Source organism: Streptomyces yerevanensis (assembly GCF_000716805.1).
Lineage (GTDB): Bacteria > Actinomycetota > Actinomycetes > Streptomycetales > Streptomycetaceae > Streptomyces > Streptomyces flaveus.
In genome coordinates this window covers 1-56,911 of sequence record NZ_JNWJ01000029.1, presented here as the reverse complement: position 1 = coordinate 56,911, position 56,911 = coordinate 1, and the positions used below count along the sequence as shown (strand labels likewise).

General features: G+C 70.8%; 53 protein-coding genes and 1 rRNA gene (1 of these 54 cut by a window edge). 15 read left to right on the top strand and 39 right to left on the bottom strand.

All coding sequences use genetic code 11. The annotated features are described in order from the left end of the window. Positions 1–806: the 3' portion of a phosphatase PAP2 family protein gene (locus tag OP79_RS28135; RefSeq protein WP_033324053.1), read on the top strand. Its footprint begins 280 nt before the window's first position; only the last 806 of its 1,086 coding nucleotides appear in the window; the start codon falls outside the window, past its left edge; it ends in the stop codon at positions 804–806. A 99-nt stretch (positions 807–905) separates the two neighbouring features. Here the strand turns inward: OP79_RS28135 and OP79_RS28130 are convergent, their stop codons facing one another. Beyond that, a complete protein-coding gene (locus OP79_RS28130; RefSeq protein ID WP_033324051.1) occupies positions 906–1,121 on the bottom strand; it encodes an I78 family peptidase inhibitor in 216 nt (71 codons plus the stop codon). 412 nt (positions 1,122–1,533) lie between these two features. Between OP79_RS28130 and ctaD the strand changes: the two genes are divergently transcribed. Continuing rightward, the gene (gene ctaD, locus OP79_RS28125; protein ID WP_033324049.1) at positions 1,534–3,222 is read left to right on the top strand and encodes an aa3-type cytochrome oxidase subunit I; all 1,689 of its coding nucleotides are present in this window, start codon (positions 1,534–1,536) and stop codon (positions 3,220–3,222) included. Here the strand turns inward: ctaD and OP79_RS28120 are convergent. From OP79_RS28120 to OP79_RS28105, 4 genes are all read right to left on the bottom strand, one after another. Further along, a complete protein-coding gene (locus OP79_RS28120; protein ID WP_051744976.1) occupies positions 3,206–4,036 on the bottom strand; it encodes a hypothetical protein in 831 nt (276 codons plus the stop codon). The two genes, ctaD and OP79_RS28120, sit on opposite strands and share 17 nt — an antisense overlap. Further along, positions 4,033–5,301, bottom strand: coding sequence for a glycosyltransferase family 4 protein (locus OP79_RS28115; protein WP_033324047.1), 1,269 nt, complete (start codon positions 5,299–5,301; stop codon positions 4,033–4,035). Before OP79_RS28115 ends, OP79_RS28120 begins: the two co-directional genes overlap by 4 nt. Positions 5,302–5,481: 180 nt before the next feature. Further along, positions 5,482–6,774, bottom strand: coding sequence for an ABC transporter substrate-binding protein (locus OP79_RS28110; RefSeq protein WP_033324045.1), 1,293 nt, complete (start codon positions 6,772–6,774; stop codon positions 5,482–5,484). Further along, a complete protein-coding gene (locus OP79_RS28105) occupies positions 6,749–7,276 on the bottom strand; it encodes an MTB12 C-terminal domain-containing protein (protein WP_051744975.1) in 528 nt (175 codons plus the stop codon). Before OP79_RS28105 ends, OP79_RS28110 begins: the two co-directional genes overlap by 26 nt. A 344-nt stretch (positions 7,277–7,620) precedes the next feature. On the opposite strand from OP79_RS28105, the gene OP79_RS28100 reads away from it, so the two are divergent. From OP79_RS28100 to OP79_RS28090, 3 genes are read left to right on the top strand one after another with little or no spacing between them, the layout of a single operon-like run. Then, positions 7,621–8,109, top strand: coding sequence for a hypothetical protein (locus OP79_RS28100; RefSeq protein ID WP_033324043.1), 489 nt, complete (start codon positions 7,621–7,623; stop codon positions 8,107–8,109). Between the two features lie 13 nt (positions 8,110–8,122). Further along, on the top strand, positions 8,123–11,080 hold the full coding sequence (locus OP79_RS28095) for an ABC transporter permease subunit (RefSeq protein WP_033324042.1): 2,958 nt from the start codon (positions 8,123–8,125) through the stop codon (positions 11,078–11,080). Continuing rightward, entirely contained in the window at positions 11,077–11,754 is a 678-nt protein-coding gene (locus tag OP79_RS28090; protein ID WP_051744974.1) for an ATP-binding cassette domain-containing protein, read from the top strand. Before OP79_RS28095 ends, OP79_RS28090 begins: the two co-directional genes overlap by 4 nt. Here OP79_RS28090 and OP79_RS28085 read toward each other — a convergent pair. Then, complete coding sequence (locus tag OP79_RS28085; RefSeq protein ID WP_051744973.1) at positions 11,696–12,322, bottom strand: LysM peptidoglycan-binding domain-containing protein; 627 nt, start codon at positions 12,320–12,322, stop codon at positions 11,696–11,698. The two genes, OP79_RS28090 and OP79_RS28085, sit on opposite strands and share 59 nt — an antisense overlap. A 130-nt stretch (positions 12,323–12,452) precedes the next feature. After that, on the bottom strand, positions 12,453–13,073 hold the full coding sequence (locus OP79_RS28080) for a LysM peptidoglycan-binding domain-containing protein (RefSeq protein WP_033324040.1): 621 nt from the start codon (positions 13,071–13,073) through the stop codon (positions 12,453–12,455). 539 nt (positions 13,074–13,612) lie between these two features. Between OP79_RS28080 and OP79_RS28075 the strand changes: the two genes are divergently transcribed. Both OP79_RS28075 and OP79_RS28070 read left to right on the top strand, forming a co-directional pair. Continuing rightward, a complete protein-coding gene (locus OP79_RS28075; RefSeq protein WP_033324038.1) occupies positions 13,613–14,413 on the top strand; it encodes a hypothetical protein in 801 nt (266 codons plus the stop codon). Positions 14,414–14,501: 88 nt separating this feature from the next. Beyond that, positions 14,502–14,825 carry a hypothetical protein gene (locus OP79_RS28070; protein ID WP_033324120.1) on the top strand — a complete coding sequence of 108 codons (324 nt, stop codon included), beginning with the start codon at positions 14,502–14,504 and terminating at the stop codon, positions 14,823–14,825. Between the two features lie 74 nt (positions 14,826–14,899). Here the strand turns inward: OP79_RS28070 and der are convergent, their stop codons facing one another. The 5 genes from der to aroH all read right to left on the bottom strand — a co-directional run bounded on the left by der (position 14,900) and on the right by aroH (position 19,472). Next, positions 14,900–16,369: a ribosome biogenesis GTPase Der gene (gene der / locus OP79_RS28065; protein ID WP_033324036.1), complete on the bottom strand. Its 1,470-nt coding sequence runs from the start codon at positions 16,367–16,369 to the stop codon at positions 14,900–14,902. 74 nt (positions 16,370–16,443) lie between these two features. Beyond that, complete coding sequence (locus tag OP79_RS28060) at positions 16,444–17,061, bottom strand: lysophospholipid acyltransferase family protein (protein WP_425428618.1); 618 nt, start codon at positions 17,059–17,061, stop codon at positions 16,444–16,446. 53 nt (positions 17,062–17,114) lie between these two features. After that, positions 17,115–17,810 (bottom strand): (d)CMP kinase, encoded by a 696-nt coding sequence (gene cmk / locus OP79_RS28055; protein WP_033324032.1) that lies wholly within the window; start codon positions 17,808–17,810, stop codon positions 17,115–17,117. A 217-nt stretch (positions 17,811–18,027) separates the two neighbouring features. Continuing rightward, the gene (locus OP79_RS28050; RefSeq protein ID WP_033324030.1) at positions 18,028–19,113 is read right to left on the bottom strand and encodes a prephenate dehydrogenase; all 1,086 of its coding nucleotides are present in this window, start codon (positions 19,111–19,113) and stop codon (positions 18,028–18,030) included. Continuing rightward, positions 19,110–19,472, bottom strand: coding sequence for a chorismate mutase (aroH, locus tag OP79_RS28045; RefSeq protein ID WP_033324028.1), 363 nt, complete (start codon positions 19,470–19,472; stop codon positions 19,110–19,112). Before aroH ends, OP79_RS28050 begins: the two co-directional genes overlap by 4 nt. Before the next feature lie 253 nt (positions 19,473–19,725). Here aroH and OP79_RS28040 point away from each other — a divergent pair, with 253 nt between their 5' ends. From OP79_RS28040 to OP79_RS28025, 4 genes are read left to right on the top strand one after another with little or no spacing between them, the layout of a single operon-like run. Further along, a complete protein-coding gene (locus tag OP79_RS28040) occupies positions 19,726–20,400 on the top strand; it encodes a hypothetical protein (protein ID WP_033324026.1) in 675 nt (224 codons plus the stop codon). 52 nt (positions 20,401–20,452) lie between these two features. Beyond that, a complete protein-coding gene (locus tag OP79_RS28035; protein ID WP_033324025.1) occupies positions 20,453–21,034 on the top strand; it encodes a DUF6529 family protein in 582 nt (193 codons plus the stop codon). Next, positions 21,031–21,483, top strand: coding sequence for a Rieske (2Fe-2S) protein (locus OP79_RS28030; RefSeq protein WP_033324023.1), 453 nt, complete (start codon positions 21,031–21,033; stop codon positions 21,481–21,483). The genes OP79_RS28035 and OP79_RS28030 overlap by 4 nt, the downstream gene beginning before the upstream one ends. A gap of 22 nt (positions 21,484–21,505) precedes the next feature. Then, positions 21,506–22,255, top strand: coding sequence for a nucleotidyltransferase domain-containing protein (locus tag OP79_RS28025; protein WP_033324021.1), 750 nt, complete (start codon positions 21,506–21,508; stop codon positions 22,253–22,255). Here OP79_RS28025 and OP79_RS28020 read toward each other — a convergent pair. The 15 genes from OP79_RS28020 to OP79_RS27950 form a co-directional block, all read right to left on the bottom strand. After that, positions 22,175–22,930, bottom strand: coding sequence for a nucleotidyltransferase domain-containing protein (locus tag OP79_RS28020; RefSeq protein WP_033324019.1), 756 nt, complete (start codon positions 22,928–22,930; stop codon positions 22,175–22,177). The two genes, OP79_RS28025 and OP79_RS28020, sit on opposite strands and share 81 nt — an antisense overlap. A gap of 3 nt (positions 22,931–22,933) precedes the next feature. Beyond that, entirely contained in the window at positions 22,934–23,953 is a 1,020-nt protein-coding gene (locus tag OP79_RS28015) for an ADP-ribosylglycohydrolase family protein (RefSeq protein ID WP_033324018.1), read from the bottom strand. Continuing rightward, positions 23,950–24,708 carry an NUDIX hydrolase gene (locus OP79_RS28010; protein WP_033324017.1) on the bottom strand — a complete coding sequence of 253 codons (759 nt, stop codon included), beginning with the start codon at positions 24,706–24,708 and terminating at the stop codon, positions 23,950–23,952. The genes OP79_RS28015 and OP79_RS28010 overlap by 4 nt, the downstream gene beginning before the upstream one ends. 82 nt (positions 24,709–24,790) lie before the next feature. After that, positions 24,791–26,221: an MFS transporter gene (locus tag OP79_RS28005; RefSeq protein WP_106972492.1), complete on the bottom strand. Its 1,431-nt coding sequence runs from the start codon at positions 26,219–26,221 to the stop codon at positions 24,791–24,793. Between the two features lie 24 nt (positions 26,222–26,245). Continuing rightward, on the bottom strand, positions 26,246–26,830 hold the full coding sequence (locus tag OP79_RS28000) for a TIGR03086 family metal-binding protein (RefSeq protein WP_033324016.1): 585 nt from the start codon (positions 26,828–26,830) through the stop codon (positions 26,246–26,248). After that, on the bottom strand, positions 26,827–27,798 hold the full coding sequence (locus OP79_RS27995) for a sigma-70 family RNA polymerase sigma factor (protein ID WP_033324014.1): 972 nt from the start codon (positions 27,796–27,798) through the stop codon (positions 26,827–26,829). Before OP79_RS27995 ends, OP79_RS28000 begins: the two co-directional genes overlap by 4 nt. Positions 27,799–27,909: 111 nt before the next feature. Then, positions 27,910–28,986 carry a pseudouridine synthase gene (locus OP79_RS27990; protein WP_033324013.1) on the bottom strand — a complete coding sequence of 359 codons (1,077 nt, stop codon included), beginning with the start codon at positions 28,984–28,986 and terminating at the stop codon, positions 27,910–27,912. After that, positions 28,986–29,636, bottom strand: coding sequence for an SMC-Scp complex subunit ScpB (scpB, locus tag OP79_RS27985; RefSeq protein ID WP_033324012.1), 651 nt, complete (start codon positions 29,634–29,636; stop codon positions 28,986–28,988). Before scpB ends, OP79_RS27990 begins: the two co-directional genes overlap by 1 nt. Beyond that, positions 29,633–30,931: a segregation/condensation protein A gene (locus OP79_RS52190; RefSeq protein WP_078492047.1), complete on the bottom strand. Its 1,299-nt coding sequence runs from the start codon at positions 30,929–30,931 to the stop codon at positions 29,633–29,635. The genes scpB and OP79_RS52190 overlap by 4 nt, the downstream gene beginning before the upstream one ends. A 19-nt stretch (positions 30,932–30,950) precedes the next feature. After that, the gene (locus OP79_RS27975; protein ID WP_033324010.1) at positions 30,951–31,550 is read right to left on the bottom strand and encodes a hypothetical protein; all 600 of its coding nucleotides are present in this window, start codon (positions 31,548–31,550) and stop codon (positions 30,951–30,953) included. Continuing rightward, the gene (locus OP79_RS27970) at positions 31,535–32,671 is read right to left on the bottom strand and encodes a ParA family protein (protein ID WP_078492046.1); all 1,137 of its coding nucleotides are present in this window, start codon (positions 32,669–32,671) and stop codon (positions 31,535–31,537) included. Before OP79_RS27970 ends, OP79_RS27975 begins: the two co-directional genes overlap by 16 nt. 402 nt (positions 32,672–33,073) lie before the next feature. Further along, positions 33,074–34,198 (bottom strand): alanine dehydrogenase, encoded by a 1,125-nt coding sequence (ald, locus tag OP79_RS27965; protein ID WP_033324008.1) that lies wholly within the window; start codon positions 34,196–34,198, stop codon positions 33,074–33,076. A 149-nt stretch (positions 34,199–34,347) separates the two neighbouring features. Further along, positions 34,348–36,471, bottom strand: a complete 2,124-nt coding sequence (locus OP79_RS27960; RefSeq protein WP_033324007.1) for a tetratricopeptide repeat protein — start codon at positions 36,469–36,471, stop codon at positions 34,348–34,350. A 194-nt stretch (positions 36,472–36,665) separates the two neighbouring features. After that, positions 36,666–37,292: an NUDIX domain-containing protein gene (locus OP79_RS27955; protein WP_033324005.1), complete on the bottom strand. Its 627-nt coding sequence runs from the start codon at positions 37,290–37,292 to the stop codon at positions 36,666–36,668. 81 nt (positions 37,293–37,373) lie between these two features. Beyond that, complete coding sequence (locus OP79_RS27950) at positions 37,374–39,023, bottom strand: CTP synthase (protein ID WP_033324003.1); 1,650 nt, start codon at positions 39,021–39,023, stop codon at positions 37,374–37,376. 490 nt (positions 39,024–39,513) lie between these two features. Here OP79_RS27950 and OP79_RS27945 point away from each other — a divergent pair, with 490 nt between their 5' ends. Next, positions 39,514–41,322, top strand: coding sequence for a glycoside hydrolase family 15 protein (locus OP79_RS27945; RefSeq protein WP_078492052.1), 1,809 nt, complete (start codon positions 39,514–39,516; stop codon positions 41,320–41,322). A 56-nt stretch (positions 41,323–41,378) separates the two neighbouring features. Continuing rightward, on the top strand, positions 41,379–43,019 hold the full coding sequence (locus OP79_RS27940; RefSeq protein ID WP_033324000.1) for a PucR family transcriptional regulator: 1,641 nt from the start codon (positions 41,379–41,381) through the stop codon (positions 43,017–43,019). A 4-nt stretch (positions 43,020–43,023) separates the two neighbouring features. On the opposite strand, the gene OP79_RS27935 is transcribed toward OP79_RS27940, so the two are convergent. The 5 genes from OP79_RS27935 to OP79_RS27915 all read right to left on the bottom strand — a co-directional run bounded on the left by OP79_RS27935 (position 43,024) and on the right by OP79_RS27915 (position 48,422). Continuing rightward, entirely contained in the window at positions 43,024–44,166 is a 1,143-nt protein-coding gene (locus tag OP79_RS27935) for a glycosyltransferase family 4 protein (protein ID WP_033323999.1), read from the bottom strand. Between the two features lie 214 nt (positions 44,167–44,380). Beyond that, positions 44,381–46,099: a DNA repair protein RecN gene (recN, locus tag OP79_RS27930; protein ID WP_033324117.1), complete on the bottom strand. Its 1,719-nt coding sequence runs from the start codon at positions 46,097–46,099 to the stop codon at positions 44,381–44,383. A 220-nt stretch (positions 46,100–46,319) separates the two neighbouring features. After that, on the bottom strand, positions 46,320–47,225 hold the full coding sequence (locus OP79_RS27925; protein ID WP_033323998.1) for an NAD kinase: 906 nt from the start codon (positions 47,223–47,225) through the stop codon (positions 46,320–46,322). Continuing rightward, on the bottom strand, positions 47,222–48,037 hold the full coding sequence (locus OP79_RS27920) for a TlyA family RNA methyltransferase (protein ID WP_033323997.1): 816 nt from the start codon (positions 48,035–48,037) through the stop codon (positions 47,222–47,224). The genes OP79_RS27925 and OP79_RS27920 overlap by 4 nt, the downstream gene beginning before the upstream one ends. 7 nt (positions 48,038–48,044) lie before the next feature. Then, the gene (locus OP79_RS27915; protein ID WP_033323995.1) at positions 48,045–48,422 is read right to left on the bottom strand and encodes a hypothetical protein; all 378 of its coding nucleotides are present in this window, start codon (positions 48,420–48,422) and stop codon (positions 48,045–48,047) included. Between the two features lie 42 nt (positions 48,423–48,464). On the opposite strand from OP79_RS27915, the gene OP79_RS27910 reads away from it, so the two are divergent. Continuing rightward, the gene (locus OP79_RS27910) at positions 48,465–48,812 is read left to right on the top strand and encodes an SCP2 sterol-binding domain-containing protein (protein WP_033323994.1); all 348 of its coding nucleotides are present in this window, start codon (positions 48,465–48,467) and stop codon (positions 48,810–48,812) included. A gap of 22 nt (positions 48,813–48,834) precedes the next feature. Here the strand turns inward: OP79_RS27910 and OP79_RS27905 are convergent, their stop codons facing one another. The 4 genes from OP79_RS27905 to OP79_RS27890 form a co-directional block, all read right to left on the bottom strand. Further along, the gene (locus OP79_RS27905) at positions 48,835–49,701 is read right to left on the bottom strand and encodes an ABC transporter ATP-binding protein (RefSeq protein ID WP_106972495.1); all 867 of its coding nucleotides are present in this window, start codon (positions 49,699–49,701) and stop codon (positions 48,835–48,837) included. Positions 49,702–49,721: 20 nt separating this feature from the next. Continuing rightward, positions 49,722–50,798, bottom strand: coding sequence for a FecCD family ABC transporter permease (locus tag OP79_RS27900; RefSeq protein ID WP_245685469.1), 1,077 nt, complete (start codon positions 50,796–50,798; stop codon positions 49,722–49,724). After that, a complete protein-coding gene (locus tag OP79_RS27895) occupies positions 50,795–51,838 on the bottom strand; it encodes a FecCD family ABC transporter permease (protein WP_033323992.1) in 1,044 nt (347 codons plus the stop codon). The genes OP79_RS27900 and OP79_RS27895 overlap by 4 nt, the downstream gene beginning before the upstream one ends. 131 nt (positions 51,839–51,969) lie before the next feature. Further along, on the bottom strand, positions 51,970–52,998 hold the full coding sequence (locus OP79_RS27890; RefSeq protein ID WP_033323991.1) for an HAD hydrolase-like protein: 1,029 nt from the start codon (positions 52,996–52,998) through the stop codon (positions 51,970–51,972). Between the two features lie 72 nt (positions 52,999–53,070). On the opposite strand from OP79_RS27890, the gene OP79_RS27885 reads away from it, so the two are divergent. Continuing rightward, positions 53,071–54,360 carry a DUF1015 domain-containing protein gene (locus OP79_RS27885; protein WP_033323989.1) on the top strand — a complete coding sequence of 430 codons (1,290 nt, stop codon included), beginning with the start codon at positions 53,071–53,073 and terminating at the stop codon, positions 54,358–54,360. A gap of 69 nt (positions 54,361–54,429) precedes the next feature. Here OP79_RS27885 and OP79_RS56475 read toward each other — a convergent pair whose 3' ends face one another. The 3 genes from OP79_RS56475 to rrf all read right to left on the bottom strand — a co-directional run bounded on the left by OP79_RS56475 (position 54,430) and on the right by rrf (position 56,729). Next, positions 54,430–55,236: a tetratricopeptide repeat protein gene (locus OP79_RS56475; protein WP_211270879.1), complete on the bottom strand. Its 807-nt coding sequence runs from the start codon at positions 55,234–55,236 to the stop codon at positions 54,430–54,432. After that, positions 55,128–56,474 carry a hypothetical protein gene (locus tag OP79_RS58610; RefSeq protein ID WP_211270880.1) on the bottom strand — a complete coding sequence of 449 codons (1,347 nt, stop codon included), beginning with the start codon at positions 56,472–56,474 and terminating at the stop codon, positions 55,128–55,130. Before OP79_RS58610 ends, OP79_RS56475 begins: the two co-directional genes overlap by 109 nt. A 135-nt stretch (positions 56,475–56,609) precedes the next feature. Continuing rightward, positions 56,610–56,729: ribosomal RNA gene (gene rrf / locus OP79_RS27870) — 5S ribosomal RNA — on the bottom strand. Positions 56,730–56,911: the final 182 nt, after the last annotated feature.

The following is a 56,911-nucleotide window of genomic DNA, read 5'->3' as shown; positions in this document are numbered from 1 at the left end:
CCACCGCCGTGATGGTCACGGCCTGGCTGGGCTGGCGTTCCTGGCGGATGCACACGCTGCGCCCGCTGCTCGCGCTCGGCGTCTCGCTGCTGCTGCTGAACGTCACGGTGGGCGCCGCCAAGATCGGCATGGGCCGCCTGGGCCCGCACTACGCGACCACGATCGGCTCGAACGAGATGTGGCTCGGCGGCGATATATTCCCTTCGGGCCACACCGCCAACGCCGTCGTGACCTGGGGCATTCTCGCCTATCTGGCCTCGACGCCGCGGGCTCGCCGCTGGCTGTCGGCCGTCTCCGCCGTGATCTCCCTGGGTGTCGGCCTGACCACCGTCTACATCGGTACACACTGGCTGAGCGATGTGGTCCTGGGCTGGGCCGCGGGTCTGCTGATCCTGCTGGCGCTGCCCTGGTTCGAGCCGCTGATCGCCCGCGCCGAGGCCCGTGTCTTCGCCCTGCGGGACGCCTGGCGCAGCCGCCGCGCCGGTACGGCGCCGGTGCCTGCCACCGCTTCGGTGGCCGCCGCCGCGATGCTCTCGCCGCACGAAGCGCACGCCGAGAGCGTGGCCTCCGCCGCCTCTCGCGCCTCCGCCGACGAGGAGCCCGCGCCCGCGCCCCGCGAGCCGGTCAGCGCGCCGCGTACGTCCCGGACGCCCCCCGCGCCTGTCTACCTGGCGCCCGGCCCGCACACGAGCCGCGCGGAGCGTACGCCGGTGACGCCCGCCGGAAGCCGCAGACCCCCGCACTCGGAGCGAGTGACACGTGGCACCTCTCACACCAGCCAGCCCCGCCCCGTGACTGGCGGCTGAGCAGCAGACAGCGGGGCCGGTACGCACACACGGCTCCCCGCACGCGAAGGCCCTCGACTCCTGGAGCCGAGGGCCTTCGCAGTGGGCAGCGGGGGACGTTCAGCCCTTCCAGCAGCGCTTCACGACGCCGTCGCTGACCTCGAAGTTCAAGCGGCCGCTCTTGTACTCCATGGTGATGATCGCGCCCGGCGGCAGCGACCTCACGGTGGACCAGCCGCGCTCACGCGCGCGCTGCTCCGCGCCACTCGCCTCCTGACCGACGTACGCGTCCGGATTGTCCTGGGGCTCTGCCGAAGGGGTGGGAATCGGTGCCATACCGCCACGTTAGGCGCCGGAATGCGGACGGGGAAGCCCGATACCCGCCACGATCCGTCACCGGTACCTCTCCGGTCACGCTTCTGTCACAGGACCACGACACTCGATTTGGCCGAACCAAGTCACACGAACGGGCGGTTCCCGACGCGTTTCGCGCACTGCCGAACGTAATTCCTGACTAGCTTGACGGCGATCCGAATAAGCCCGAGGGGCCCGACGAAATGCGTGGCGCGTACTCGACGCACACGCCTTTCCGTTCCGAATACGCGGTGCGTCCCGAAAGGTGACACACCACAGGAAATACATGGTTCAAGCACAGAACCGACGTACGCCCCTGTCGGAGCGCCGCGCGACGTGAGCATCATGGTGTGAGCTTCGGGAGGCCCAGGGCGCGATGAGCGAGGGGGCAGCGATGGGCACTGAGACCGCGCAGGCACCGGTCCGGGCCGTACCAGTGAAGCCCGGGCGGTTGATCGTCGACTGGCTCACCACCACCGACCACAAGAAGATCGGCCATCTCTACCTGATCACGTCGTTCGCGTTCTTCCTGGTCGGCGGTCTGATGGCGCTGCTGATGCGGGCCGAGCTCGCCCGTCCGGGCACGCAGTTGATCGACAACAACCAGTTCAACCAGATGTTCACGATGCACGGCACGATCATGCTGCTGCTCTTCGCGACGCCCACCTTCGCCGGTTTCGCGAACGAGATCATGCCGCTGCAGATCGGCGCACCCGACGTGGCCTTCCCGCGCCTGAACATGCTGTCGTACTGGCTGTTCCTCTTCGGCGGGCTGATCGTGCTGGGCTCGCTGCTGGTGCCGGAGGGTCCCGCCAACTTCGGCTGGTTCGCCTACGCCCCGCTCAACAGTCTGGAACGGTCGCCCGGCATCGGTGCCGACATGTGGATCATGGGGCTGGCGCTGGCCGGTTTCGGCACGATCCTCGGCGCGGTGAACTTCCTGACGACCATCGTCGGGATGCGCGCCCCCGGCATGACGATGTTCCGGATGCCGATCTTCGTCTGGAACACGCTGTTCACCTCGATCCTCATCCTGATGGCGTTCCCGGTGCTCGCCGCGGCGCTGCTGGTCCTGGAAGCGGACCGGCGGTTCGGCTCACAGGTCTTCGCCTCGGCCAACGGCGGGGCGCTGCTGTGGCAGCACCTCTTCTGGTTCTTCGGGCATCCGGAGGTCTACATCATCGCGCTGCCGTTCTTCGGCATCGTCACCGAGATCCTGCCGGTGTTCAGCCGGAAGCCGATCTTCGGTTATCTGACGCTGATCGGCGCGACGATGGCGATCACGGGTCTGTCGGTGGTCGTGTGGGCGCACCACATGTTCGCGACGGGGGCGGTGCTGCTGCCGTTCTTCTCGTTCATGTCGTTCCTGATCGCGGTGCCGACGGGCGTGAAGTTCTTCAACTGGACCGGCACGATGCTCAAGGGATCCCTGTCCTTCGAGACCCCCATGCTGTGGTCCACCGGCTTCCTGGTGACCTTCCTGTTCGGCGGGCTGAGCGGGGTCATCCTGGCGTCACCACCGCTGGACTTCCACGTCACGGACACCTACTTCGTGGTGGCGCACTTCCACTACGTGGTGTTCGGCACCGTCGTCTTCGCGACCTTCGCCGGCTTCTACTTCTGGTGGCCGAAGTTCACCGGGAAACTGCTCGACGAGCGGCTCGGCAAGATCCACTTCTGGACGCTCTTCGTCGGCTTCCACGTCACGTTCCTGGTGCAGCACTGGCTCGGCGCGGAGGGCATGCCGCGCCGGTACGCGGACTATCTGGCCGCCGACGGGTTCACAGCACTCAACACCGTCTCGTCGATCGGCTCGTTCCTGCTCGGCCTGTCGACGCTGCCGTTCCTCTACAACGTCTGGAGAACGGCCAGGTACGGCGAGAAGGTGGAGGTCGACGACCCCTGGGGCTTCGGCCGCTCCATGGAGTGGGCGACCTCCTGCCCGCCGCCCCGGCACAACTTCCTCACGCTGCCCAAGGTCCGCTCGGAATCCCCGGCCTTCGACCTCCACCACCCGCAGTTCGCGGCGATCACGCCGCCCCAGACCCGGTCAGGTCAGGAGCGCTTCAACCCTCCGCAGTGACCGTCACCGACAGGTCGTTGTCCGCCGTGTAGTACGGCCCCGCCAGCGCCGGGCCCTGCTCCGTCTTCAGCGTGACCTTCGGGTAGGTGAAGATCGGCTTCTTGTCGGCGATGTCGTCGAGCAGCCGGGCGATCCGTACGCGCGGCCCGCTCTCCCCCGCCGGGCGCAGCCACAGGTCCCAGATGCCCTCCGTCAGGGCGCCGTAGCCGACCGTGCAGCGGAACTGAGTCCCGTCAGCGGTGATGTCGGCTCTCAGCGCGGTCGCCGGTGCGTGACGGGCGCGTACTTCGGCGTACGCGTCCGGTGTGAGCGTGTCCCCGTACAGCCGGCCGCGCAGGCTCAGCTCCTCCTCCTTCACATACAGTTCGCCCGCCTCGGCGTGCGGGGCGCGCAGCCAGCTGCGGATGGTGAGGTTGCCGTGCCTGGTGGCGTACGGGATGCGGACGACGACGTGGCCGGCGGCGGCGTCGGGGACGCGGTCGACGAGCGAGCGCAGGTCGTTGACGCCGGGCACCAGGCGCCGCGGCGCGCCGTCGGCCGGCTGGGCGTAGGCGTCCCAGCGGCCCTCGGGCAGTTCGACGCCGCTGGGCAGCGCGGCCCGCAGCCGGCCGTCGGCGGCGGGGGTGAGCGGCAGACTGACCTCGTCTTCGCTGCCGCGGCGGCGCAGCACCAGGTACGCGGCGCCGGCCCGGGCGGACCCGGTGATGTCGAAGGTGAGCCCGCCTGCGGAGTCGGCGACGCAGTCGGCGCGCGGGGGCATGGCGGCGTACTCGTCGGTGTGCCGGGGCGCGGGCTGCGGAGCCAGCGTCGTCATGCGATGTGCCCCTTCTTGAGTAGCATGCGTCCGGCATCCCGAACGGCATGCGCACCACCGAGCAGCGCTCCACGGGTGCGGTGCAGTGAGCCGTGCATCCGGCCGAGCCCCGAGTCGCCGCCGCGGGGGACCAGCCCGGCGAACAGCGACTCGTAGCGCTCGGCGACACGGGCCGGGTCGAAGCGCTCGGAATTCTTGAGGGCCGCGCTCGCCATCTGGTGGCGGAGCGGGTCGTCGTTGATCAGTTCGAGGAGGCCGTCGGCGATGGCCTTGGCGCTGCCGACCTTGACGAGGCGCCCGTCGACGCCGTTGTCGATGATCTCCCGCGGGCCGTGCGGGCAGTCCGTGGAGACGACGGGCAGCCCACAGCGCATGGCCTCGACGATCGTCATGCCGAAGGACTCCAGGCTGGAGGTGACGGCGGCGATGGAGCCCTTGGTCCATTCGGGTTCGAGGGGGTGGGCGGGGCCCATCAGATAGACGTGGTTGTAGAGGCCGAGGTCGTCTATGAGGGCGCGCAGCTTGTCCTTCTGCTCACCGCCGCCGTAGATCCTCAGGCGCCAGTCCGGCCGCTCTCCGCGTACCCGGTCGAAGGCCTTGATCAGCAGGTCGTACCGCTTGACCGGGGCGAGCCGCCCGGCTGCCACGACCCACTTGCCGGAACCGTCCGCGGGCTCGATGCCGGGCGCGGGCACGGAGTTGGGCACGGCCTCGACGCGTACGCCGGGCAGCCGCATCTTCTTGCGGTACGCGCCGGCATCCGCCTCGGTGGTGGTCGTGAGCGCGTCGAGCCCGGGGTAGACGCCGCGCAGTTCCTCGCGCAGGGCGGCCGAGTGGCTGTCGAGCGTGAGGTGCTCCTGGCCGACGCGGATCGGGCCGCGCCGGGTCTCACGGGCCAGATGCACGTTCAGGCCGGGCCTGGTGCCGACCACCACATCGGCGTCGACCGTCGAGAGGTGCTCGGCGATGCGCCGGTCGGTGAGGGCGCTGTACTGGTCGTAGCGGCCCTCCGCACGAGGGAAGACCCGGGCCGGACGCTTGTTCTCCGGGTCCTCGCCCTCGTATCCCGGGCTCTCTTTGCGGAGGTCGACGAGGTGGCGCAGGCGGACGCGCGGGTCGGGCGCGAAGACCGGCTCGTCGCGGTGGCGGAACACCGAGACGATCTCTACGTCGTGCTGCTCGGCGAGGGTACCGGCGAGGTTGTACGTCGTACGGATCGTCCCCCCGATCCCGTACGCGTTGTGTATCAGGAAAGAAATATGCATGCGTTCCCGAATCCCCTGCCTCGTCCACTGCCGCGTGGTTAGACCCGAGCCCCTGGGGTGTGGTTGACCTCCATCATCACCTTGTTCCCAAAGGGTTTCCGTTTTGGGAACTGATATACAGAACGTTTCATCATTTTCACGCATCCGGGCAGTTGAAGGCCTCGCAGCGGTCGTGCCGTCTCAGGGTTCGTAAGACAACTGCGATACCTCGAAACAGTTGCTGTTCATGTCGCCCTGGCTCACCCACCCCTCGGCGTCCTCCCAACGAGCCACGGACACACAGGTCCTGCGGGTCTTCGGGGGCTCGGACAGGCGCTCATAGGTGACGGGCAGCAGCAGACCGTCGGCGGTATACGGTTTCCCGTCCTTCATGAAGCGGTCGACACACGCGCGCGTGATGCCCGTTTGCGCACAGGACTCGGCCGCCTCCGCGAACCACATCGCCGCCGCCCAGCCCTCCAGCTGCCACTGGGAATGGGTCTTCAAGTCCTTGGTGGCGTCCCGGAATTCCCGTACGGCCTCGTGGTCCGTGTCCTCGTAGTTGCGGCTGGAGCCCGTCGCCCACAGGGCGTTGCGGCAGCGCGGCGAGTCCTTGTAGTCCTCGCGGACCTTGGACGTCCAGTTCTGCACATTGGTGACCTTGGCGAGGACCTCGGCGCCGACGTCGTCCATGGCCTTGCACAGCTGGGCGTTGCCGTAGGAGTCGATGGCGTCGAAGACCAGATCGGCGCCCTGCTCCTTCAGATCGGCCGCCACGGCGCGGAAGTTGGGCAGTGAGAAGTCGACCTGCTCGGTGACCACTTTGTAGCCCTCGGCCTCAAGGCCCCGGGTGACGAGCCGCGCGTACGCGGCCGACGCCGGCTGGTTGTAGGAGACAACCGCCGCCGTACGGGCACCCTGCTCACGCTTGAAGTAGCGGTAGACCTCCGTACCGCCGTACAGCTTGCCGTCCCAGCCGGGCTTTCCGTTCCGAGGCGCGAGGCTGCCGTAGATGCTGTAGAGGTGCGAATACGTGTCGTACGCCGGGCCGATGGGCTGTCCGCCGATGTCGGGCACGCGCGCGCGTGAGACACGGGAGGCGCCCGCGTAGTCGAGGGACGAGCCGGCGACGAGGGCGACGACCTTGTCCTCGTCGACGAGCTTGTGCACGCACTCGTTGTTGCCGACGCCGCTGCCGCCGTCGTCACACGTACGGACCTCGACCTGGCGGCCTTCGATGCCGCCGCGCGCGTTCAGCCGCTCGAAGTAGGCCTTCGCGCCGTCACGCGGGCCGGTGAACGCGTCGCCGCCGACCGGGCTGGTGGCACTGGTGATGATGCCGACGCGGACCGGCTCGCCGCCGGCCCGTGTGGGGGTGCCCTCGTCGGGCCGGTTCTCGAAGTCGCTCTCCGGGAGGCGGCTGCCGCAGGCCGTGCTCAGCAGGAGCAGGAGGCCCGCGACGACGCACTCAGCAGCCCGGAAGCGGCGACGCATTGCCGCTCAGCCCGACAAGGCCGCACAGCGTCTTGACGGAGACCTTCCACACGTCGTCCTGCTCGACGGCCGTCCCGGTGGCGTCGGGCATGACCGTGGCGCCCTTCAGGGTGAGTGTGTACGTCACGTTCGCCTCGGTCGCCGAGGTGAACTCGACCTTGTTGACCTCCGCCTGCACCTGCCCACCGCGCTCGTCACCGCTGAAGGCCTGCAGGACCGGGGCCATCCGGTCGCCGTTCTCCAGGTAGGCCTGCTTGTCCTTCAGGGGGGTGGCCGGGTCGAAGAACTTCACCCAGTTCTCCTTGATCTCCCGCTCCGCCGCCGCGGTGTCCTCCGGCGCCGTGGGGCTCTCTTCGGCGGCGCGGGTGGGCTCCTCCACCGTGGGCGAGGGCGGCGCCACGTCGTCGCCGCCGCTGTCGTCTCCGCAGGCCGTGAGGGCCGGGCCCGCCACCAGGACCGCGGCTGCCAGCCACGCCGCCGTACGCCGTCCGGGACCACGCATCCGCTTACCGCTCCCCCGCCTAGGGCGCTTCTGATGGATCTCCGTGGAGGAAGGAGCGGCGTCCGGCGCGTGCGATCGGCGTGCGGTGTGAAGGGTCATGTGGCGGAGCCACCTGTCCCTTTGCGCCGTGCGGCGAGCGTGCGCGCCGGACGCCGTGACGCCGCGGAGATCCATCAGGAGTGCCCTAGGGTCGCTGCCGAGAACCATCTGGCTCACCACCGGGTGTCGGTCCGGGCCATGTGCGCCCGGTTCTTTCAGGGTCAGCTTCCACAGGGCATAGTGCAAGCCATTGGCCGGCATGGACAGATACGTGACATGGACTGACACATGACGTGGGAGCTCCTATGCGGACTGCTCGACTGCGGACTGTGCACCCCGTCCTCTGGGCCGGGTGGGCGGCGCTCGCCGCCGGAGCGGTGCTGTGCGTCATCGGCTGGTACGGGATCTCGGGCGAGCGGTTCGCCGAGCGGCAGCTGCCTTATCTCGCTTCCTGCACGGTGCCCGGCGCCGCGCTGATCATCGCGGGCGCCGTGCTGCTCACCCACGGCAGGAACGCCCTCGCGGCGGCGCGCGTGGAGGAGCTGTACGGGCTCCTGGTGGCCGCCGAACCCGCCGACGCCGACGAGTCCGGGCAGGCCGTGACGGCACCCGTCGCCGTCAGCGGCGAGCTGCTGATGGTGCCGGGCGGCACGCTGTGGCACCGGGCCGACTGCCCGCTGGTCGCCGGGAAGACGGACGCCCTGCCGGTCGACTCGCGGGTCCTCGCGCGCGGGGAGCTCGCTCCCTGCCCGATCTGCGAACCGTCCGCCTCGGACGCTTCCTCGGTCGACTGATGGCTCCCGGCTGATGGCGTCGCTGACGTACGACCTCACGCTCGCCGGGCTCTCCGTCGGCGCTGCCGCCGCGCTCACCGGGATCGGGCTGATCGTCACCCATCGGGCGACCGGCGTGCTCAACTTCGCGCACGGCGCGATCGCGATGGTGTGCGCCTATCTGCTGCGCCAGCTCACGGTCGAGTGGGACTGGCCACTCCCGCTCGCCGCCGCCCTCACCCTGCTCGTGGTGGCGCCGGGCATCGGCCTGGCCCTGGAACGCTTCGTCTTCCGTCCGCTGTCCGTCCTCGGCAGCGATCCGGCGCAGACGCTGGTCGCCTCGATCGGCGTGTTCGTGCTGCTGGTCGGCGGGGCGGCGCTGATCTGGGGTCCGGGCGCACACTCGGACGCGCCGACGCTCGTATCGGCGGATCCCTGGGGGCAGTTGACGGTGACGCTGGTCCTGGCCGTGGGTGTGGGAGCGATGACCCGCTGGACGCGCTTCGGCCGGGAGTTGCGGGCCGTCGTCGACGACCGCTCGCTCGCCGTTCTCGGCGGCATCGACGCGGACCGGGTGGCTGCGGCGGGCTGGGCCTTCGGCTCGTTCACGGCGGGACTGACCGGGGTGCTCCTGGCGCCTTACGTACGCCTCGATCCGTATGGCCTGCCGTTGCTGGTCATGGAGGTGGTGGCGGTCGCGGTGGCCGCCCGGATGCGCAGTCTGCCGGTGGCCGTGGTGGTGGCACTGGGCATCGGGGTCGTCCAGAGCCAGCTGACGCGGCTCCACCCGTCGGGCTGGCGCGAGCCGCTGGTGCAGGCGCTGGGGGCGAACCTCTTCGTCGTCGCGCTGCTGGTCGCGGCGCTGGTGCTGCCGGGGATCGGCGCCCGGGACGCGCTGCCACGTACCGCGACGGCGCGGGTGGCGACTCCGCCGGGTGCGTGGATAGTGACCGTGGTCCTCTTCCTGATCCCCCTGGGCTTCGCGGGCCGGGATCTGCATACGTCCGTGCAGGTCCCGGCGCTGGGCGTGGTGATGCTCTCGCTGGTCGTGGTGACGGGTCGCGGCGGCCAGATCTCGCTCGGCCAGGCGGCGTACGCGGGTCTCGGCGCCCTCTTCACGGCACTGCTGGCGGCGGGCCGCTTCCCGGGCCTGCCGGAGCTTCCCGAACTGGCCGCGCTGGTGGTGGCCGTCCTGCTGGTGGCTCCGCTGGGCCTGCTGACCGGCTGGCCCGCCATCAGCCGGCACGGTCTGGCCCTCGCCCTGGCGACCTTCGCGGTGGGCGTCGGCGTGAGTCGCTTCGTCTTCGCCCAGCCGTACGCGACGGCGGGCCTGACGCTGGGCCGCCCGGCGGGCTTCGAGAACGACCGCACGTACTACGTACTCGAACTCGGCCTCCTGGCAGGCGCGTTGCTCGCCGCGCACGCACTGCGCCGGGGCCGCACCGGCCGCGCCCTGGCCGCGATGCGCGACCACGAGGCGGGCGCGTCGGCGGCGGGCGTCCGCGTGCCCGCGCTGAAGCTGACGGCCTTCGTGGCGGGCGCGGCCCTGGCCGCCCTCGGCGGCGGCATGCTCGGCATGGGCCTGCGCGCCTTCGACCCCGCCGCGTACGACCCCGTGCGCGGCCTCCTCTGGTTCGCCGCGATCGTCGTCCTCGGCGCCGACAGCGTCCTGGGCGCACTGGCCGCGGCGGCGCTCCTGGTGGGCCTGGACGCGGGTACCCGCGGCGGCGTGGCAGCGGCGCTGATCGGCCTCCTGGCCGTGCTGGTGGGCCGCTTCCCCGGCGGGCCCTACGAGGCGCTGCGTCTGGCGGCGGGCCGCCTCCGCCTGCGCCGCGAGGCGAGGCTCACGCCGCTGGGGGCCAGGGTACGGAGACGGCTCCGTCCGAAGCCGCCCGTGCCGGGCCGGGCGCGGGTCGCGGCGGGGGCGACCGGGGTTTCGGCGGTTTCGGCGAGGGCATCCGGCCCGGCTGGGGCGGGCGGTCCCGCCCGGTCGGGTGGTGCCGCCCCGGTGGATGCGCCGGGTGGCACGCACCGGCGGGGCATGGCCTACGGCCCGAGCGGGACGGCTGAGCCTGGCGGATCGGCCCCCGGCCGCGCGGCGCCCGGCCGGACCGGGGAGCCGCGGGCGGCGGGAGTACCGGGCCCCGCCGAACCAGGCGGCCTGAAAGGCGCGCCCCACCCCGGCACAGCCCACGGTCCGAGCGGGACGCCGGAACCAGGCGGACCAGCCGCCGGCCCTGGACACGCGGCACCCAACCGGACCGGGGAGCCGCGGGCCACGCCAGCCGACCACGTTCTCCGCGCCCGCGGCCTGCGTGTCACCTACGGCGGCTTCACCGCCCTCGACGGTGTCGATCTCGAGCTCCGGCCGGGTGCGGTCACCGCCGTCGTCGGGCCCAACGGGGCCGGAAAGAGCACCCTGTTCCACTGTCTCGCCGGGACCGTGCGGCCGGACGCGGGGCGTGTCACGTTCGGGGAGCGGGATGTGACCCGACTCCCGGCCCACGCCCGCACGCGCCTCGGCGTGGCGCGGACGTTTCAGCAGCTCGCCGTCTTCCCGACGTTGACGGTGGCCGAGAACGTGCGGGTCGGCGCCGAACAGGGGCGCGTCGTCGATCCGGGCGCCGTGGAGCGCGTGTCGCGGCTGCTCGGACTCGACGGGGCGGTACGGGCGTTGCCCGCGGCGGGGCTGCCGACCGGCACCTTGCGGCGTGTCGAACTCGCCCGGGCCCTGGCGGGCGGCCCGCGTGTCCTGCTTCTCGACGAGCCCGCCGCGGGCCTCGACACGGGCGAAGTGGCCGCGCTGGCCCGCGTGTTGCGGGCCCTGGCCGCCGACGGCATGGCCCTGCTCGTCGTCGAGCACGACATGGACCTCGTGGCCGACCTGGCCCACACCGTGCACGTCATGACGGCGGGCCGCATCGTGACCTCCGGCCCCACCCGCCACGTACTCGACAACCTCGAAGGACTCGACACGGTGGTCGAACGATGAACACCGGCATTTCGCTGCGCCACGCGCGCGTGCGGTACGGCCCGCTGGAGGCCCTGCACGGAGTGACTCTCCACGCGCCCGCCGCCGGCCTCACCGTCCTGCTCGGCCGCAACGGCTCGGGCCGTACGACCGCACTGCGCGCCCTTGCCGGAACCGTCCCCCTGTCCCGTGGCGCCGTGCTGTGGGACGACACCGACGTGACGCGGATGCCCGCATACGAACGGGCCCGCCGCGGACTGTGTCTGGTGCCGGAACGGCAGGCCGTCTTCGGCTCGCTCACCGTCCGCGAGAACCTCGAACTCGCGTCCACCGGCGGCCACTTCGAGCCCGCCCTCGACGCCTACCCCGCACTGCGTCCCCTGCTCGCCAGAAGGGCCGGCACCCTCTCCGGCGGAGAGCAACGCATGCTCGCCCTCTCCCGCGCCCTCCTGGCACGCGCGCGCGTGGTGCTCGTCGACGAACCCGCGCAGGGCATGTCACCGCCGGTCGCGGCCCGCACGTACGAACTGCTCGGCGGCCTCGACGCCTGCGTGATCGTGGCCGAACAGCGACTGCCGCCCGGCCTGGGCGGCAGGGCGGCAGTCGTGTACGAACTACGGCGTGGCGAGGTCGTGTTCAGCGGTGAGGCGGCGGAGCGGGCAGCGGCGGACCCATCAGCACCGGACCGGGCGTGATCGCCCGGCCGGAGGCGGCTCCCCTGGGGAGGCTCAGCATCATGCCGGTGGTCAGCCGGTTCGGATCCTTCCCGACGATCTGCTTGTTGAGCTGGTAGAGCGCCTGCCAGCCGCCCTGGATCCTGTAGCGGTGGGCGATCGACGAGAGCGTCTCGCCGGGCTTCACCACATGCGCCCGGCCCCTGAGTCCGTACCTCTTGGAGCAGACGGGCCACGCCTCCCATCCCTGGACGCTCAGCACCCTCTCGGCGACGGTGATCTGCTCCTGACGGGTGGCCAGATCCGCGCGCGGCGCGTACTTCAGCCCGCCGAACGCCTCCCAGGTGGACTGCTGGAACTGCAGCCCTCCGTAGTAGCCGTTTCCGGTGTTCACGTGCCAGCGGCCGCTGCTCTCGCACTGGGCGACACAGCCCCAGGGCCACTGGTCCTTCCCACAGTTGTACGCCGCCCGGGCCGCGCCCGGAGGACCGGGCGCCGGGGGCGGTGGCGCGGGGGCAGCCTCGGCGGGGGCGAGCAGGGTCAGGGCTACGGCGACTACAGCCGCGTACCACGTGCGCTTGATCAGCATTCGGCCACGCTAAGCAGTCGGCCACGGCGGTCCGCCCAGCCGCGCCTGAGGCGGGTGGGGCCCCACCCGGTCGGAGGACCGGATGGGGCCCAGAAGCTCCCTCGTGCCCGACATCAGGGGGAGTAAGGGCTCAGAGGTTGAGCCGCTGCCCGGGGACGATCGTGTTGGGATCGGCGCCGATGGCGGCCTTGTTGGCGGCGTAGATCCGCTCCCAGGTGGTCCCGTGTCGCGCGGCGATGGCGCTCAGCGTGTCGCCGGAGCGGACGGTGTAGTCGCCGCGGGACGCGTCGCGGCCGGTGTGGCTCGTCGAGCGGGCCGGCGTCTTCGACGGCTTCGCGGGCTTGGACGGGGCGGCCTTGGTGCTGGGTGTGGACGCCGCGGGTGCGCTGCCGGACGCGCCGGCGCGTGAGGAGCAGGTGGGCCAGGCGCCCCAGCCCTGCGCGCGCTGCACCTTGGTGGCCACAGCGATCTGCTGCGCCTTGGAGGCCTTGTCGGCGGTCGACGCGTAGGACGTGCCGCCGTACGCGCGCCAGGTGGCCGCGGAGAACTGGAGTCCTCCGTAGTAGCCGTTGCCGGTGTTGATGTGCCAGTTGCTGCCGCTCTCGCACTGGGCGATGCGGTCCCACACTCCGCTGTCCGCCGCTGCGGCGTTGCCGCCGGCGGCGAGCAGTCCGAGCGGGGCGAGCAGTGCCGCCCCGGCGAAGACCGCGGTCGTACGAACCTTGCGAGTGTTGTCGGCACAATCGGACATGTAGTTCCCTCTCGAAGGACTCGGGGTCCCCCAAGGCAGGACGGAACTCGCCGCTCTTCGGCCGCGGTCGTTCCGGTCCGCCCCGTCCGCCGACGGTGGTGCTTCGAGCTGGCTGTGGTGCGGCCGGCGGACGTACCCGAGCGGTGCTCGTTGCACACGGCCGAGGAATCTAGAGAGTCGCGCGGTCCGATATCAACCAAATGCTTGTCATTCCAGGCCAGTTCACTGTTACCGGCAGTATCGGCGAATTCCGGCCACCCACTTCATTCGCCGATATCAGGATTTGTCGACCTGGTGCACTGACGATCTGTGACTCACCTCACCGGATCAACTTCCTTGGACATCCGAGAAGTTGGCATGGAGTAGCAGATTCCGCAGCGGGATTCACCGTGCGCGCAGGATGGTTCGATTCCGTTCGCTCCCGAGCGTGACTCCGGCCACAGATTGCCCGTTGTCTTCTTCATGAACCGGGAACCCACCCGGTTCATGAGCCGGGAGCCGCCCGGCGACGCCACGCACCGCATCCCGAGGAGCCACCCGTGCCGCGCATGCTCGACGTCAGCGACGACGTACGCGCCGAGATCGGCGACGAAGAAGCCGACCGGCTGCTCGCCGGAGAGAACGCCCCGGGCAGTTACGACTGCACGTCCTGCCGCACCCCGGGCGACTCGGAACAGGAGCGCACCAGCACCGTCCTGTTCATCGGCGAGGAGACCGCCGTCCTCGCCTTCGCCCACGCCACCTGCCTGCCCTCGCAGGTCGTCCAGGTCACCGAGGAGCAGTTGCAGGGGGCCGTCCGCTCGATCACCGGCCAGGAATCGGTCACCGAACACGAGCGCCCCGGCCCCGCCGAGGCCATGCCCGAGCAGGCCGTCCTCGGTGTCACGAGCGGACTCGTCCTGCTCGGCGGCGAGTTGCACCCCGCGCTCGTCGTCGAGCCGACCGGGCCCATCGCGCGCCCCGGCACGACGGGAGGCGACGGTGACGACTTCCTGCCGCTCCTCATCGAGCAGGGCTTCATGCCGCTGCCCCAGCTGACCGAGGTGCCGCCCGTGCTGCACGGCTGGTCCGTGCTGCTCGCCATGGGCCAGCTGCACGCGGTCCTGCAGCCCGGCACCGGCGGCGGCTCGCCCGTCGCCTGGTGGCAGGCCCACCAGCCACTCCAGGTCACCGACAGCTGGCGGCAGGCCGCCAACAAGCACCAGCAGGTGCTGCTGTTCGCGGCCCCCGTCGGTTCGATCGGCCGCCAGCCCCGCGAGGACCTGCTCCGCGAGGCCCTCGACAAGGCGGCGGCCAACGGCAAGCTGGTGGCGGCCGCGATGCCGCTGGCCGGGACCTGAGTGTGAGCACCGGTTCCCGAATGCGCCCGGCCCGGGCATCAGCCCAGGTCGGGCGCATCTGTTGGGGCCCGGGGTCGTTGGCACGTACGTGCACACCTACGACGCCCCTCGCCGCCTGCCGTACACGTCACCGATCCCGGCCATGCGGCCGGCGCAGGACTCCTCCGGTCGTTCGGCCACGCCGATCTACGACGCGCTCTACGCGGAGTTCCGCCGGTCCTTCCGGACCCCGCCGGGCGATCGCAGCGGCGAGGAGGAGCTGGGCTTCACCGCCTTCGGCACCGTGCAGCACACGAGCGGACGCCCGGCCTCACGCGGCCGCACCACCACCGGCGTCTGGCAGCCGGTCGCCCGGCAGCACGCCTCGGGGCTGATCCCGGCGCTGCCGCCCCGGCCGCGCAAGGAACGCTGACGCGGCAGCTCGTACGTACGGAGAGGGCCCCCTGCACCAGCAGGGGGCCCTCTCCAACGCCCGGACGGCGCCCGTTACTTCTTCTTGCCGCGCTTCTCCCGCACGCGTACGGAGATATGGATCGGCGTCCCCTCGAAGCTGAACTGCTCACGCAGCCGGCGCTCCACGAAGCGCCGGTAGCCGTGCTCGATGAAGCCGGACGCGAAGAGCACGAACCGCGGCGGCTTCGTGCCCGCCTGCGTACCGAACAGGATCCGCGGCTGCTTGCCGCCCCGGACCGGGTGCGGATGCGCGGCGACCAGTTCACCGAGGAAGGCGTTCAGCCGGCCCGTCGGGACCCGGGTCTCCCAGCCCGCCAGCGCCGTCTCGATGGCCGGGACCAGCTTCTCCATGTGGCGGCCCGTGAGCGCCGAGACGTTCACCCGCGGCGCCCACGCCACCTGGGCAAGCTCGGTCTCGATCTCCCGCTCCAGGTAGTAGCGGCGCTCCTCGTCGAGGGTGTCCCACTTGTTGAAGGCAAGGACGATCGCGCGGCCCGCCTCCACGGCCATCGTGACGATGCGCTGGTCCTGGACTGAGATGGACTCGGAGGCGTCGATGAGGATCACCGCGAGCTCCGCCTTCTCCACGGCGGCGGCCGTGCGCAGCGAGGCGTAGTAGTCGGCGCCCTGCTGGAGGTGGACACGCTTGCGGATGCCCGCCGTGTCCACGAACTTCCAGGTGATGCCGCCGAGTTCGATGAGCTCGTCGACCGGGTCACGGGTGGTGCCCGCGACCTCGTTGACGACGACGCGCTCCTCGCCCGCCACCTTGTTGAGCAGAGACGACTTGCCGACATTCGGGCGGCCGATCAGGGCGATACGACGCGGTCCGCCGACGCCGACGCCGAAGGTCTGCGCCGGGGCGTCCGGCAGCGCCTCAAGGACGGCGTCCAGCATGTCGCCGGTGCCACGGCCGTGCAGGGCCGAGACGGGGTGCGGCTCGCCGAGGCCGAGGGACCACAGGTACGCCGCGTCCGCCTCGCCGCTCGGGCCGTCGACCTTGTTGGCGCACAGCACGACGGGTTTGCCCGCCTTGCGCAGCAGCCGGACGACCGCCTCGTCCGTGTCCGTCGCGCCGACCTTGGCGTCGACGACGAAGACGACCGCGTCGGCCGCGTCGATCGCGTACTCGGCCTGCGCGGCCACGGACGCGTCGATGCCGAGGACGTCCTGCTCCCAGCCGCCGGTGTCGACGATCTTGAAGCGGCGGCCCGCCCACTCGGCCTCGTAGGTGACGCGGTCACGGGTCACGCCGGGCTTGTCCTCGACGACGGCCTCGCGGCGGCCGATGATGCGGTTCACCAGGGTCGACTTGCCGACATTCGGGCGGCCGATGATGGCGAGGACCGGGAGCGGGCCGTGTCCGGCCGCCTCGATCGCGCCCTCGACGTCCTCGACGTCGAAGCCCTCTTCCGCGGCGAGCTCCATGAACTCCGCGTACTCGGCATCGCCAAGCGCCCCGTGCTCGTGCTCCGAGCCGTCGGGCTGGATGTGGTCGTTCATGAAGTCCGTACCTCGTTCATCGTGGTGATCGGTGGAGCGCCCTGATTCCGGGTGATCCACTACTCAAGTGTCGCTCAGCGCTCGGTGAGACGCCCTGCGTTTTCCAGGCGCCCCGTGAGACGCCTGGCGTCTTCCAGGTGCGCGCTGAGCTGCTTCTGGATGCGCTCGGTCGCCTCGTCGAGCGCCTTGCGCGTACGCCGCCCGCTGCCGTCGCCCGCTTCGAACGGGTCGCCGAAGACGACGTCGACCCGGCTGCGCAGCGGAGGCAGCCCCTTTATCAACCGCCCGCGCCGCTCCGTACTTCCCAGCACGGCGACCGGAACGACCGGCGCTCCGCTGCGTACGGCGAAGTAGGCGAGCCCGGCGCGCAGCGCGGCGAAGTCGCCCTCGCCGCGGCTGCCCTCCGGGAAGATGCCGAGGACTCCGCCGTTCTCCAGGACGCCGAGGGCCTGGGTGATGGCGGTGCGGTCGGCGGTCGAGCGGTCCACCTTCAGCTGGCCGACGGCGTGCATGAAGGGGCCGAGCGGGCCGACGAACGCCTCCTTCTTGACCAGGAAGTGCGACGGCCGGGGCGCCACACCGATGACCATCGGACCGTCGATGTTGTGGGAGTGGTTGGCGGCGAGGATCACCGGGCCGGTCGCGGGGACCTTCCAGGCACCCAGGACGCGCGGCTTCCACAACCCGTACATCAGGCCGACGCCGATGCGCCGCCCGACCTCCGCGCCCCGCTCCGACGGTGCCGTCACTTCGCTGCCCGCTTCTCCTCGACCAGGGTGACCACGCACTCGATGACCTGCTGGAGCGTGAGATCGGAGGTGTCCACCTCGACCGCGTCGTCCGCCTTGGCGAGCGGCGAGGTCTTACGGGTGGAGTCGGCCGCGTCCCGTTTCAGCAGGGCCTCGCGGGTCGTGTGGAGGTCGGCGCCCTTCAGCTCACCGCTGCGGCGGGCGGCGCGGGCCTCCGGGGACGCGGTGAGGAAGATCTTCACGTCGGCGTCGGGCAGGACGGTGGTCCCGATGTCCCTGCCCTCGACGACGATGCCCAGCTTGGCTGCCGCGGCGACCGAGCGCTGCAGTTCGGTGATCCGGGCGCGCACCTCGGGCACGGCACTGACCGCGCTCACCTTGGAGGTGACCTCCTGGGTGCGGATCGGACCCGAGACATCCGTGCCGTCCACCGTGATGGTCGGCGCCGAGGGGTCCGTACCGGACACGATCTCGGGCTTCGCGGCCACGGCGGCGATCGCGGTGGGGTCGCTGATGTCTATGCCGTTGTTCACCATCCACCACGTGATCGCCCGGTACTGGGCACCGGTGTCGAGGTAGCTCAGACCGAGCTGGGCCGCGACGGCCTTCGAGGTGCTCGACTTGCCCGTGCCGGAGGGGCCGTCGATGGCGACGATCACTGCCGGTGCGGTCCGGGCGGCGCTGGTTTCCACGGGTGCGAGCACCTTCCTGATGCGGGGTGGTGGACTGGTACGGGCACGATCGCGCCCCGCACAAGGTTACTGTCTCCCCGAGCCCGGTATTACTGGCCTCCGACCCCATCCTCGACGCCGCCCTCGCACCCCTCGGCGCCAGGACGCCTCCCGGGCTCCGGGACGGCCGCGGCGGCCTCCGACCGCCGACTCGCGGCACCGGTCCCCACCCCGGCCGCTACTGCCGGATCGCCCAGCCACGCTCCCGCAGTGCCGCCGTCAGCACCGGCGCCACCGCCGGCTTCACCATCAGCTCCACCAGGCCCGCCTGCTGCCCGGTCGCGTGCTCGATGCGTACGTCCTCGATGTTGACGCCCGCGGCGCCCGCGTCCGCGAAGATGCGGGCCAGTTGACCCGGCTGGTCGTTGATGAGAACGACGACGCTCTCGTACACCGTGGGGGCGGCGCCGTGTTTGCCGGGGACGCGGACCTGGCCGGCGTTGCCGCGGCGCAGGACGTCCTCGATGCCGGAGGCGCCCTCACGGCGCTTGGCCTCGTCGGAGGACTGGAGTGCGCGCAGGGCCTGCACCGTTTCGTCCAGGTCTGCGGAGACGTCCGCGAGGAGGTCGGCGACCGGGCCCGGGTTCGCGGACAGGATGTCGATCCACATCCGGGGCTCGGAGGCCGCGATCCGGGTCACGTCACGGATGCCCTGGCCGCAGAGACGTACGGCTGCCTCCTCGGCGTTCTCCAGACGCGCGGCGACCATGCTGGACACCAGGTGGGGCATGTGGGAGACCAGCGCCACCGCGCGGTCGTGGGCGTCGGCGTCCATCACGACCGGTACGGCACGGCAGTGCGACACCAACTCCAGGGCGAGGTTGAGCACTTCGGTGTCGGTGTCCCGGGTGGGCGTCAGTACCCAGGGCCGTCCCTCGAAGAGGTCCCCGGTCGCGGCCAGGGGACCCGACTTCTCACGGCCCGACATGGGATGCGAACCGATGTACGCGGAGAGGTCGAGCCCCAGCGCCTCCAGCTCACGGCGCGGCCCGCCCTTGACGCTGGCCACGTCCAGGTAGCCGCGCGCGATCCCGCGCCGCATCGCGTCGGCGAGCGTCGTGGCCACGTGTGCGGGTGGCGCCGCGACGATCGCGAGGTCGACGGGGCCCGCGGGCTCCTCGTCCGTGCCGGCGCCGAGCGCGGCGGCCGTACGGGCCTGCTCCGGGTCGTGGTCGGCGAGGTGCACGACGACGCCACGCCCCACCAGGGCCAGCGCCGCCGACGTGCCGATGAGCCCCGTACCGATGACGAGTGCGGTCCTCACTGGGCGATGTCCTTGCGGAGCGCGGCCGCGGCGCCGAGGTAGACGTGCGCGATGTCGGAGCGCGGCAGATCGGACTCGATGTGCGCGAGAACGCGTACGACCCTGGGCATCGCGCCCTCGATGTCCAGCTCCTGAGCGCAGATCAGCGGTACGTCGACGATGCCGAGCTTGCGCGCGGCGGCTGCCGGAAAGTCACTGTGCAGGTCGGGCGTCGCCGTGAACCAGATGCTGATGAGGTCCTCGGTGGTCAGAGAGTTCCGCTCCAGGATGGCGGTGAGCAGCTCGCTGACCTGCTCGTCCATGTGCCCGGCTTCGTCCCGCTCCAGTTGGACGGCGCCGCGGACCGCTCGTACCGCCACGGTGTCGCTCCTCGCTGATGTACGTATCGGCTCTGTGCACATCCAGCGTAGTCAGCCCGTCGTACGCGAGTACGCGGCGCCCGCCTGCCGAGACGCGGGACGAGCGCGTCGGGACGGCCGCGGACCCCGCGAATGTCACGGAACCGTGCGGTCCCTCTCATCGGGGTGAAACGGCATGGGTCCGCCTATGGACGCCGCCCCGCGCTTCCGCTTGCATGGGGATGCTGTCCGCGACGCCTCGGGGGAGGCACAAATGAAGCGCTCCGGACCACTTTTCACGCTACTCGGGGGGCTCCTGCTGGCCCTGGTGATGCTGTCGCTCAACGCGACGACAGGGACGAGTCCCACCTCGTCGGCCGGGGGCGAGAAGCCCGCCACGAAGGTGTCGCCCAGCCCGGCTCCCGAGCCGACGAAGACGACCGCGTCACCGAGCCCGTCGAAGAGCGCACCGTCGCCGAGCGCACCGGCCAACGCCGACTACGCGGGCCGTACGGACGACGACTCCTCCGCGGTCGCGGTCTCACTGCGCGACGGCAGGGCGATCGCGTACTTCTGCGACGGCCGGGACCAGGAGTCCTGGCTGAAGGGCGACGTCAAGGCCGACGGCAGCATGCGGCTGACCAGTCAACAGGGCGGCGTACTGAACGGCGAGCTGAAGGGCAGCCGGATCAGCGGCACGGTGGACACGGGGCAGCAGGAGTACGGGTTCACCGCCGACAAGGCGCTCAAGCCCTCGGGGCTGTACCGGGCCACCGAGTCCGTACGCGGCGCCGAGATCGACGGCGGCTGGATCGTGCTGCCGGACGGTCAGCAGGTCGGCATCGTCAAGCGCGACGGCACACCCTCGGCCGCGCCCCGTATCGACCCCGAGACCGGCGCCGTGACGGTCGACGGACAGCAGCTCACCGCCCGCCCCGTGCAGCCGTAGTACTCCGGGCCGCCGTAGTCCTCCGTTCAGCCCTGACCGCAGGGAGCCGACCATGACCGTCGACCCGAACGCCGCCACCCAGGACTTCCCCTCGCCCGAACCGGCCCGCCGTCCACAGGCCTCCCGTTACCTCGTCCCGGCCCTGGTCGCCGGGGCGGTCGCCCTCGCCCTCGGCGCGTACGGCAAGGTGCACGAACCGGCGGGCACGGCCTTCAACCTGGCCGGGTTCAGCAGCACGGGCGCCGTCAAGTCCTGGCTGGCCACAGGGGCGATGGGCTTCGCGGTGGTGCAGTTCGTCTCGGCGCTCATGGTGTACGGAAAGCTGCCGGGCCCGAGCTGGGCAGGGGTGCTGCACCGCTGGTCGGGGCGGGTCGCGTTCCTGGCCGCGGTACCGGTCGCCGTGCACTGTTTATACGCATTGGGCTATCAGACATATGAACCGCGCGTATTGTGGCATTCGCTCCTGGGCTGCTTCTTCTTCGGTGCCTTCAGCGCCAAGATGCTGCTCCTTCGCTCGGAGCGACTGCCCGGTTGGCTGCTGCCCATCGTCGGCGGGCTCGTCTTCGCCGCGCTCACGGTGGTCTGGCTGACCTCGGCTCTCTGGTTCTTCCGCACCTTCGGAGTGACGACATGACGATCCGCTCGACGCGTCGCACGGTTCTCGCGGCGGGGGCGGCCGGCGCGGCCGCGCTGCTCGCGGGGTGCAGCGAGTACGGGAACGAGAACGGCGGGGGCGAGGCGGAGTCGCCTGCCCCGGAGGAGACGTCCGGAGAGTCCCCCGGCGAGGCCCCGGGCGGCGAGGAACTGGCCAGGACGACCGACATCCCGGTAGGCGGCGGCAAGATCTTCAAGGACGAGCAGGTCGTCGTCACCCAGCCCGAACAGGGCGAGTTCAAGGCTTTCTCGGCCATCTGCACCCACCAGCGCTGCACAGTCGCCAACGTCTCGGACGGCACGATCAACTGCACCTGCCACGGCAGCAAGTTCCGCGTATCCGACGCCTCGGTGGCCGACGGCCCGGCGACAAGACCCCTCCCCGAGGAGAAGCTCGCGGTCACGGGAAATTCGATTCGCCTGGCGTGATCCGGACCTTACGCTCGTCCGTATGAGCCCCGAGGACCTGGTAAACGATCACACGATCTACTCCTGCGTCATGGGCTCCCGCGCCTTCGGCCTGGCCACGGACACCAGCGACACCGACGTCCGGGGCGTGTTCCTGGCCCCCGCCCCGCTCTTCTGGCGCTTCGAGAAGCCGCCGACGCACGTCGACGGTCCCGCGGACGAACAGTTCAGCTGGGAGCTGGAGCGCTTCTGCGCACTGGCTCTGCGCGCCAACCCGAACATCCTGGAGTGCCTGCACTCCCCGCTCGTCACGCACGCGGACGACACGGGTCGCGAACTCCTCGCCCTGCGCGAGGCGTTCCTCTCCCGCCAGGCGCACGACACCTTCGCACGCTACGCACTGGGCCAGCGCAAGAAGCTGGAAGCGGACGTCCGCACCCACGGCACACCCCGCTGGAAGCACGCCATGCACATGCTGCGCCTCCTGACGAGCTGCCGCGACCTGCTCCGCACGGGCACCCTCACCCTCGACGTCGGCGACCAGCGAGAGCCCCTGCTCGCGGTGAAACGCGGCGAGGTCCCCTGGCCGACCGTCGAGTCCCGGATGGCTCGCCTCGCCACGGAAGCGGACGAGGCGGCGGCCCGTAGCCCGCTCCCGCCCGAGCCGGACCGGGTCCGGGTCGAGGACTTCTTGATCCGCGTCCGACGCGCCTCAGCCCTGCGATCGGGCGCGGACGACCAGATGATGCAGAGCGTCGTACGTCGTGTCGGCGAGGGCGTCCGGCAACACTGAAGCGGCCTGCGCCTCGTCGAGCACGGCGTGCAGCCGCTCCACATCGTCCTGCACGCGCGCGTGGGCGACGTCGGCAGCTCCGTGCTCCCGCTCCGCCTTCGCGGCGATCAGGTCCGGCAGATACGCGGGGGCGTCGAGCTGACCGATGAGCGTGGGCAGATGGGCCTGCACCTCGCCCGACCGCATCAGGTGGATGCCGGTGAGCAGCACCCGGAACGTGTAGAGCAGCGGCTTCAGCTCACTGGTCTTCCCGAAGAGCCGCCACTGTGTCGCGGCGAACCCGCGGTAGTGGTGCGCGTGACGGCTGGTGAGCACGGCGGGCGCGAGCGCGACGAGTTCGGTGTGCACGTCCGTGGTGTGCACGACGATCGGTGAGAGCAACTGCTCCAGCACATAACCGTTGCGGCGCAGCATCAGCCGTACGAACTTCCGCAGGTCGTGCGTGACCAGGTCCATCTCCACGCCGTCCCGCTCCCACATGCGCGACCGGGTCTCCTCCGGCTCGCGCAACCCCACGAGGGCTTCCGTGGGCAGCAGGTGAACGCCGCGCAGGTCGACGTCCGAGTCGCGGGACGGGAAACCGTACAGATGCGCTCCGGAGACAGTGGCGAAGAGCACGGGGTCGGGCTGTTCCGCGACGACGGGCGCAAGGTCGATGTCCAGGTCGTGGGTCATCGATCAAGCGTCCCAGAGCGCTCCCAGGGCCATGAGATCGCCCCGGTACTCGATCCTGTCGGCCCACTCCGTGGGCCAGGCGTCGGCCCCGACGTACGCCCCGGCGAACGCGCCCGCCAGGCAGGCGATCGAGTCGGAGTCGCCCGAGGTGCAGGCGGCCCGGCGCAACGCGGTGAGCGGTTCGTCGAGGAAGAGCAGGAAGCAGAGCAGGCCGGTGGCGAGGGCCTCCTCGGCGATCCAGCCCTCGCCGGTGGCCAGGCACGGGTCCATCTCGGGTGAGTGTGAGCGCACGGCTTTCTGAAGCCGGTCCAGGATCTCCAGGCACTCGTCCCAGCCCCGCTCGATGAAGTGCGCGGGCGTCGGGTCCTGGCTGCGCGTCCACAGGTCGCCGAGCCACTGGTCGTGGTAGCGGGAGCGGTTCTCGTACGCGTACGAGCGCAGCAGTCCGACGAGGCCGGTCGGCTCGGTGCCCTGCGCGAGGAGGCGTACGGCATGCGCGGTGAGGTCGGACGCGGCCAGCGCCGTGGGATGGCCGTGCGTGAGCGCGGCCTGCAACTGGGCGGCCCCGGCGCGCTGTTCGTCGCTCAGACCGGGGATCAGCCCGATGGGTGCGACGCGCATGTTGGCACCGCAGCCCTTGGAGTGGATCTGGCTGGCGTCCTGCCAGGGCCGGTCCGGGCGCTTCAGCTTCTCGCAGGCCACCAGACATGTACGGCCAGGCGCCCGGTTGTTCTCCGGCGACTGGAACCAGTCCACGAACTCCTCGCGCACGGGCCGTTCCATCCTCTTGGGCGCGAGCACCCCCCGGTCCATGGCCGTCCGCAGCCCCCACCCCAACGCCAGCGTCATCTGTGTGTCGTCCGTGACGATCGCCGGTGTCGGCAGCCCCATCTCCCGCCACGGCCCGAACTTGGCGAGGATCGACGGTACGTCGTTGAACTCGGTCGGAAAGCCGAGCGCGTCCCCGAGGGCCAGCCCGATCAACGCCCCTGTGGCAGCACGCTTCCTGACGGTGGTGGTCATGAGGATGGTCCTTCCCAGGACGGAGACGGTCGGAGCAGGGGCGGGTGGAGGGTGGTGGCGCTGCCCGCCCGGTACAGCGCCGCCGGCTTGCCCCGGCCGCCGGTCAGGCGCGCCGCGCCGGGGATCAGTTCGACGAAGCCGGGCGTGGCCAGGACCTTGCGCCGGAAGTTGGGCCGGTCCAGGACCGTCCCCCACACCGTCTCGTAGACCTGCTGAAGCTCCCCGAGCGTGAACTCGGGCGGACAGAAGGCCGTGGCGAGACAGGTGTACTCGAGCTTGGCGCCGACCCGTTCATGGGCGTCGGCGAGGATCCGGTCGTGGTCGAAGGCGAGCGGTCCGAGCCCGTCGTACGGCAGCCACTGGGCGCGTGCCGCGTCTGAGCCGCCGTGCGGCTCCGGAGCGTCGGGCAGCAGCGCCGCGTACGCGACGGAGACGACCCGCATCCGGGGATCGCGGTCCGGCTCGCTGTACGTCCGCAGCTGCTCCAGATGCAGCCCGGTGACGTCCGACAGACCGGTCTCCTCGGCGAGTTCGCGCCGGGCGGCCGTCTCCGCGGACTCCTCGGGCAGGACGAAACCGCCGGGCAGTGCCCAGCAGCCCGCGTACGGTTCCTGCCCGCGCTCGATCAGCAGCACCTGGAGTACGGCCGCCCGGACCGTGAACACCGCGAGATCGACGGTGACGGCGAAGGGCTCGAAGGCGTGCTTGTCGTAACCCTCGGGGGCTTCGGGTGCGTTGCCCTTTGCTGTGGTCACGCCCACCCACCTCCTTAATAGTCACTCAGACTATAAAGAGGCGGGCGGGCTGTGGCAACCCCTCAACTCCCGTCCTTGGACGTCAACTCCCGTGCTTGGACGGCGCGAACGACGCCACCACCGCCCCGGCGGCCGAGACCGCCGCCGAGACCCACAGCGCGGGGGCGCATCCGTCGATGAAGCTCTCCGCCGAGTCGTAGCCCCCGTACCGGACGAACACGGCCGCGGCGACGGCGACTCCGAAGACCCCGCCCAGCTCGCGCAGCGCGTTGTTGACGCCCGACGCGACACCCACCTCAGCGGGCGGCACCGACGAGCTCACGGCGTTCGCGACAGTGGGGAAGACCATGGAGATGCCGACTCCGGCAATGATCAGCGGCACGACCAGGCGGTCGTAGCCGACCCCGGGCTCCACCTGCCAGGCCATCAGCCCGAGCCCCACCGCCTGGAGAACAAGGCCCGTCAGCATGAAGGGCCGGTTCCCGAACCGGTCCGAGAGCGCACCCGCGACCGGCGCGACGAGCAGCGGCGTACCGGTCCACACCAGAATCCGCAGGCCCGCCTCCAACGGGGAGTTGCCCAGGCCGACCTGGAAGAGCTGCGAGATCATGAACAGCGCGCCGAGCAGCGACATGAACATCAGGAAGACCGCGCCGTTGGCGGTGGAGAAGCCGCGCCGCCGGAAGTGCGCGAGCGGCAGCATCGGGTACTTCGCCCCCGACCGCTCCCAGCCGAGGAAGGCCGCCACGAACACGACCCCGACGGCCAGGGCGACCAGCACCTCGGCACTCCCCCAGCCGGCCTCCGGCGCCCGCACCGGCGCCCAGGCGAGCCCGGTCAGGCCCACGGCCGCCAACACCAGCCCCACGATGTCGAGTTGGGGCCGCGGACCGTAGCTCTCGCGCAGCTTCATCGCGGCGAGCGGAAGCATCACCAGCCCCAGGGGCACGTTCAACCAGAAGATCCACTGCCAGGACAGACCATCCGTGACAGCCCCGCCAAGCACCGGCCCGGCGGCCACCCCGAGTCCGCTCACCCCACCCCACAGACCGATCGCCACGCCCCGCTTCTCGGCCGGGAACGCCTCGCTGATCAAGGTCAGCGTGAGAGGCAGGAGTACAGCCGCTCCGGCGCCCTGGACGGCACGTGCGGCGATGAGTTCACCGGCGCCACCGGCGAGCGCGGCCCACGCGGAGGCCAGCGTGAAGACGGCGAGCCCGACGACGTACATCCGCCGCCGCCCGAACCGGTCGCCGAGCGCCGCACCGGTGAGGGTCAGGCAGGCGAAGACGAGGTTGTACGCATTGATCGTCCACTCCAGCTGGGACAGGCTCGCCCCGAAGTCGGCCTGCAGCGCGGGCAGCGCGGTGGCGACGACCACCACGTCCAGCGCACACAGGAGCGCCCCCAGCCCGGCAAGGACCACCGTCCAGACGCGCCGCGGGGGCGCGGTGGATGGCGGTGCCTTGCGGGCGGGGGCGAACAACGTTTCTGCGATGTCGATGTCAGCCATGAGGGATAAGCCCTTCCGTGAGAGTCACTCACGGAAGGCAGACCATCCCCGCCCCGAAAAGGAATCGCGCCCGAGGAACGCGACGAGCCGATCTGAGGCAGCCGCCCGGGGCAGCACGCCGACCGGCTCGGCGAAGCGCACTCCCCGGTCCTCGTCCCCGACCACGCACTGCGCGACGGACAGCAGTTCGGCCGCGAGCCCGGACGGAATCGGCCGCGGACGCCCGCAGGCCTGCGCCACGTCCCAGCCGTGGACAGCGATCTCGACAGCGCCGGTGGCGGCCATCACACGGACGTCCAGCGGCCGGTCCCCCACGGTCACGGAGCGCCCCTCCCCGGGCAGGGCCACCCAGGCGCCGAGCAACGCACAGGCACGCCGCCGGAAGTCGCACGCGGGATCCGCGCGGCCCTCCGCCGCCGGAAAGAGACCGATCCGCCCGCCCGTCAGCCCCTCGTGCAGTGCGTCGAGCGCGTCGTCGAGATGGCCGAGCAACTCCCCCAGGTCCCACCGCGCACACGGCGTGGCCCGACGCAGACTCCCGGGTGGCACGGCGGCGACGCTCCCCAGCGCGTACGCGAGCGAACGCTCGAGCAGCTCCCCGGAGTTCATGACAGCACCTCCGGCATCCCGAAGCGCCCGGCCAGCTCCGGATCCAGGAAGACGGTGATCCGCGCGACCTCCCGGTCCTCGACAGATCCCTCGAGGGTGAGCACCTGCACCGAGTGCGCCCGGTGCACCCCATCGGCACCGCGTATGTACGCCACCACGGCCGGCTGCCCGTTCGCCCGCGTGGGGATCATCCGCAGATCTCCCTTCTCGTGCTCGAGCGCCTCCAGGAACCGCATGACGTCCTTCCTCCCGCTGAACCACTCCAGGTAGGGCGGCATCTCCAGCTCGACGCCTTCCTGGAGCAGCCCGAGCAGCGCGTCCATGTCGGCGTGCTCGAAGGCGGCCACATATCGGTCGAGCAGGTCGCGGTCGCCCGTACTGTCCGGCTCCGCCAGCAGGTCCTCGTCCGGCGCCACTTCGTCGAGCCGGGCACGCGCGCGTTGGAGGCTGCTTTTCACTGCCGCCGTGGTGGTCCCGAGCAGGGCGGCCACCTCCTGCGCCCGCCAGGCCAGCACGTCCCTGAGGATGAGCACGGTCCGCTGCCGCGCGGGCAGATTCTGCAGCGCCGCGACAAGCGCGAGTCGCAGGCTCCCGCGCGCCGCGACGACGGTCGCGGGGTCGACGAGCGTGTCGGGTACCGGCTGGAGCCACGGGATGTCCGTCGGAGGGGTCCTCGGCGGCTCCTCAGGCGCGTCTGACGGCCCGCCGAGCCCCGTGGGCAGCGGACGCCGTTCGCGTCCCTCCAGCGCCGTCAGACACGTATTGGTGGCGATCCGGTAGAGCCAGGTCCGCAAGGAGGCGCGGCCCTCGTATCCGTCGTACGACCGCCAGGCCCGCAGATACGTCTCCTGCACCAGGTCCTCGGCGTCGTCGACCGACCCGAGCATCCGGTAGCAGTGCGCCAGCAGCTCGCGCCGGTACATCCCCGTAAGCCGTACGAACTCGTCGCGATCCGTCGTCACAGCCATGGCCGCTCCCTTCCCTCACGGGTACAGACCGGAGGAGCGGCGAAAACGCATCGGCCGGCCCCGGACGAATTCCGGAACCGGCCGTCGGTCGAGCGTGGCGAGTACGGCGACCTAGAGGTCGACCTCCTGCATCAGCATCCCGACCTCCGTGTTGGACAGCCGGCGCAGCCAGCCCGACTTCTGGTCGCCGAGCGTGATCGGCCCGAAGGCGACGCGCACCAGCTTGTCGACCGGGAAGCCGGCCTCGGCGAGCATGCGCCGCACGATGTGCTTGCGGCCCTCGTGGAGAGTGACCTCTACGAGGTAGTTCTTGCCGGTCTGCTGGACGACGCGGAAGTGGTCCGCGCGCGCGTACCCGTCCTCCAGCTGGATGCCGTCCTTGAGCTGCTTGCCCAGGTCGCGCGGGATCGGGCCCACGATGTGCGCGAGATAGGTCTTCTTGACGCCGTATTTGGGGTGGGTCAGCCGGTTGGACAGTTCGCCGTGGTTGGTGAGCAGGATGATGCCCTCGGTCTCGGTGTCGAGCCGTCCGACGTGGAAGAGCCGGGTCTCACGGTTGGTGACGTAGTCCCCGAGGCACTGGCGCCCCTCCGGGTCCTCCATCGTCGAGACGACACCGGCGGGCTTGTTCAGCGCGAAGAACTGGTACGCCTGTGTGGCGACCGTCAGCCCGTCGACCTTGATCTCGTCCTTCTCCGGGTCGACGCGCAGCCCCTGTTCGAGGACGATCTCGCCGTTGACCTCGACGCGGGCCTGATCGACCAGTTCCTCACAGGCGCGCCGCGAACCGTATCCCGCGCGCGCGAGCACCTTCTGCAGCCGCTCTCCCTCCTGCTCGGCGCCCGGGAAGGTCTTCGGGGACTTGACGTCCTTCTTCTCCGCGTACCGGTCGCGATTGCGCTCCTCGGTCCGCGTCTCGAACTCGCGAGAGCGCCCGGGGGCCGTACGGCCGCGCCCGCCGCCCTGCTGGCCCTTCTTCGGAGCGCCCTTGGCCCCGCCGCGCGCGGAGCTGCCACGCCCGGACTTGGGGCCTTCCTTGGTGGCGTCAGGGCCCACGTCGTAGCGGCGCTCCTCGGGGCGGGGCTTGCGGGGGCGGCCCTGCTCCTGCCCCTGCTTCTGGTCCCTGCTGTTGCCGGCGCCGCGGTAGTTACCGCGCCCGCCGCTCTTGCCGCTGCCGCTGCTTCGCATCAAAGTTCCGTCGTCGTGTCGTCATCGGGGTCCGGTGCATCCGGATCGAACGACGGTACGCCTTCCTGCGTCTCGGCCTCGATCGCCTCCGCCTCGGGGAGGAAGGGCGCGAGCTCCGGAAGCTCGTCCAGGCCGCGCAGGCCCATCCGCTCCAGGAAGTAGTTCGTCGTCCTGTACAGGATCGCACCTGTTTCGGGTTCCGCGCCCGCCTCTTCGACCAGACCGCGCTGCAGGAGGGTGCGCATCACACCGTCGCAGTTCACTCCTCGTACGGCCGAGACACGGGAACGGCTGACCGGCTGCCGGTACGCCACGACCGCCAGCGTCTCCAGTGCGGCCTGCGTGAGCCGCGCCTGCTGCCCGTCCAGTACGAACCGTTCGACGGCCGCCGCGTACTCGGGCCGGCTGTAGAACCGCCAGCCGCCCGCGACAAGCCGCAGCTCGAAGCCACGGCCCTGCACGGTGTACTCGTCGGCCAGCGCGCGCAGCGCGTCCGCGATCTGCCGCCGGGGCCGCTCCAGGATCTTCGCGAGGTGCTCCACGGTCGCGGGTTCGTCCACAACCATGAGTACGGCCTCCAGGGCGGGCCTGAGGTCGAGATCCGCGACGGTACGCAGCCCTGCCGGGGCCTCGGTGGTGTTCTCGGTCACGCCTTCTCCTCCTTGGCTTCGTCCTGGGCCGGCTCCGGGGGCCTGTCGAACTCGTCCGTCACCCTCGGCTCCTCCTCGCTGTCCCCACCCGTCCAGCGCACCAGCAACTCCCCCAGCGCCTCCTCCTGATCGAGCGCGACGGCCTTCTCCCGGTAGAGCTCCAGCAGGGCGAGGAACCGGGCCACGACGGTCAGCGTGTCGTCCGTGTCCTCGACGAGTGCCTGGAAGGTGGCCTCACCGAGCTCTCTCAGCCGCGCCACAACGATCCCGGCCTGCTCCTGCACACTCACCAGCGGGGCGTGGATGTGGTCGACGTACACCTGCGGCTTGGGCTTGGGCTGCATCGCCTTCACGGCGAGCTTCGCGAACCCCTCCGCCCCGATGCTGATGACGACCTCGGGCAACAACTCGGCGTGATGCGGCTCCAGTCCGACGGTGCGGGGATACCGGCGGGCCTCTTCCTCGAGTCGCCGGCTGAAGATCTCGGCGATCTGTTTGTACGCGCGGTACTGCAAGAGCCTCGCGAACAGCAGATCCCGCGCCTCCAGCAGAGCCAGATCCCCCTCGTCCTCCACCTCGGCGGACGGCAGCAGCCGAGCGGCCTTGAGATCGAGCAGGGTGGCGGCGACGACGAGAAACTCGGTCGTCTCATCAAGATCCCAGTCCGGCCCCATCCCCCGGATATGCGCCATGAACTCATCGGTGACCTTGGAAAGCGCCACCTCGGTCACATCCAGCTTGTGCTTGGAAATCAGCTGAAGCAGCAGATCAAAGGGCCCTTCAAAGTTCGCAAGCCGAACTTTGAAGGTGCCGTCACCGGGTTCGGGGGGAGCCTCGGGCTCGGCAGCGGGCGGTACGCCGTCGTCCCCGTCGGCGTTGTGGGCAGGCGTTCCGTAGGGCGACGGGGGTCCCCCCGCTCGAGCGAAGCCGAGAGTGGGGGAGGGTGGGCCCAACGCCCCACGGTCCGCAGTCGAAGAAACGTCCTCGACCAGCGACTCGCTCTCCGCCGAAGGCGGCTCATCCGCCTCCGGAGGCGCGGGCGCCTCGACCTCCGCCGGAGAAGGGGGCGCCGCAACTTCCGCGGTCGAGGCGTCAGCCTCGGTCGGCGACTCACTCTCCGCCGAAGGCGAACCGGGCTCCGCCGGAGGCGCGGGCGGCTCGACCGCCTCCGCAGGCGCGGACGCCTGAACCTCAGCCGGAGGCTCAGGCACCGGCGAAGCCCCCGGCCCCCGCCCCAGCGCGCGCCGACGACCGGCGGAGCCGGATGCGGGGACGGAACCGTCGTACGAGGTCATAGCCGTCGCAGGCTACCGCTTACCGCCCACGGAGCCGACGGACAAGAATGCTGGCGTCCCCCCGCGACTCAAGGTCCGCGAGCACCACGGCGACAGCCTCACGCACGATCCGCCCGCGATCCACCGCGAGCCCGTGCTCCCCGCGGAGCACCAGCCGAGCGTGCTCGAGGTCCATGAGCTCCTCGGCGGACACGTACACGGTGATCTTCTCGTCGTGTCGCTCCCGCCCACTGGGCCGCCGCGCGGCGGCCCGCCCGCGCTTGCGCGTCTGAGCGGCGGCGGCAGAACCTTCCTGCGGCCCCTGCCGTCGCCCGGAGCGCTCGGCGCCTGTGGCACGGGTGCGGGACTCCCCGGCATCGGCGGACTCGGAGTCCGCGGCCACATGCTCGGCCCCGTCACCGTCCCCGCCCTGTGCGGGCACAGCCTGCGGCGCGTCCTCCGCGGACCCGGACCCCGCCCCGGAGGCAGCCGTATCGCCCTCGCCCGCAGGAGCCGGCACCCGGGCCTCACCGTTGGACTGGCCGTTGGCCTGGCGCCTGGGGCTGGACGACTGGAGCGCCATTCCCCCTGTCGTACGGAACAGTTCGTCGGCCCCCGGCAGACTCACTCGGCGTGACACCGGGCGAGCACCTCCCTGGCGAGCTGACGATAGGCGGCGGCACCGACGGAGTTGGAGGCGTACGTGGTGATCGGTTCACCGGCGACCGTGGTCTCCGGGAAGCGGACCGTGCGCCCGATGACCGTGTGGTAGACGTGATCGTCGAAGGCTTCGACGACACGGGCGAGTACCTCGCGGCTGTGCACCGTGCGCGAGTCGTACATCGTGGCGAGGATGCCGTCGAGCTCCAGCTCGGGGTTGAGCCGCTCCTGGACCTTCTCGATGGTCTCGGTGAGCAGCGCGACACCACGCAACGCGAAGAACTCGCACTCCAGCGGGACGATCACCTTGTGGGCGGCCGTGAGGGCGTTCACGGTGAGCAGGCCGAGCGAGGGCTGGCAGTCGATGACGATGTAGTCGTAGTCGGCCATGAGCGGCTTCAGGGCGCGCTGCAGCGTGGACTCGCGCGCGACCTCGCTCACCAGCTGGACCTCGGCGGCCGACAGGTCGATGTTGCTGGGCAGCAGGTCCATGTTCGGGACCGCGGTCTTCAGGAGGACCTCGTCGGCCGCCATGCCCCGCTCCATGAGCAGGTTGTAGACGGTGAGATCGAGTTCCATCGGGTTGACACCGAGGCCGACCGAGAGCGCGCCCTGCGGGTCGAAGTCGACCAGCAGGACCCGTCGGCCGTACTCCGCGAGCGCGGCCCCCAGGTTGATGGTCGACGTCGTCTTGCCGACGCCGCCCTTCTGGTTGCACATCGCGATGATCTTCGCGGGGCCGTGATCGGTCAGCGGGCCCGGGATCGGGAAGTACGGCAGCGGGCGCCCGGTCGGGCCGATGCGTTCACGACGCTGCCGGGCCGCGTCGGGCGCGAGCGTGGCCGCGTACTCCGGATCGGGCTCGTACTCGGCGTCGGGGTCGTAGAAGTGCCCCTCGGGCAGGTCGTCGTAGTCGGCGAAGTGGGTGCGGTTCTCGCCACTTCCGTTGCCGGCCATGGCGTTCACGTGATGGCCATCCATGCTCTGGTGGACTGTCTGTGCCCTATGCGGACTGTGCGGACTTTGGTGGGCTGCGAAGGTGCGCACAGCTACGGAGCCGACAGCCTCGAGCCCCGTGGGCCTCGGGCCCTGCGCAGGCATTCCTGGTTGACCACCCCCGGGAGTAAATGTCGACTCATTCACAAGTCGTCTTACCTCCTTGGTGACCAGGAAACTTCTAGATAGGTCAGCGTGGCACCATGCCGACGGTTGGCGACTCTATGGCGTGTCACCGGTCCGCAGCAACACAATCCGCCGGACCCGGCCCGATGTGTCGGCAACGGAACACCCCTCTGTCAAGGGCGTAAGGGCGTCGCACGGCAGGTTTCGCGGGTGTGCGAAACGGTCGAAGGGTTACGTTCGAGACGAGTTGAACGAGTCTCGCAAAGGGTCTCGACACACAGGCGGCCGGACCTGGTTCCCCAAGGTCCGGCCGGGTGTACGCCGTTGACGACTCGTGTTGACGTATCGCCTTTTGTCGGTGGAGAGATGGGCCGGCGCGGGTCAGCTGAGCAGGGTCTCCAGCTCCATGTGCTCCAGGCCGTGAGCCTCCGCGACCTCGCGGTAAATCACTTTGCCTTCATGCGTGTTGAGGCCCTTGGCCAGCGCGGCATCGCGGCGCAGCGCCTCGACCCAGCCGCGGTTCGCGAGCTCCACGATGTACGGGAGCGTGGCGTTGGTGAGCGCGTACGTGGAGGTGTTGGGCACCGCGCCGGGCATGTTGGCAACGCAGTAGAAGACCGAACCGTGAACCGGGAAAGTCGGCTCGGCGTGCGTCGTCGGACGCGAGTCCTCGAAGCAACCGCCTTGATCAATCGCGATGTCGACAAGGACACTTCCCGGCTTCATCCGGGACACGAGCTCGTTGGTGACCAGCTTCGGCGCCTTGGCGCCCGGGATGAGGACGGCACCGATGACGAGATCGGCTTCGAGGCAGGCCTTCTCGAGCTCGAAGGCGTTGGAGACGACGGTCTGGATCTTCGTACCGAAGATCTTGTCCGCTTCCTTGAGCTTGTTGATGTCCTTGTCGAGCAGGGTCACGTGGAAGCCCATGCCGATGGCGATCTGCGCGGCGTTCCAGCCGGAGACACCGCCGCCGATGACGACGGCACGCCCGGCCAGCACGCCCGGAACACCGCCGGGCAGCACCCCGCGACCGCCGTTGGCGCGCATCAGGTGGTAGGCGCCGACCTGCGGGGCCAGGCGGCCCGCGACCTCGGACATCGGGGCGAGCAGCGGCAGCGCGCGACTGGGCAGCTCGACCGTTTCGTACGCGATGGCCGTGGTGCCGGACTCCAGGAGCGCGTCCGTGCACTCCTTGGACGCGGCCAGGTGCAGGTAGGTGAAGAGGATCTGGTCCTTGCGGAGGCGGTGGTACTCCTCGGCGATCGGCTCCTTGACCTTCAGCAGCAGGTCGGCGGAGGCCCACACCTCGTCCGCGGTGCCGAGGATCTGAGCACCGGCGGCGACGAACTCGTCGTCCGTGATCGAGGAGCCGACACCGGCACCCTGCTCGATGACGACCTGGTGGCCGTGGCGCACCAGCTCATGCACTCCGGCGGGGGTGATGGCCACCCGGAACTCGTTGTTCTTGACCTCGCGGGGGATGCCGACCTTCACGTCGATCACGGTCCTTGGCTCAGGGGGTTGTGGGGTGACGCCTGCCCGGACGATGCCAGACATATCCGGATGCACGGGAGCGCACCGGCAGACACCGCGAAAGAATGCGGCGGAGCCAGTCTAATGAAGGGATTCCCCGTGTCTAGCCTTTCAATGCTTCAATCTTCTGCGGATGTACTACGGATTTCGTAGGCGTTAGCGTCGTGTTCCCTGGCGGACAGGTCCTCCGGGAGCTCGTCTCCCAGCATGCGCTCGGCCGCGCCACGGTGCAGCCGGGCGGCCACCGGGTCGCCGAGCCGGTCCAGGGTGTCGGCGAGCCGGAGCTGCAGAGCGGCCCGCAGTCGTACGTCCTCGGCGCGGCGCGCCCACTCGATCGCCTCCTGGCAGGTGTGCAGCGACTCCTCGGACAGGCCGGAGTACTCCTGCACCCGCGCCAGCTCGCTCAACGCCCTTGCCACGCCTGCCACATCACCGTTCCTGCGATGGCCGGTGACCGCCGAGCGCCAGCTGCGCAGCGCCTCGTCGTAGCGGCCCGCGAAGGTGTGCACGGTGGCGATACGGCCGTGCAGCCGGGCCGCGTCCACGCGCTCGTCGCGCGCGAGCCGCTGCGCGAGCGCCCGCCCGTACCAGTCGGCGGCCCGGTCCCAGTCCCCCAGCTCCTGATGCGCCCCGCCTACGGATTCCATCGCGCGGCCGGTCGCATACGGCTCGTTCGCCTCCCGTCCGGCATCCAGAGCGGCGCGATAGCGGGCGAGCGCCTCACGGGTACGGCCGGTCCGGGCGTCCAGGTCCGCGAGGTTCAGCAGCGCGGCGGCCTTCTCGCGGGGCAGCTTCCGCCGCTCGGCGACATCGAGGACGAGCCGGTGGATGCCGTACAGCTCGGGTGCCATCGCCCGCGTACCGAAGTGCGCGGCCATCGCCCGCACCAGCGCGGTCATCAGGCGGCGCGCGAGGGTGTCCAGTTCCCCGTCGGCGACCGCGAGCCGGGCGGAGGCCAGCAGCGCGGGCTGCCGGATGCGCAGCCAGTCGGCCGCCGCGCGGGGGTTCTTGAAGCGCAGGGTGCTGGGCATCCCGGCGAGCTTCTCGCGGGCGGGCGAGCTGTCGGTCTCGGTGATCGCGCGGCAGGAGACCAGCAGCCGCACGGTCCGCTCCAGCATCCGGGCGCGGGCCAGCTGCAGCTCGGCCGGCCGGTCCTCGCTCTCGGTGAGCGAGCGCAGCAGCGGCAGCAGACAGCCGGGTACCTCGTACTGCGCGAGCGGTGACTCGACGCGCCGCAGGAGGCCGAGCCCGGCGAAGTCGTCGAGGGCGGACTCGGCGGCGCCCACCGAGCAGCCGACCAGCGCGGACGCGGTGTGCGGGTCGACGAGGCCCGCGGGAGCGAGGGAGAGCAGGCGGAGCATCTGTGCGCGGGCCGGGGACAGCTCGGCGTACACGAGGTGGAAGACGCGGTCGAGTGCCGGGCCCAGGCCTTCGTCACCCTCGGTGCGCAGCTGCTTGGCGAGGTCGGCGAGGGCCGCCTTGGGCCGGTGGGCCAGCCAGCCGCCGGCGAGCACGAGTGCGGCGGGCTGGGCGGCGCAGAGCTCGACGAGCCCCTCGGCGGCGCGCGGATCGACGGTGATGCGCACCGAACCGGTGTACCGGCCCAGGAGTTCGACGGCGGACTTGGTGTCCAGGCCGCCGAGGGTGCAGGGACGGACGTCGGAGATCCCGGTCAGGGGCCCGTCGGAGACGGCGACGACCAGGCACTCCGGGGTGTCGGGGAGAAGCGCGTCGACCTGCTCCGCATCCGCCGCGTCGTCGAGCAGCAGCAGTGCCCGGCGGGTGGCGAGGGCCTCGCGCAGCGCCTCGACGAGGTCGTCCTCGGCGGCTCCGGGCGGGGCGGTCAGTTCCAGGGCGGCGAGCAGGTCGCGGGCGGTGCGCTCGGTGGGTACGGGCGTGCCGTCGGGTTCGGTGAGGCGGGCTCGTAGCGTGCCGTCCGGGTAACCGTCCGCGACCTTCCGCACGAGTTCTTCGGCGAGCGCGGTGCGGCCGAAGCCGGGCTTGCCCGCGATGAGCAGCACGCGCGCGCGTGGCGCTTTCCGGCCCGCGAGGGTGTCCAGGCCCGCACGCTCGATGTCGGCCCTCAGTTCCTTCAACTCTCTTGTACGGCCGAGGAACCGACCCTTCGTGGATGGAGATCCCCCTGCTCGAGCGAAGCCGGGAGTGGAGGAAGCCCCGGCGGCCGGGCGCTGCTCCTCGGCCGACACCTTCGTGCCCTCGGTGTCCACCGCCTGATCCGTCACGGGCCACACTCCCGTCCCACCACACGCGCAAGCCCGCCGGGACTCCGGACGGGGCGTTTCCAGAGCCTAAGCGGCCTCGAGGAGGTGAGGCACGCCCCCACGCCGCCCTGCACGGCACCTCGCCGCACTGCCGCATCACCCAAGTATGTCCAGTACGAGGGCGGTGCGTGTCCGGCCTCGCGACCGGGCGAGGGTCACACCTCGAAGGGCCGCGCGGGCCACGGCGCCTCGGCCGGGCGCAGCGCGTCGAGACCCTCGCCGTTCTGGGCCGCGACCAGCGAAAGGACGCCCACGACAAGGCAGTTGTTGTGCAGCTCACCGGCGAGCACACCCCGGACGAGCTCCTCGACGGGGACCCGAGAGAGCTCCATGTCGGCCTCTTCGTCCTCGACCTCGAAGCGCTGGCCTTCGGCCTCGGACAGATCCCGGGCGAGGAAGATCCGTACGGCCTCGTCGCAGCCGCCCGGCGTCGTGTACACGTCGGTGAGCACCCGCCAGTCCTCGGCCTTGACGTGGGCCTCTTCGTAGAGCTCGCGCTGGGCGGCGTGCAGCGGGTTCTCGCCGGGGATGTCGAGCAGACCGGCCGGGATCTCCCACAGCTTCTGGCGTACGGGGTGCCGGTACTGGCGGATGACCAGGACGCGGCCCAGGTCGTCGAGGGCGAGGACCGCAACCGAACCGGGGTGGACCTGGTAGTCGCGGCGGACGACCGTCCCGTCGGGCATGACCACGTCGTCCGTGCGCACAGAGGTCTTGTTCCCCGTGAACGGAGTCTCGGTCGCCCTGACCTGCCACTCCTCGGCGGTGTCCTTGATGGTCATGTCGACTTGTCCTCCCACGTCCACAGAAACCGGGGCACGTGTCCCAAAGGACCCGCACCCCGGCAACCGTACAACCTCGTGTTACTTGGCCGTCTTCCGCTCCACAGCGGCCTTCACCAGGCCCGCGAACAGCGGATGCGGACGCGTCGGGCGCGAGCGCAGCTCGGGGTGCGCCTGGGTCGCGACCAGGTAAGGGTGGATGTCGCGCGGGTACTCCAGGTACTCCACGAGCTTGCCGTCCGGGGACGTGCCGGAGAACAGCAGACCGGCCTTCTTCTCCAGCTCGGTGCGGTAGGAGTTGTTCACCTCGTAGCGGTGACGGTGGCGCTCCTCGACGTATTCCTTGCCGCCGTACACCTCGCGTACGACCGAGCCCTCGGCGAGCTTGGCCGGGTACATGCCCAGCCGCATCGTGCCGCCCATGTCGCCCTCGCCGGCGACGATGTCGAGCTGCTCGGCCATGGTGGAGATGACCGGGTGGGCGGTCGCGGCGTCGAACTCCGTGGAGTTGGCGTCCGCGATGTCGGCGAGATTGCGCGCGGCCTCGATCACGATGCACTGCAGGCCGAGGCACAGGCCGAGCAGCGGGATCTTGTTCTCGCGGGCGTACTGGATGGCGCCGACCTTGCCGGAGACGCCGCGGTCGCCGAAGCCGCCAGGGATGCAGATCGCGTCGACGTCGGCGAGCTGCTGGGCGGCACCCGCCGGGGTCTTGCAGTCGTCCGAGGTGACCCACTTGATCTTCACGCGCGCCTTGTTGGCGAAACCGCCCGCGCGCAGCGCCTCGGTGACCGAAAGATATGCGTCGGGCAGGTCGATGTACTTGCCGACGAGCGCGAGGTTGATCTCGTGCTGCGGGTTGTGGACCCGGTCGAGCAGGTCGTCCCAGACCGTCCAGTCCACGTCGCGGAAGGCGAGGTCCAGCTTGCGGACGACGTAGGCGTCCAGGCCCTCGGTGTGCAGGACCTTGGGGATGTCGTAGATCGACTTGGCGTCGATGGCGGCGACCACGGCCGCCTCGTCGACGTCGCACATCAGCGAGATCTTGCGCTTGATCGCGGTCGGCACATCGCGGTCGGCGCGCAGCACGATCGCATCTGGCTGAATACCGATGTTGCGCAGAGCCGCAACCGAATGCTGCGTCGGCTTCGTCTTCAACTCTCCCGACGGTCCGATGTAGGGAAGGAGCGAGATGTGGACGACGAACACATTGTCGCGGCCGACCTCGTGACGGACCTGACGGACGGTCTCCAGGAACGGCAGCGACTCGATGTCGCCGACCGTGCCGCCCACCTCCGTGATCACGACGTCCACGTCGTCCGTGGCCATGCGCCGGATACGGTGCTTGATCTCGTTGGTGATGTGCGGGATGACCTGCACGGTGTCGCCGAGGTACTCGCCGCGCCGTTCCTTGGCGATCACCGTCGAGTACACCTGGCCGGTGGTGATGTTGGCGGAGCCGTCCAGGTCCACGTCCAGGAAACGCTCGTAGTGACCGATGTCCAGGTCCGTCTCGGCGCCGTCGTTGGTGACGAACACCTCACCGTGCTGGAACGGGTTCATGGTGCCCGGGTCGACGTTCAGATACGGGTCGAGCTTCTGCATCGTGACCCGCAGCCCCCGCGCCTTGAGCAGTGCGCCCAGGCTGGACGCGGTCAGGCCCTTGCCGAGGGAGGAGGCGACACCCCCGGTGACGAAGATGTGCTTGGTCGTCGAGGATTTGGAGGGCATGGCCAAGACGGGGCTCCCGTGGTCGCGGTTCGGAGTGCGGGCCGGCTTCCTGACCCGGGCGTTTCGGGAGGTGCCGTCGCTGCGGTTCGGGGGACCCCTCGCGTCGGTTTCTGCTTCGGGGGCGCCCACCGGTCCACGGGCTACCAGGGTATCAGCGCCCGGGGGAGGCCGCTTCCGGCCACGCTCCGCACACGGGCCGACACGGGGCACAGTGGTACTCGCTCTTCCCACTCATCCGGCGCAATCGCTTTCCAGGGAGGGGCGCGCGGATCACCATCCTGCGTCGTATCCTGCTCGGACGATCGCTGCCGAGCCGGGCCGAACAACGGCACCACCCCGCCCGTATTCTCCGGACACAGAGCTCGTCAGTTCGTTTCGCACCAACAATCACTGCGACCATTGACGTCATGCAACGACGCTGTATTGACCCATTCCCCTGACCGCAAAGAGCAACCGCCCCTCGGGGGGCGACGTGGCCGTTCGACTGGAGATGCACGTGGCCGGGCGCATCGAGGACTACGCACTTATCGGAGACATGCAGACCGCAGCGCTGGTCTGCCGGGACGGCACGGTGGACTGGCTGTGCCTGCCCCGCTTCGACTCCCACGCCGTCTTCGCCGGACTGCTCGGCACCGAGGAGCACGGCTTCTGGCGCCTTGGCCCAGCCCACTCGGCGGACGCCGAACCGCCCAGAGCGGTCCGCCGCGGCTACCGCGGCGACTCCCTCATCCTCGAATCCGAGTGGGATACCCCACGTGGAACGGTCCGTGTGACCGATTTCATGCCCCCGCGTGACGGCGCACCCCAACTGGTGCGGATCGTCGAGGGCGTCTCGGGCCGGGTGCCGATGCGCTCGGCGCTGCGGATGCGTTTCTCGTACGGCCGTGTCGTGCCCTGGGTGCACAAGCACGAAGGGCGGACGGTGGCCGTCGCCGGGCCCGACTCCGTGTGGTTCGACACGACGGCCGAGACCTACGGCAAGTCGCTGACCACGTACGCGGACTTCACGGTGGCACCGGGCGACCGGATCGCGTTCACCATCTCCTGGCAGCCCTCGCACAAGGAGCCGCCCGCGCTGCCCGAGCCGGAGCAGGCCCTGGAGGCCACCGAGGAGTTCTGGCGCGAGTGGGTCGAGCAGTGCACGTACCACGGGCCCTACCGCGAGGCCGTGGTCCGCTCGCTCATCACCCTGAAGGCGCTGACGTACGCGCCGACCGGCGGCATCGTCGCCGCGCCCACCACCTCGCTTCCGGAGGAGATCGGCGGCGTCCGCAACTGGGACTACCGCTACACCTGGCTGCGCGACGCGGCCATCACCCTCTCCTCGCTGCTGCGCACCGGCTACCGCGACGAGGCGCGCGCCTGGCGCGAGTGGCTGCTGCGCGCGGTCGCGGGCGACCCGGAGAGCCTGCAGATCATGTACGGGATCGCGGGCGAGCGGGAGTTGGGCGAGGCGGAGCTCGACTGGCTGCCCGGATACGAGAACTCCTCGCCCGTACGCGTCGGGAACGGCGCCGCGCACCAGCTCCAGCTGGACGTCTACGGCGAGGTCACCGAGGCCCTGCACCTGGCGCACATGACGGGCCTGGCCCGCAACGACTACGCGTCCCTGCTGCAGCTCAAGCTGATCCGGTACCTGGAGAACCACTGGGACCAGCCGGACGAGGGCATCTGGGAGGTCCGCGGTCCGCGTCGGCACTTCGTGCACTCCAAGGTGATGGCCTGGGTCGCCGTCGACCGCACCATCAAGCTCATCGAGTCCGGCGACGCGGACGGTCCGCTGGAGAAGTGGCGCGAGCTGCGCGACGACATCCACCGCGATGTGTGTGAGAAGGGTTACGACAAGGAGCGCAACACCTTCACGCAGTCGTACGGCTCCAAGGAGCTGGACGCCTCGCTGCTGCTGATCCCGCAGATGGGCTTCCTGCCGCCGGACGACAAGCGGGTGATCGGCACGATCGAGGCCATCCAGCGGGAGCTGTCGACCACCGACGGCTTCATCCTGCGCTACCCCACCGCCGGTGAGGACGCGGGCGTGGACGGCCTGGAGGGTGACGAGGGCGCGTTCCTCGCCTGCTCGTTCTGGATGGCGGACGACCTGGCGATGATCGGCCGCGTGGACGAGGCCCGCAAGCTCTTCGAGAAGCTGCTCGCCCTGCGCAACGACCTCGGCCTGCTGGCCGAGGAGTGGGACCCGCGCCTGAAGCGCCAGGTGGGGAACTTCCCGCAGGCGTTCAGTCACGTGCCCCTGATCGACACGGCACTGCGGCTGACGGCTTCGGGGGCGTACGGCGGCTGATCGTCTGTCGCCGTTCGGCGGGCGCCGGTAGCGTCCGCCCCATGGACAGCGGGCTCATGGACAGCGGTGTCGACACACCGGACGCGCCCGGTGGCGGGATCACCGTGCGGCGGGCCCTGGAACTGCCCGGGCTGCACGGTGGCCTGCCGGAGGTCCTGGCGGGCGCCGACCGGCTGGACCGTACCGTGCGCTGGGTGCACGCGGGTGAGGTGCCGCACATCGCCTCGCTGCTCAAGGGCGGCGAGCTGCTGCTGACCACGGGGTACGGGCTCGGCGCCCGCCCGGCCGAGCAGCGGGCGTTCGTGCGTACCCTCGCCGAGCGCGGGATCGCGGCGCTCGTCGTGGAGCTCGGTCCGCGCTTCACACGGCTGCCGGCGGCGCTCGTGGACACGGCGCGCGCGGCCGGTCTGCCGCTGGTCCAGCTGCACCGCGAGGTGCCGTTCGTGGCGGTCACGGAGGAAGTGCACACCGAGATCGTCAACGGCCACTACGCGCTGCTCCAGCGGGCCGAGGAGGTGCACCGCCGCTGCACCCAGGCGCTGCTCGGCGGGGGCGGGATCCCTCAAGTACTCGGCATTCTGGCCGACTTCAGCACAAATCCGGTGTTCCTGGAGACGCCGGACCGGCAGCTCCTGTACGCGGCCGGGGCCGGGCCCGCCGACACTGATCCGCTCCAGGTGTGGGAGGGCCTGCGCGGCCGGCACAAGGACGAACCGCCCACGGGTTCGGTACTCGTCGACGTCCCCGGTGGCGGGCTCGGCACCGGCTCGGTGCGGGCCCGGCTGGTGCTCCTGCCCGTCGCCGCCCCGCTCGCGCCTGTGCACCGGATGGCGGCGGAGCGGGCCGCGGGCATCCTCGCCGTGGTGCTGATGCAGGCCCGTCAGGAGGAGGAATTGGCGGCGCGCGGTCGTGGCGACTTCCTCACCGATCTCGCCGAGGGCCGGGTCACCGCCGAGGACGCGCCCGCGCAGGCCCGCGTACTCGGCTTCAAGCCGGGCGGCGGCCCGCTGCTGCCGGTGGTGATGCGGCTGGCCGACGGCTTGTCCCCAGAAGGCGGAGGCTGGGCCGTCCTGGCGCGCGCGGTCGCCGAGGAGCTGGCCTCGGTGGGGGTGCCGGTCCTGGTGGGCGTACGTCCCGTGGAGGGCCGTGTACCGCTGCTTCTGGGCCTGCGCGCGGAGTCCGAACGCCGGGCCGTCGCGGACCGGGTGGCGGCGGCGCTGCGGGCCGGTGTGGACCGCGCGAGCGTGCTGCGGCCCGGGGCGCAGCCGCCGGTCGTGGTGGTCGGCGTGGCCGGTGGCTGGGCGGCGGCGTCGGCGGGCCTGCGGCACGCGGCCGAGGCGGCGACGGCGGCGCAGGGGCTGTCCGACCGCCCCTGGTACGACGCCCGGCGCCTGGACATCGACCTGTTGCTGTGGCGGCTGCGGGACCACTCCGACCTCGCCGCCTTCGTGGACCGCGCGATCGGCCCTCTCCTGGACCACGACAACCGTTCCAGGCCGCCGCTCCTGCCCACCCTGGAGACGTACTTGGCCCACGCCGGCCGCAAGGCGGAGACAGCACGCGAACTGCACCTCAACCGGCAGACGCTCTACAACCGCCTCGCCCGGATCGGGGAGTTGCTGGGGACGGACCTGGAAGACCCGCAGACGGTACTGGCACTGAGTCTGGCGCTGCGGGCCCGCAGGCTGGTCCCCTAGCCGACTACGGCAAGGGCAACGGCTTCGTCAACTCGTCGTAGACGCTGAGGACCTGGGCGACTGTCTCGTCCTCGGTCGGCCAGGAGGCGGCCTGCAGCCTGCCCTTGTCCTTCAGGACCTCACGCCGTTCCGGATCAGCGAGGAGGCGTACGACGGCGCCGGCGAGCGCTTCCGCATCTGCGTGCGGTACGAGTTCCGCGGCGTCACCGACCAGTTCGGGGATCCCGCCCGTCTCGGCCGCGACGAGCGGCACGCGCGCGTGGAGGGCTTCCTGGGCGAGCACGGAGCGCGATTCCCCACCGCCGGGCAGCAGCGCGAGATCGGCTGCCGCCAGCAGTTCACCGACGTCGTCACGCCGCCCGACCAGACGTACCGGCAGCCCTTCGTCCTCGATACGCCTCTGAAGTTCCCCGCGCAGCGGCCCTTCCCCGGCGATCACGAGCAGCGGTACGGGATCCAGCCGCCGCCAGGCGCGCGCGGCGTCCAGCAACGTGTCGTACCCCCGATGCCGCTCGAGCGAGCCGACCGCCATGAGCAACGGCCGGTCCGTGGCACCGAGTTCGGCCCGCGCCTTGGGGCGCAGCCGCTCCAGTTCCTCGCCCTCGAAGGCGGGCCGCCGCGCCCCCGGCAGCGCGACCGCGGCGAGCCGGGCATCACGCGCCCCGCTGCGCCGGGCCCGCTCCACCAGGTCGGACGAGGTCCCCAGGACCACCGAAGCGGCCTTCGCGACCCGCCGCTCCAGCAGACGCAGCAGATGCGCCCGCGCCCCCTCGCTGTGCGCGCGGCTGTGCCAGGTCACGATGAACGGGACACGCCGCCCACCGAGCGCCATGGCCGCCCTCATCCCGGCGTGCAGCCCATGCGCGTGCACAAGATCGGCATCCGCGCAGGCCGCCCGCAACGCGGCCACGGAAGCCGGGTCACTCCGCCGCGGCACGTGCACATGCTGGGCACCGACACCGCTGAAGTCGTACGCCCGGTCCGCCGCGACCGGTGCGCACACGGTCACGCGCACGCCTCGCGCCACAAGCCCCGACGCCAACGACCGCACATGCGCACTGCTCCCCGCACTGCCGCCGCCGAGCACCTGCACGGTACGCAGCGCCGATCGACCATGCGACAACTGGCTGCTCACAGTGGTGCTCACGTGGCCGGGGCTCCTGGTTCAGCGACGGGCGGTCACGAAGAAAGTACAGAGACAACGCACACGGGAACGCTCCGCTGGGGTGTACGGCGCGTTCTCCTACCCCTAAGGATGCCAGGACGCAGGGACTTCCAGGACCACAGGTGTGGCGGTGGGCCCGCCTGACCGGCGGGAGACGGGACCGCAGAGCCGTCAAGGCCACGCCGCGGAGCGGCAGTTACCCGTCTCCCCGAGCCGTCGCCAGCAGTTCCTCCGCGTGGGCGCGGGCCGTTTCCGAGTCCTCCTGGCCCGCCAGCATGCGGGACAGTTCGCGGATGCGGTCCTCGCCCTCCAGGGCCTTCACACCGGAGCGGGTGACCGAGCCGTCGCTGGTCTTCTCGACGAGGAGTTGCCGGTCGGCGAAGGCGGCGACCTGGGGCAGGTGGGTGACGACGACGACCTGTGCGGTCTTGGCGAGGCGGGCGAGCCGGCGGCCGATCTCGACCGCGGCCTTGCCGCCGACGCCCGCGTCGACCTCGTCGAAGAGGTACGTCGGCACCGGATCCGTACCCGCGAACACAACCTCCACCGCGAGCATCACGCGCGACAGCTCACCACCGGACGCGCCCTTGGCGATGGGCCGCGGCGGCGCCCCCGGGTGCGGCGCGAGAAGCAACTCGACCTCGTCCACGCCGGCAGGCCCGTACGCGACCGTACGACCGCCCACCTCCACGCCGTCCGGGTCCTCCGTCTGCCGGATCGCGAACGACACACGCGCGTGCGGCATGGCGAGCGAGGCGAGCTCGGCGGTCACGGCGGCGGCGAACCGCTCGGCGGCCTCCGTACGAGCGTCCGTCAACGCCTGCGCCAAGCCGCCCAGTTCGGCCCGCAATGCGTCCCGTTCGGCCGTCAGTTCACCGATCCGGTCGTCGTCCCCCTCCAACTCCAGGAGCCGTGCGGCCCCTTGCTCGGCCCAGGCCAGCACGGCAGCCACGTCCTCGCCGTACTTGCGCGTCAGCGCGGTGAGCGCGGCCCGCCGTTCCTCGACCGCCGCGAGCCGCAGCGGATCGGCGTCCAGGTCATCGGCGTACCCCGCCAACTCCCCCGCCACATCGCCCAGCAGAATCCCGATCTCCCCGAGCCGCTCGGCGAGCGCGGCCAGCGCGGAGTCGTGGGAACGCACCGCCTCCAGGGCCCGGTGCGCGCCTGCGACGAGTGTCGTGGCGTCGATGCCCTCGGGATCCTCAGGGTTGCCCGCCAGCGCCGCGTGCGCCGCCGTGGCCGCGGACGCGAGCGCCTCGGCATGCCCCAGCCGCTCGGCCTCGGCCGCCAGCTCCACGTCCTCGCCCGCCCGCGGCTCCACCGCCGCGATCTCGTCGAGCCCGAAGCGCAGCATGTCGGCTTCCTGGGCACGTTCCCGCGCGCGCGTGGTGATCTCGTCCAGCTCGGCCGAGATGGCCCGCAGCCGACGGTAGGCGCTCGCGTACTTGGCGAGCGGCACGGCGACCGCGTCGCCCGCGTACCGGTCGAGTGCCTGCCGCTGCCGGGACTGCTTGAGCAGCCCCTGTTGGTCGGACTGACCGTGTACGGCGACAAGCTCGTCGGCGAGTTCGGCGAGCACCCCCACGGGCACGGAACGCCCGCCCAGGTGGGCCCGCGAGCGCCCTTCGGCGGACACGGTACGGCTGATCAACAGCGCCCCGTCGTCGAGCTCGGCCCCCGCCTCCTCGGCCCGTACGACCGCCGAGGCACCCTCGGGAACAGTGATCCGCCCCTCCACCACAGCGTTCTTGGCACCGATCCGCACGAGACCCGCATCCGCACGCCCGCCCAGCAGCAGCCCAAGGCTGGTGACCACCATCGTCTTACCCGCCCCGGTCTCACCGGTCACGGCGGTAAAGCCGGGCGACAACTCGACAACGGCGTCATCGATGACTCCGAGCGACCGTATCCGCATCTCCTCCAGCACGACCACGACCTTACGAGGTTTCCCTGGGCCGGTGCGACGCCCCCCTGGCTCCGTTGCGTGAAGACGCAGTCTTTTTAGGGGCGCGGGGAACTGCGCGACCAGCCACAACGCACCCGCAGCGAACATACGAACCGGGGGTCTGGGGGCGCAGCCCTCAGTTTCGGGAAGGGGCGGGGCTGGGGAAAGAAAAACCCACCCGCCCCAACCACTAGTGCGGCGCCCCCCGCCAACCAGCCACAGGCAGCGCGAACTTGGCAACCAGCCGGTCCGTGAACGACGCATGGTGCAACCGAGCCAGCCGCACCGGCACAGCCCCCCGCCGAACCTCCACCCGCGCCCCCTCCGGCAACTCGATCGTCCGCCGCCCATCGCACCACAACACCCCATGCGGAGTGTGCGGCTGAACCTCAACAGCAAGCACCGAGTCCGGCGAGGTGACCAGCGGCTTGGCGAACAGCGCATGCGCACTGATCGGCACCATGAGCAGCGCCTCGACCTCCGGCCACACCACAGGCCCACCGGCGGAAAACGCATACGCCGTAGACCCGGTAGGAGTCGCGCAGACTATGCCGTCGCACCCGAACCCGGTGACGGGCCGCCCGTCGATCTCGAGAACCACCTCAAGGAGCCGCTCGGCGGAAACCTTCTGCACGGCGGCCTCGTTGAGCGCCCAGTCGGTGTGCACGACATCACCGTTGCTGTGCACGACGACGTCGACGGTCATCCGCTCCTCGACCTCGTACGCCCGAGTCACCACCCGGTCGACAACCTTGTCGAGGTCGTCACGCTCGGCCTCCGCCAGGAAGCCGACACGCCCCAGGTTGACGCCGAGCATCGGCACCCCGGAGGCGCGTGCGAACTCGGCGCCACGCAGCAGCGTCCCGTCACCGCCCAGCACGATCAGCAGCTCACACCCGTCGAGGCACTCGGGAGTCGCCTCCTTGACGAGTTCCACCGTCGGCGGCAGCGGCAGATCGGCCGCCTCGGCCTCGAGCACTCGTACACCGAGCCCGGAGCGCAGCAGCCCCTGGACGACGAGTTCGGCACTGCGGATGGCCGCGGGCCGCCCGGTGTGAGCCAGCAGGAAAACAGTACGAACTCGGGTATCGGTCAACGCGGCCCCTCCGCCACTGCACGGTCTACGTCGGCCGGGTCCAGTTCGGGTGCACCGGCTCGCAGCCACAGAAAGTACTCGACGTTCCCAGAGGGCCCGGGCAGCGGGCTGGCGGTGACGCCCTTCACCCCGAGCCCCAACCCCCACGCGTGCCGGGCCACCCCGCGCACGGCCTCGGCCCGCAGTTCGGGGCTGCGTACGACACCGCCGCTCCCCAGCCGCTCCTTGCCCACCTCGAACTGCGGCTTGACCATCATCACCAGATCGGCATCGGGCGCCGCGCACCGCACAAGGGCGGGCAGCACCAGTCCGAGCGGGATGAAGGACAAGTCACCGACAATAAGATCCACCGGCTCCCCATCGATCGCCTCCAACGTCAACTCGCGTACGTTCTTACGGTCCTTGACGGTGACCCGTTCATCGCTTTGGAGTGACCATGCCAGCTGCCCGTAGCCGACGTCGACGGCGACGACGTGGGCGGCCCCCGCGCGCAGCAGTACATCGGTGAATCCGCCGGTCGAGGCGCCGGCGTCCAGCGCCCGCCGCCCCTCGACCTTCAGGCCGAGCGGCACGAAGACCTTCAGCGCCCCCGCCAGCTTGTGGCCGCCGCGTGAGACGTAGTCGGGGTCGCTGTCGTCGCGGGTGACCACGATGGCGGCGGCGGTCTCCACCTGGGTGGCCGGCTTCGTCGCGAGGGTCTTGCCGACGGAGACCCGCCCAGCGGCGATCAGCTGGCCGGCGTGCTCCCGCGAGCGGGCGAGCTTCCGGCGGACCAGCTCGGCGTCGAGGCGGCGTCGTGCCACTCCTGCCACGTTCGGTTCAGCTCCTGTTGTTCATGCCGTGCGGCGCCGAGGGCCCCGGCGGTCCCGAGGGCCCTTGGGGTCCCGGGCGGGCGTCGAGTGCGGTGAGCGCGTCGCGCAGCCCCCGGTGCACATCTTCGTACACCTCGATGTGCCCGTCCGCGGCGAGGTGGTCGGCATCGGCGAGACGGTCGAGTTGGGCGTCCACTTCGGCGTTCCCGGTCGGGGTGCGCGGCACGTTCAGCGGGGCGGGGGCTGCGGGGTCGTATGCGGATCCGGTCTCCCGGCCGGCTTCGGGTGCACCCTCGGGTCCGCCCTGGAATCCGGCCTCGGATTCGGTCTCCGGGCCGGCCTCGGGTTCGGACGCCGGTTCGGCGGGAAGCTCCCAGTCGTTCATGCCCCGACGCTACCGCGAAGCGCTGGGGTACCGTCGTCCGCGATGGCCACGATTGAGGAGTGCCGCAGCGCACTCGACAAACTCTCGGACAACATGGCGGGCGCGAAGGGCGACGTGCGCAGTGCCGCCGCCCTGGACCGCTCGCTGAGCTGCCGTATCACCGACCTCGACATCACCTTCGTAGGGCGTCTCAAGGACGGCCGCATCGAGGTGCTCGACACCGTGCAGGGCCCTCCGCCAGAGAAGGCCCAGATCCGGCTCGCGATGAGCGGTGACGATCTGGTCGCCCTGGTGGACGGCGAGCTGCACTTCGCGAAGGCCTGGGGCTCGGGCCGGGTCAGGCTCGAAGCGGGCCTGCGCGACCTCCTCCGGCTCAGAAAGCTGCTCTGACCCATCACCCGGTTCAGGGCCTTCAAGAGCCCTTCGCGACGCTGACGGCAGCGGACGTACGTGCCTTCCGCGCCGCAGGCACCACCAGCGGCGTACCCGTCTCCGGATCGTCGATGACCTGGCAGCGCAGCCCGAAGACCTCCTCGACCAGCTCGGCCGTGACGATGTCCGACGGCGCGCCCTGGGCGATGACGGAGCCCTCGCGCAGGGCGATGAGATGGGTGGCGTACCGGGCCGCGTGGTTGAGGTCGTGCAGCACGGCGACCAGGGTCCTGCCCTGCTCCTCATGGAGTTCGGCACACAGGTCCAGTACGTCGATCTGGTGCTGGATGTCGAGATAGGTGGTCGGCTCGTCGAGCAGCAGCAGCGGGGTCTGCTGAGCGAGCGCCATGGCGATCCAGACGCGCTGGCGCTGGCCCCCGGAGAGTTCGTCGACGTAGCGGTCGGCCAGTTCGGCGACCCCTGTCGAGGCCATCGACTCCCGTACGACCCGCTCGTCCTCGGTCGACCACTGCCGCAGCAGCCCCTGGTGCGGATAGCGGCCCCGGCCCACCAGATCGCCGACCGTGATCCCGTCGGGCGCGATCGACGACTGCGGCAGCAGCCCGAGCGTCCTTGCCACCTTCTTCGCGGGCATCGACTGGATGACCTGCCCGTCGAGCAGCACCCGGCCCTCGCTCGGCTTCAGCATCCGCGACAGGGCGCGCAGCAGGGTGGACTTGCCGCAGGCGTTCGGGCCGACGATGACGGTGAAGGAGTTGTCGGGTATCTCGACCGACAGCTGCTCGGCGATGACCCGCTGGTCGTAGGCCAGGGTGACGTTCTCGGCGGACAGGCGGTTCACAGTGCTCCTTTGGGTGTTCGTGTGCGGCCCGCCATCGGCGCCCATACTCGTCTTGCCGTCGGTGTTCATATCCGGCCCGCCTTGCGCTCGGTGACGAGGAGCCACAGCAGATAAACACCGCCGAGCACTCCGGTCACCACCCCGACGGGCAGCTGGTCCGCGCCGAAGGCCCGCTGCGAGGCCCAGTCCGCGACGACCAGCAGGGTGGCGCCCATGCACATCGCGGGCATCAGGTTCGGCCCCGGAGCGCGGGTGAGGCGCCGGGCGAGCTGCGGCGCGGTGAGCGCGACGAAGGCGACCGGGCCCGCGGCTGCGGTGGCGGCCGCGGTGAGCAGCACGGCGGCCAGCATCAGCAGCAGCCGGGTCCGCTCGACCCGCACCCCGAGTGCGTACGCGACGTCGTCGCCCATCTCCAGCATGTACAGCCCTCGCGCGTTGCCGAGGACGAGGGGTACCAGGACTGCCCACAGCCCGAGCAGCGGCCAGACCTGTTCCCAGTCACGGCCGTTGAGCGAGCCCGTCATCCACACGACCGCACGGGCGGCGTCCACGATGTCGGCCTTGGTGAGCAGATAGCCGTTGACGGCCACGGCCATCGCGGAGACACCGATACCGACCAGGACCAGTCGATACCCGTGCACACCCCGCTTCCAGGCGAGCACATAGATGGCGAGTCCGGTCACCAGACCGCCGAAGAGCGCCCCGAGGGTGACCTCCGCCGCACTCCCCGAGAACAGCACGATCACGGTGAGCGCGCCGGCCGTGGAGCCCTGCGCGAGACCGAGCACATCGGGACTGCCCAGCGGATTACGGGAGATGGCCTGGAAAAGCGCGCCGCCGAGCCCGAGCGAGGCCCCCACCAGGAGGCCGACGAGAACCCGCGGCAGCCGCAGCTCGTTGACGATGAACTCCTGCCCCACCTCGCCGTTGCCGAACAGCGTCTTGAGCACGTCGCCGGCCGGGATCGGGAAGTCGCCGGTGCCGATGAGGACGACGCTCGCGGTGACCGCGGCCACCAGCAGCAGGACGACAACCGTGAGCGAGCGGACGTCGATACGGACGGACAGCCCGCCGCCGGTACGGACGGGCCGGGCGCGGAACGGCGGCCGGGCGGAACCGGCCTGCTTGGTCAGGACCTTCACAGCTGCGCCGTCCTCCGCCGTCGTACGAGAAAGATGAAGACCGGGCCACCGAGGATCGCGGTGACGATGCCGACCTGGAGCTCGGCGGGCCGCGCGACCATCCGGCCGACCACATCGGCGCCGAGCAGCAGCACCGGCGAGAGCACGGTGGCGTACGGCAGGATCCAGCGCATGTCGGGCCCGGTGAAGGACCGTACGACGTGCGGGACCATCAGCCCGACGAACACGATCGGCCCGCAGGCGGCCGTCGCGGCCCCGCACAGCAGGGTCGCGGCCGCAATGGACAGCGCGCGGGTACGGCCCAGATGCGCGCCGAGCGCACGGGCGGTGTCGTCACCCATGGCCATGGCGTTCAGCGGCCGGGCGAGGGCCAGTGCCAGGACCGTACCGATCGCGAGGAACGGCAGCACCTGCTCGATGGTCCTGTCGTTGGCCGAGGACAGTGAACCGACCGTCCAGAAGCGCATCTTGCCGAGCGCCGCCTGGTCCATGATCATCACGGCCTGTAGATAGCCGTAGAGCGCGGCACTGAGCGCGGTGCCGGCGAGCGCGAGCCGCACCGGCGTCGCGCCCCGGCTCCCGCCGAGGACGTACACCAGGACCCCGACCACGGCCGCGCCCCCGAAGGCGAACCACACGTAGCCGCTCAGCGAGGTGACGCCGAAGTAGGTGATGGCCGTGACGACGGCTGCGGACGCGCCCGCGTTGATGCCGAGCAGTCCGGGATCGGCCAGCGGATTGCGGGTGAGCGCCTGGAGGACGGCTCCGGCGAGGCCGAGCGCGGCGCCGACGAGCAGCCCGAGGACGGTACGCGAAAGCCGCTCGTTCACCACGACGTCGCCGTACGTGCCCGAGTCGTCGAACAGGCCGTGCCAGACCTGGCTCAGGGACAGGTCTTTCGCGCCGATCGCGATGCTCGCCAGCGCGATGAGCACCAGCACGGCTATGGACACGAGGAGCCCGGCGGCCCGTATCGCCCGGCGCTTGGGGGGCGCGGGGGCGGTCTCCGCGTTCGGTTCTGGGGGACTGTCGACCAACACGCAGTTAGGTTAGCCTACCCTCTCTATTTGGCTCGATTCGTGCGCCCGCAGGACTTCGTCGGACCTCGCGGACCTGCGCGCTCGCTCGGTCCCGGAGCCCGCGAGTAGCGGCGTCCCGGGTGGCCTGCGGCTCAAAGTCCCAGCCGTGCCAGTGCTTTGCCTCCGTCCAGCTCGCATGTCCCGTCCCCGGCCGCCGTCCAGGCGGCGGCGCACAGCGCCCGCAGCCCGTCGAGCGCCTCGCCCTCACCCTCCAGCTCGAACCGCTCATCGCCGGCCGTGGCGGTCCAACCCCCACAGCGGAACCCCTCGCCCACCTGGACGACCTCGGGCTGCCCGGTCAACAGCCCCCGCAGATCGGCGTCGACATACGTCGGCCGGTGCTCCGGCGACGCGGCAAGGAGCTGTGCGCCGTCCGTCACCCCGGTCAGCACCAGCAGCGAGTCCACCTCACCGTTGAACGCCCCCTCGATGTCCGTGTCCAGCCGGTCCCCGACCACCAGCGGCCGCACCGCCCCCGTCCGCAGAATCGTCTCCCGATGCATGGGCGGCAGCGGCTTTCCGGCCACCTGCGGCTCGGCGCCCGTCGCGATCCGCACGACCTGCACGGCCGCCCCATTGCCCGGAGCGATCCCCCGCGCACCGGGAATCGTCAGGTCGGTGTTCGAGGCGAACCACGGCACTCCGCGTGCAATGGCGTAACAGGCCTCCGCGAAACGCCCCCAGGGCAGCTCCGGCCCCCCGTACCCCTGCACGACCGCCACCGGCTCGTCCTCGGCCGACTCGACCGGCACGAGCCCACGCTCACGCAGCGCGACCCGCAGCCCGTCCCCGCCGATCACCAACACCCGCGCCCCCGCGGGTACTTGCCCGCTGATCAGCCGGGCCACGGCCTGCGCCGAGGTGATGACGTCCGATTCCTCGGCCGGTATCCCCAGCTCCGTGAGGTGCGCGGCCACCGTGTCGGGTGTCCGCAGTGCATTGTTCGTGACGTATGCGAGATGCATCCCGCCCGTCCGAGCGGTGCCGAGCGACTCGACGGCGTACGCGATCGCCTCCCCGCCCGCGTACACCACCCCGTCCAGATCGAGCAGCGCCGTGTCGTACGCCTCGCTCAGGGGCCGGTCACTCCCCTCGGGCCGCGTCCTCACGGTCTGGCTCATTTCGTATCGCTCCTCGTTCGATCCCATTGCCTCGATCATCGCGCATGCCACTGACACTCTTACGATGCATCAATGAATACTGCAGGTCCCGCGGACGTACCGGCCCGCATGGGCCTTGACCTCACCCCGTTCCGGGGCCTGCGCTACGACCCCGACCGGGTCGGCAGCCTCTCCGCCGTGACATCCCCGCCGTACGACGTGGTCGTACGCCCCGACGGACTGCACCACCTCGAATCGTCCGACCCGCACAACATCGTCCGTCTGATCCTCCCCCAGGCCACCACGCCCGCCGCTCGCAACAAGAAGGCGGCGGACACCCTCCAACGCTGGCTCGCCGAGGGCGTCCTGACCGCCGACTCCGAGCCGGGCCTGTACGTCTACGAACAGCGCGCCGGCGACGGCATGCTCCAGCGCGGCCTCATCGGCGCCCTGCGCCTGTCGGAGCCGTCGGAGGGCGTGGTCCTGCCGCACGAGGACGTCATGCCGCACATCGTCGCGGACCGCGCAGACCTGATGCGCGCCACGTCCGCGAACCTCGAACCCCTCCTCCTGACCTACCGCGGCAACGGCTCCGCCGCCGACGCCACCACCATCATCGAACGCACGGCCCAGCGTCCGCCGCTCCTGGCCACGACCACGGAGGACGGCTTCAACCACCGCCTGTGGTCGGTGACCGACCCCGAGGACCTGACGGCGATCCAGAAGGACCTGGCCCGCCGCCAGGCCCTCATCGCGGACGGCCACCACCGCTGGGCCACGTATCTGCGCCTGCGCGCCGAACACCCCTCCCCCAGCTCCTGGGACTTCGGCCTGGTGCTCCTGGTCGACACCGCGCGCTACCCGCTCCGCGTCCGCGCGATCCACCGCCTCCTGCACCACCTCCCCGTCGCGGACGCCCTGGCCACCCTCGGCGACTCCTTCCGCGTACGCCCCGTCGAAGGCTCCCTCTCCGAAGCCCTGGAGGCCCTCTCCGTAGCGGCAGCCGAGGGAAATGCCTTCCTCCTTGCCGGCGATGGCACCTTCCACCTGATCGATCGCCCCTCCCCGGACCTTCTCGCCCGTACGGTCCCGGCCGACCGCCCGGAAGCCTGGCGCACCCTCGACGCAACGGTTCTGCACTCCGCGCTCCTCGACCACATCTGGCACATCCCGGATGTCCCGGAACACATCGCGTACATCCACGACACCGCCGCCACAGTCAGCAAGGCCGAACATGAGGGCGGCACGGCCGTTCTGATGCACCCGGTCCACGAAGAAGTCGTACGCGACCTGGCGAGCCTGGGCGTCACGATGCCCCGCAAGTCGACGTCGTTCGGCCCGAAGCCGGCATCGGGCCTGGTGCTGCGCGCACTCGAGCGCTGATACGCGGATGGGCGGGACCCCGTGGGGATCCCGCCCATCCTGCACGTACGCCTCCTGCGCGGGCGCCAGTCAGCGCTCCAGGCCGCTGCCCTCGTCCTCTTCGGAGTCATCCTTTTCGGACTTTTCGGAGTCATCCTCGGCCGACGCGGGCGCGATGTCGCTCTCGCTGTCCCTTTCGCCGTCCGTCTCGCTCTCGTCGGCGAGTACGTCGACGAACTCGACGCCGTCCATCTCGGCGAGCCGGTCCGAGGCGTCCGTGGTGCCGTCCTTGTCGGACTCGACGGCCTTCGCGAACCACTCGCGCGCCTCGTCCTCACGCCCGGCCGCGAGCAGCACGTCGGCGTACGCGTAGCGCAGCCGCGCCGTCCAGGGCTGAACCGAATTGGACGCCAGCTCGGGGCTCTGCAGCGTCACGATGGCGGCGTCGAGCTGCCCCATGTCGCGCCGCGCCCCGGCCGCCACGAGCCGCATCTCGACCTGACCCGCCTTGTCCAGCTTCTGCACCTCGGGCGCCCCGGCCATCTCCATCGCCTTCTCAGGCCGCCCGAGACCCCGCTCGCAGTCCGCCATGACGGGCCACAGGTCCACGTTCCCGGTCATCCGCCGCGCGGCCCGGAACTCGGCGAGCGCCTCGCTGTACTTCTGGTTCGCGTACGCCGCGAAGCCGGCCGCCTCGCGCACAGCGGCCACACGCGACGCCAGCCGCAGGGCGACCTTGGAGTAGCCGTACGCGCCCTCGGGGTCCTCGTCGATGAGCCTGGCCACCATCACCAGGTTCTTGGCGACATCCTCGGCAAGCCCTTTCGGCAGACTCTGCAGCTCCTGCCGTACGTCCTTGTCGATCTCCTCGCCGGTGACGTCCTCGGGGATCGGCAGCCGCTTGATCGGCTCGCGGTCCCGCTCACGCTCCTCACGGAAGCGCCCGCCACCACGCCGGTCATCGCCCCGCCCCCGGAAACCACCAGGCCCCCCACGGCTGTCCTCACGCCGCGGCCCACGGCCACCACGCTCGTCCCGTCCGCGCTCATCCCGCCCACGGAAGCCACCGCGACTGTCGTCATCACGCCGGAACCCACCGCGATCGCCACGGTCCCCGTCCCGCCGGTCGTCACGGCGTACGTAACCGCCGCGGTCACCCTGCCGCTGCTCATCACGCCGATCGTCCCTGCGATCGTCACGACGGAAGCCGCCGCGATCACCATCGCGGCGGTCGTCACGGTGTACGGCCGGCCGGTCGCCCTCACGCCGGGGGCCACCACGACTGTCATCCCGACGGAAACCACCACGGTCACCGCCACCCCGACTGTCATCACGACGGTCGTCGCGCCGCGCCCCACCAGGACGATCGTCACGACGGAACGCCGGACGGTCCCCCTCACGCCGGAACCCACCCCGGTCACGATCGTCGCCCCGCCGCTCGTCGCGACGGAACCCTCCGCCACGGTTCTCATCCCGACGGAAGCCACCGCGATCGCCACGGTCCTCACCACGGCGATCATCCCGCCGGAAGGCCGGCCGGTCACCGCCACCACTGTTGTCACGCCGGAACGCCGGGCGGTCCCCACCACCCCGGCTGTCGTCCCGACGAAAACCACCACGATCACCGCCACCGCGCCGGTCATCACCACGGAAGCCACCACGCTCGCCGTCCCTGCGGTCGTCACGACGGAAGCCGCCGCGATCACCATCGCGACGGTCGTCACGGCGTACGGCCGGCCGGTCGCCCTCACGCCGGGGGCCACCCCGGCTGTCGTCCCGACGGAAACCACCACGGTCACCGCCACCCCGACTGTCATCACGACGGTCGTCGCGCCGCGGCCCGCCAGGACGATCGTCACGACGGAACGCCGGACGGTCCCCACGATCCCGGTCGTCACGCCCACGGAAGCCGCCACCGCCACGATTGTCGTCCCGACGGAAGCCACCGCGATCGCCACGGTCCTCACCGCGACGGTCGTCACGGCGTGCGGTCGGCCGGTCACCGCCACCACTGTTGTCACGACGGAACGCCGGCCGGTCGCCCTCACGCCGGGGGCCACCACGACTGTCATCCCGACGGAAACCACCACGGTCACCGCCACCCCGACTGTCATCACGTCGACCGTAGCCGCCACGGTCGTTGTCGCGCCGCGGCCCCCCGCGGGAGGCGCCGCGGTCACCACTGTCCCGGCGGCGCTGATCGCGCTCCGGTCGCTCGTCGGGAGAGTTGGTGGACATGGTGACTCCTGTCATTGGTACCGCAAGTCATTCTCGCGCAGAAACGGGTACCCTGCCCACAGGGTCCCCCCTGCAGTACCATCGGCGCTGTGAGGCTTAGCTTCCGGGTTCGGAATGTAACCGGGCGTTTCCCTCACGCTATGACCACCGAAACCCTAATGGTTTCGAGCGAACAAGCACACTTTTCAGTTAAATGTTCTACTCAAAGCCGACAACGGTTCGTTGTCTCAGAACTGACACAGTGGACGCGAGCAATCTGGGGACAAGCCCTCGGCCTATTAGTACCGGTCACCTCCACACCTTGCGGTGCTTCCAGATCCGGCCTATCAACCCC

Bases quoted from the DNA above. Each gene is read 5' to 3' on its own strand.
- OP79_RS28035 (WP_033324025.1), top strand. From the start codon at position 20,453: ATGACCGTCGACCCGAACGCCGCCACCCAGGACTTCCCCTCGCCCGAA.
- OP79_RS28130 (WP_033324051.1), bottom strand. From the start codon at position 1,121: ATGGCACCGATTCCCACCCCTTCGGCAGAGCCCCAGGACAATCCGGAC.
- OP79_RS27995 (WP_033324014.1), bottom strand. From the start codon at position 27,798: ATGGCTGTGACGACGGATCGCGACGAGTTCGTACGGCTTACGGGGATG.
- ctaD (WP_033324049.1), top strand. From the start codon at position 1,534: ATGGGCACTGAGACCGCGCAGGCACCGGTCCGGGCCGTACCAGTGAAG.
- OP79_RS28060 (WP_425428618.1), bottom strand. From the start codon at position 17,061: ATGTACGGGTTGTGGAAGCCGCGCGTCCTGGGTGCCTGGAAGGTCCCC.
- OP79_RS27945 (WP_078492052.1), top strand. From the start codon at position 39,514: ATGCACGTGGCCGGGCGCATCGAGGACTACGCACTTATCGGAGACATG.
- OP79_RS28020 (WP_033324019.1), bottom strand. From the start codon at position 22,930: ATGACCCACGACCTGGACATCGACCTTGCGCCCGTCGTCGCGGAACAG.
- OP79_RS28005 (WP_106972492.1), bottom strand. From the start codon at position 26,221: ATGGCTGACATCGACATCGCAGAAACGTTGTTCGCCCCCGCCCGCAAG.
- OP79_RS28085 (WP_051744973.1), bottom strand. From the start codon at position 12,322: ATGCTGATCAAGCGCACGTGGTACGCGGCTGTAGTCGCCGTAGCCCTG.
- OP79_RS27905 (WP_106972495.1), bottom strand. From the start codon at position 49,701: ATGGGCGCCGATGGCGGGCCGCACACGAACACCCAAAGGAGCACTGTG.
- OP79_RS28100 (WP_033324043.1), top strand. From the start codon at position 7,621: ATGCGGACTGCTCGACTGCGGACTGTGCACCCCGTCCTCTGGGCCGGG.
- OP79_RS28120 (WP_051744976.1), bottom strand. From the start codon at position 4,036: ATGACGACGCTGGCTCCGCAGCCCGCGCCCCGGCACACCGACGAGTAC.
- OP79_RS28025 (WP_033324021.1), top strand. From the start codon at position 21,506: ATGAGCCCCGAGGACCTGGTAAACGATCACACGATCTACTCCTGCGTC.
- OP79_RS28095 (WP_033324042.1), top strand. From the start codon at position 8,123: ATGGCGTCGCTGACGTACGACCTCACGCTCGCCGGGCTCTCCGTCGGC.
- OP79_RS28030 (WP_033324023.1), top strand. From the start codon at position 21,031: ATGACGATCCGCTCGACGCGTCGCACGGTTCTCGCGGCGGGGGCGGCC.
- OP79_RS52190 (WP_078492047.1), bottom strand. From the start codon at position 30,931: ATGACCTCGTACGACGGTTCCGTCCCCGCATCCGGCTCCGCCGGTCGT.
- OP79_RS28000 (WP_033324016.1), bottom strand. From the start codon at position 26,830: ATGAACTCCGGGGAGCTGCTCGAGCGTTCGCTCGCGTACGCGCTGGGG.
- OP79_RS28040 (WP_033324026.1), top strand. From the start codon at position 19,726: ATGAAGCGCTCCGGACCACTTTTCACGCTACTCGGGGGGCTCCTGCTG.
- OP79_RS28105 (WP_051744975.1), bottom strand. From the start codon at position 7,276: ATGCGTGGTCCCGGACGGCGTACGGCGGCGTGGCTGGCAGCCGCGGTC.
- OP79_RS28115 (WP_033324047.1), bottom strand. From the start codon at position 5,301: ATGCATATTTCTTTCCTGATACACAACGCGTACGGGATCGGGGGGACG.
- OP79_RS27990 (WP_033324013.1), bottom strand. From the start codon at position 28,986: ATGCGAAGCAGCGGCAGCGGCAAGAGCGGCGGGCGCGGTAACTACCGC.
- OP79_RS27940 (WP_033324000.1), top strand. From the start codon at position 41,379: ATGGACAGCGGTGTCGACACACCGGACGCGCCCGGTGGCGGGATCACC.
- OP79_RS27910 (WP_033323994.1), top strand. From the start codon at position 48,465: ATGGCCACGATTGAGGAGTGCCGCAGCGCACTCGACAAACTCTCGGAC.
- OP79_RS27955 (WP_033324005.1), bottom strand. From the start codon at position 37,292: ATGACCATCAAGGACACCGCCGAGGAGTGGCAGGTCAGGGCGACCGAG.
- OP79_RS27970 (WP_078492046.1), bottom strand. From the start codon at position 32,671: ATGCCTGCGCAGGGCCCGAGGCCCACGGGGCTCGAGGCTGTCGGCTCC.
- OP79_RS27950 (WP_033324003.1), bottom strand. From the start codon at position 39,023: ATGCCCTCCAAATCCTCGACGACCAAGCACATCTTCGTCACCGGGGGT.
- recN (WP_033324117.1), bottom strand. From the start codon at position 46,099: ATGCGGATACGGTCGCTCGGAGTCATCGATGACGCCGTTGTCGAGTTG.
- OP79_RS27890 (WP_033323991.1), bottom strand. From the start codon at position 52,998: ATGAGCCAGACCGTGAGGACGCGGCCCGAGGGGAGTGACCGGCCCCTG.
- der (WP_033324036.1), bottom strand. From the start codon at position 16,369: ATGAACGACCACATCCAGCCCGACGGCTCGGAGCACGAGCACGGGGCG.
- OP79_RS28110 (WP_033324045.1), bottom strand. From the start codon at position 6,774: ATGCGTCGCCGCTTCCGGGCTGCTGAGTGCGTCGTCGCGGGCCTCCTG.
- OP79_RS28015 (WP_033324018.1), bottom strand. From the start codon at position 23,953: ATGACCACCACCGTCAGGAAGCGTGCTGCCACAGGGGCGTTGATCGGG.
- OP79_RS27915 (WP_033323995.1), bottom strand. From the start codon at position 48,422: ATGAACGACTGGGAGCTTCCCGCCGAACCGGCGTCCGAACCCGAGGCC.
- OP79_RS28090 (WP_051744974.1), top strand. From the start codon at position 11,077: ATGAACACCGGCATTTCGCTGCGCCACGCGCGCGTGCGGTACGGCCCG.
- OP79_RS27885 (WP_033323989.1), top strand. From the start codon at position 53,071: ATGAATACTGCAGGTCCCGCGGACGTACCGGCCCGCATGGGCCTTGAC.
- OP79_RS28080 (WP_033324040.1), bottom strand. From the start codon at position 13,073: ATGTCCGATTGTGCCGACAACACTCGCAAGGTTCGTACGACCGCGGTC.